The sequence below is a fragment of the Streptomyces sp. MBT65 genome (assembly GCF_016612545.1).
Classification (GTDB): Bacteria; Actinomycetota; Actinomycetes; order Streptomycetales; family Streptomycetaceae; genus Streptomyces.
This window is the reverse complement of record NZ_JAENRY010000014.1, coordinates 1-54,810: the sequence shown is the minus strand read 5'-3', so window position 1 is coordinate 54,810 and position 54,810 is coordinate 1. Positions and strand designations below refer to the sequence as shown.

General features: G+C 70.9%; 56 protein-coding genes and 2 pseudogenes (1 of these 58 only partly in view). 31 read left to right on the top strand and 27 right to left on the bottom strand.

Going from position 1 to position 54,810, the window contains the following annotated elements; translation table 11 throughout:
- Positions 1-885 carry the 5' portion of a cytochrome P450 gene (locus JHN63_RS05700; protein WP_200677577.1) on the bottom strand. Its footprint begins 642 nt before the window's first position, so only the first 885 of its 1,527 coding nucleotides appear in the window; its start codon is at positions 883-885; its stop codon lies off the left edge, out of view.
- 107 nt (positions 886-992) lie between these two features.
- Here JHN63_RS05700 and JHN63_RS05695 point away from each other — a divergent pair, with 107 nt between their 5' ends.
- Complete coding sequence (locus JHN63_RS05695; protein ID WP_200677576.1) at positions 993-1,601, top strand: TetR/AcrR family transcriptional regulator; 609 nt, start codon at positions 993-995, stop codon at positions 1,599-1,601.
- A gap of 99 nt (positions 1,602-1,700) precedes the next feature.
- Complete coding sequence (locus tag JHN63_RS05690; RefSeq protein ID WP_200677575.1) at positions 1,701-2,426, top strand: DUF2470 domain-containing protein; 726 nt, start codon at positions 1,701-1,703, stop codon at positions 2,424-2,426.
- Here the strand turns inward: JHN63_RS05690 and JHN63_RS05685 are convergent.
- The 3 genes from JHN63_RS05685 to JHN63_RS05675 all read right to left on the bottom strand — a co-directional run bounded on the left by JHN63_RS05685 (position 2,394) and on the right by JHN63_RS05675 (position 6,080).
- Entirely contained in the window at positions 2,394-3,623 is a 1,230-nt protein-coding gene (locus JHN63_RS05685) for a lactonase family protein (protein WP_200677574.1), read from the bottom strand. The two genes, JHN63_RS05690 and JHN63_RS05685, sit on opposite strands and share 33 nt — an antisense overlap.
- 114 nt (positions 3,624-3,737) lie before the next feature.
- On the bottom strand, positions 3,738-4,772 hold the full coding sequence (locus JHN63_RS05680) for a hypothetical protein (protein WP_200677573.1): 1,035 nt from the start codon (positions 4,770-4,772) through the stop codon (positions 3,738-3,740).
- A gap of 54 nt (positions 4,773-4,826) precedes the next feature.
- Complete coding sequence (locus JHN63_RS05675) at positions 4,827-6,080, bottom strand: FUSC family protein (RefSeq protein ID WP_200677572.1); 1,254 nt, start codon at positions 6,078-6,080, stop codon at positions 4,827-4,829.
- A 126-nt stretch (positions 6,081-6,206) separates the two neighbouring features.
- Between JHN63_RS05675 and JHN63_RS05670 the strand changes: the two genes are divergently transcribed.
- Entirely contained in the window at positions 6,207-6,800 is a 594-nt protein-coding gene (locus JHN63_RS05670; RefSeq protein WP_200677571.1) for a TIGR03086 family metal-binding protein, read from the top strand.
- Positions 6,801-6,825: 25 nt separating this feature from the next.
- Here JHN63_RS05670 and JHN63_RS05665 read toward each other — a convergent pair whose 3' ends face one another.
- Complete coding sequence (locus JHN63_RS05665) at positions 6,826-7,392, bottom strand: ABATE domain-containing protein (protein WP_200677570.1); 567 nt, start codon at positions 7,390-7,392, stop codon at positions 6,826-6,828.
- Between the two features lie 151 nt (positions 7,393-7,543).
- Between JHN63_RS05665 and JHN63_RS05660 the strand changes: the two genes are divergently transcribed.
- Positions 7,544-8,545, top strand: coding sequence for a zinc-binding dehydrogenase (locus JHN63_RS05660; RefSeq protein WP_200677569.1), 1,002 nt, complete (start codon positions 7,544-7,546; stop codon positions 8,543-8,545).
- A gap of 150 nt (positions 8,546-8,695) precedes the next feature.
- Here the strand turns inward: JHN63_RS05660 and JHN63_RS05655 are convergent, their stop codons facing one another.
- Positions 8,696-9,190, bottom strand: a complete 495-nt coding sequence (locus JHN63_RS05655) for an FBP domain-containing protein (RefSeq protein ID WP_200677568.1) — start codon at positions 9,188-9,190, stop codon at positions 8,696-8,698.
- An 89-nt stretch (positions 9,191-9,279) separates the two neighbouring features.
- Here JHN63_RS05655 and JHN63_RS05650 point away from each other — a divergent pair, with 89 nt between their 5' ends.
- Complete coding sequence (locus tag JHN63_RS05650; protein ID WP_234476184.1) at positions 9,280-10,209, top strand: DUF3626 domain-containing protein; 930 nt, start codon at positions 9,280-9,282, stop codon at positions 10,207-10,209.
- On the opposite strand, the pseudogene JHN63_RS05645 reads toward JHN63_RS05650, so the two are convergent.
- The 3 genes and pseudogenes from JHN63_RS05645 to JHN63_RS05635 all read right to left on the bottom strand — a co-directional run.
- A pseudogene (locus JHN63_RS05645) lies at positions 10,182-10,439 on the bottom strand (PAS domain S-box protein); the annotation flags it as partial. The gene JHN63_RS05650 and the pseudogene JHN63_RS05645 overlap by 28 nt on opposite strands.
- A 57-nt stretch (positions 10,440-10,496) precedes the next feature.
- Complete coding sequence (locus JHN63_RS05640) at positions 10,497-10,928, bottom strand: DUF6234 family protein (protein WP_234476183.1); 432 nt, start codon at positions 10,926-10,928, stop codon at positions 10,497-10,499.
- A gap of 275 nt (positions 10,929-11,203) precedes the next feature.
- A complete protein-coding gene (locus tag JHN63_RS05635; RefSeq protein ID WP_200677566.1) occupies positions 11,204-12,775 on the bottom strand; it encodes a hypothetical protein in 1,572 nt (523 codons plus the stop codon).
- A gap of 175 nt (positions 12,776-12,950) precedes the next feature.
- Between JHN63_RS05635 and JHN63_RS05630 the strand changes: the two are divergent.
- The 4 genes and pseudogenes from JHN63_RS05630 to JHN63_RS05615 all read left to right on the top strand — a co-directional run.
- Positions 12,951-13,231, top strand: a pseudogene (locus JHN63_RS05630) (hypothetical protein); the annotation flags it as partial.
- Positions 13,232-13,255: 24 nt separating this feature from the next.
- Complete coding sequence (locus tag JHN63_RS05625; protein WP_200677565.1) at positions 13,256-14,221, top strand: phosphotransferase family protein; 966 nt, start codon at positions 13,256-13,258, stop codon at positions 14,219-14,221.
- A 66-nt stretch (positions 14,222-14,287) separates the two neighbouring features.
- Positions 14,288-15,577 carry an ROK family transcriptional regulator gene (locus JHN63_RS05620; RefSeq protein WP_200677564.1) on the top strand — a complete coding sequence of 430 codons (1,290 nt, stop codon included), beginning with the start codon at positions 14,288-14,290 and terminating at the stop codon, positions 15,575-15,577.
- Positions 15,578-15,607: 30 nt separating this feature from the next.
- Complete coding sequence (locus JHN63_RS05615) at positions 15,608-16,267, top strand: M15 family metallopeptidase (RefSeq protein ID WP_200677563.1); 660 nt, start codon at positions 15,608-15,610, stop codon at positions 16,265-16,267.
- Between the two features lie 42 nt (positions 16,268-16,309).
- Here JHN63_RS05615 and JHN63_RS05610 read toward each other — a convergent pair whose 3' ends face one another.
- Together JHN63_RS05610 and JHN63_RS05605 are read right to left on the bottom strand one after the other, a co-directional pair.
- On the bottom strand, positions 16,310-17,272 hold the full coding sequence (locus JHN63_RS05610; protein ID WP_200677562.1) for an SDR family NAD(P)-dependent oxidoreductase: 963 nt from the start codon (positions 17,270-17,272) through the stop codon (positions 16,310-16,312).
- A 193-nt stretch (positions 17,273-17,465) separates the two neighbouring features.
- Positions 17,466-18,488 (bottom strand): PHP domain-containing protein, encoded by a 1,023-nt coding sequence (locus JHN63_RS05605; RefSeq protein ID WP_200677561.1) that lies wholly within the window; start codon positions 18,486-18,488, stop codon positions 17,466-17,468.
- Between the two features lie 80 nt (positions 18,489-18,568).
- Here JHN63_RS05605 and JHN63_RS05600 point away from each other — a divergent pair, with 80 nt between their 5' ends.
- On the top strand, positions 18,569-18,805 hold the full coding sequence (locus tag JHN63_RS05600) for a hypothetical protein (RefSeq protein WP_093623499.1): 237 nt from the start codon (positions 18,569-18,571) through the stop codon (positions 18,803-18,805).
- 11 nt (positions 18,806-18,816) lie between these two features.
- On the opposite strand, the gene JHN63_RS05595 is transcribed toward JHN63_RS05600, so the two are convergent.
- The 3 genes from JHN63_RS05595 to JHN63_RS05585 form a co-directional block, all read right to left on the bottom strand.
- Entirely contained in the window at positions 18,817-20,058 is a 1,242-nt protein-coding gene (locus tag JHN63_RS05595) for a glycoside hydrolase family 16 protein (RefSeq protein WP_200677560.1), read from the bottom strand.
- A 153-nt stretch (positions 20,059-20,211) separates the two neighbouring features.
- Complete coding sequence (locus JHN63_RS05590) at positions 20,212-20,808, bottom strand: VanZ family protein (RefSeq protein ID WP_200677559.1); 597 nt, start codon at positions 20,806-20,808, stop codon at positions 20,212-20,214.
- 40 nt (positions 20,809-20,848) lie between these two features.
- Positions 20,849-21,511 carry a DUF4230 domain-containing protein gene (locus tag JHN63_RS05585; RefSeq protein ID WP_200677558.1) on the bottom strand — a complete coding sequence of 221 codons (663 nt, stop codon included), beginning with the start codon at positions 21,509-21,511 and terminating at the stop codon, positions 20,849-20,851.
- Between the two features lie 523 nt (positions 21,512-22,034).
- Between JHN63_RS05585 and JHN63_RS05580 the strand changes: the two genes are divergently transcribed.
- Both JHN63_RS05580 and tuf read left to right on the top strand, forming a co-directional pair.
- Positions 22,035-22,988 carry a ribose-phosphate pyrophosphokinase gene (locus JHN63_RS05580; protein ID WP_019068509.1) on the top strand — a complete coding sequence of 318 codons (954 nt, stop codon included), beginning with the start codon at positions 22,035-22,037 and terminating at the stop codon, positions 22,986-22,988.
- Between the two features lie 55 nt (positions 22,989-23,043).
- On the top strand, positions 23,044-24,237 hold the full coding sequence (gene tuf, locus JHN63_RS05575; RefSeq protein WP_200677557.1) for an elongation factor Tu: 1,194 nt from the start codon (positions 23,044-23,046) through the stop codon (positions 24,235-24,237).
- Between the two features lie 25 nt (positions 24,238-24,262).
- On the opposite strand, the gene JHN63_RS05570 is transcribed toward tuf, so the two are convergent.
- Both JHN63_RS05570 and JHN63_RS05565 read right to left on the bottom strand, forming a co-directional pair.
- Positions 24,263-24,643 (bottom strand): anti-sigma factor antagonist, encoded by a 381-nt coding sequence (locus JHN63_RS05570; protein WP_307781824.1) that lies wholly within the window; start codon positions 24,641-24,643, stop codon positions 24,263-24,265.
- A 156-nt stretch (positions 24,644-24,799) separates the two neighbouring features.
- The gene (locus JHN63_RS05565; protein WP_200677555.1) at positions 24,800-25,249 is read right to left on the bottom strand and encodes a MarR family winged helix-turn-helix transcriptional regulator; all 450 of its coding nucleotides are present in this window, start codon (positions 25,247-25,249) and stop codon (positions 24,800-24,802) included.
- 115 nt (positions 25,250-25,364) lie between these two features.
- Between JHN63_RS05565 and JHN63_RS05560 the strand changes: the two genes are divergently transcribed.
- Positions 25,365-26,819, top strand: coding sequence for an aldehyde dehydrogenase (locus tag JHN63_RS05560; RefSeq protein ID WP_200677554.1), 1,455 nt, complete (start codon positions 25,365-25,367; stop codon positions 26,817-26,819).
- 69 nt (positions 26,820-26,888) lie between these two features.
- Positions 26,889-27,995, top strand: coding sequence for an NAD(P)-dependent alcohol dehydrogenase (locus JHN63_RS05555; RefSeq protein WP_200677553.1), 1,107 nt, complete (start codon positions 26,889-26,891; stop codon positions 27,993-27,995).
- 98 nt (positions 27,996-28,093) lie between these two features.
- On the opposite strand, the gene JHN63_RS05550 is transcribed toward JHN63_RS05555, so the two are convergent.
- Positions 28,094-29,035, bottom strand: a complete 942-nt coding sequence (locus JHN63_RS05550) for an NADP-dependent oxidoreductase (RefSeq protein WP_200677607.1) — start codon at positions 29,033-29,035, stop codon at positions 28,094-28,096.
- An 80-nt stretch (positions 29,036-29,115) separates the two neighbouring features.
- Between JHN63_RS05550 and JHN63_RS05545 the strand changes: the two genes are divergently transcribed.
- Complete coding sequence (locus tag JHN63_RS05545) at positions 29,116-30,063, top strand: GlxA family transcriptional regulator (RefSeq protein ID WP_200677552.1); 948 nt, start codon at positions 29,116-29,118, stop codon at positions 30,061-30,063.
- Positions 30,064-30,121: 58 nt separating this feature from the next.
- The gene (locus JHN63_RS05540) at positions 30,122-30,946 is read left to right on the top strand and encodes a hypothetical protein (RefSeq protein ID WP_200677551.1); all 825 of its coding nucleotides are present in this window, start codon (positions 30,122-30,124) and stop codon (positions 30,944-30,946) included.
- A 7-nt stretch (positions 30,947-30,953) separates the two neighbouring features.
- On the opposite strand, the gene JHN63_RS05535 is transcribed toward JHN63_RS05540, so the two are convergent.
- Both JHN63_RS05535 and JHN63_RS05530 read right to left on the bottom strand, forming a co-directional pair.
- Positions 30,954-31,517, bottom strand: a complete 564-nt coding sequence (locus tag JHN63_RS05535) for a TetR/AcrR family transcriptional regulator (RefSeq protein WP_200677550.1) — start codon at positions 31,515-31,517, stop codon at positions 30,954-30,956.
- Entirely contained in the window at positions 31,514-31,876 is a 363-nt protein-coding gene (locus JHN63_RS05530; protein ID WP_200677549.1) for a DUF1304 domain-containing protein, read from the bottom strand. The genes JHN63_RS05535 and JHN63_RS05530 overlap by 4 nt, the downstream gene beginning before the upstream one ends.
- Positions 31,877-32,146: 270 nt before the next feature.
- Between JHN63_RS05530 and JHN63_RS05525 the strand changes: the two genes are divergently transcribed.
- Genes JHN63_RS05525 through JHN63_RS05505 form a run of 5 tightly spaced genes read left to right on the top strand, consistent with a single transcriptional unit; the run spans position 32,147 to position 36,479 of the window.
- A complete protein-coding gene (locus tag JHN63_RS05525; RefSeq protein ID WP_200677548.1) occupies positions 32,147-33,865 on the top strand; it encodes an ATP-binding protein in 1,719 nt (572 codons plus the stop codon).
- Entirely contained in the window at positions 33,862-34,272 is a 411-nt protein-coding gene (locus JHN63_RS05520; RefSeq protein ID WP_019057749.1) for a roadblock/LC7 domain-containing protein, read from the top strand. The genes JHN63_RS05525 and JHN63_RS05520 overlap by 4 nt, the downstream gene beginning before the upstream one ends.
- Entirely contained in the window at positions 34,269-34,640 is a 372-nt protein-coding gene (locus tag JHN63_RS05515; RefSeq protein ID WP_200677547.1) for a DUF742 domain-containing protein, read from the top strand. Before JHN63_RS05520 ends, JHN63_RS05515 begins: the two co-directional genes overlap by 4 nt.
- Positions 34,621-35,229, top strand: coding sequence for an ATP/GTP-binding protein (locus JHN63_RS05510; RefSeq protein WP_200677546.1), 609 nt, complete (start codon positions 34,621-34,623; stop codon positions 35,227-35,229). Before JHN63_RS05515 ends, JHN63_RS05510 begins: the two co-directional genes overlap by 20 nt.
- The gene (locus JHN63_RS05505) at positions 35,226-36,479 is read left to right on the top strand and encodes a cytochrome P450 (RefSeq protein WP_200677545.1); all 1,254 of its coding nucleotides are present in this window, start codon (positions 35,226-35,228) and stop codon (positions 36,477-36,479) included. The genes JHN63_RS05510 and JHN63_RS05505 overlap by 4 nt, the downstream gene beginning before the upstream one ends.
- A 51-nt stretch (positions 36,480-36,530) precedes the next feature.
- Here JHN63_RS05505 and JHN63_RS05500 read toward each other — a convergent pair whose 3' ends face one another.
- The 3 genes from JHN63_RS05500 to JHN63_RS05490 all read right to left on the bottom strand — a co-directional run bounded on the left by JHN63_RS05500 (position 36,531) and on the right by JHN63_RS05490 (position 40,849).
- Positions 36,531-37,529 carry a terpene synthase family protein gene (locus JHN63_RS05500; RefSeq protein WP_200677544.1) on the bottom strand — a complete coding sequence of 333 codons (999 nt, stop codon included), beginning with the start codon at positions 37,527-37,529 and terminating at the stop codon, positions 36,531-36,533.
- Between the two features lie 177 nt (positions 37,530-37,706).
- On the bottom strand, positions 37,707-39,338 hold the full coding sequence (locus tag JHN63_RS05495) for an amidohydrolase (RefSeq protein WP_200677543.1): 1,632 nt from the start codon (positions 39,336-39,338) through the stop codon (positions 37,707-37,709).
- 20 nt (positions 39,339-39,358) lie between these two features.
- Positions 39,359-40,849, bottom strand: coding sequence for an APC family permease (locus JHN63_RS05490; RefSeq protein ID WP_200677542.1), 1,491 nt, complete (start codon positions 40,847-40,849; stop codon positions 39,359-39,361).
- 135 nt (positions 40,850-40,984) lie between these two features.
- Here JHN63_RS05490 and JHN63_RS05485 point away from each other — a divergent pair, with 135 nt between their 5' ends.
- Positions 40,985-41,728 carry a TetR/AcrR family transcriptional regulator gene (locus JHN63_RS05485; RefSeq protein ID WP_200677541.1) on the top strand — a complete coding sequence of 248 codons (744 nt, stop codon included), beginning with the start codon at positions 40,985-40,987 and terminating at the stop codon, positions 41,726-41,728.
- On the opposite strand, the gene JHN63_RS05480 is transcribed toward JHN63_RS05485, so the two are convergent.
- Entirely contained in the window at positions 41,694-43,136 is a 1,443-nt protein-coding gene (locus JHN63_RS05480) for a VCBS repeat-containing protein (protein ID WP_200677540.1), read from the bottom strand. The genes JHN63_RS05485 and JHN63_RS05480 overlap by 35 nt on opposite strands.
- A 168-nt stretch (positions 43,137-43,304) precedes the next feature.
- Here JHN63_RS05480 and JHN63_RS05475 point away from each other — a divergent pair, with 168 nt between their 5' ends.
- A complete protein-coding gene (locus tag JHN63_RS05475; RefSeq protein ID WP_200677539.1) occupies positions 43,305-43,703 on the top strand; it encodes a VOC family protein in 399 nt (132 codons plus the stop codon).
- A 66-nt stretch (positions 43,704-43,769) separates the two neighbouring features.
- Here the strand turns inward: JHN63_RS05475 and JHN63_RS05470 are convergent, their stop codons facing one another.
- Complete coding sequence (locus JHN63_RS05470) at positions 43,770-44,072, bottom strand: DUF4235 domain-containing protein (RefSeq protein ID WP_200677538.1); 303 nt, start codon at positions 44,070-44,072, stop codon at positions 43,770-43,772.
- A 105-nt stretch (positions 44,073-44,177) separates the two neighbouring features.
- On the opposite strand from JHN63_RS05470, the gene JHN63_RS05465 reads away from it, so the two are divergent.
- The gene (locus JHN63_RS05465; protein ID WP_200677537.1) at positions 44,178-45,173 is read left to right on the top strand and encodes a cation diffusion facilitator family transporter; all 996 of its coding nucleotides are present in this window, start codon (positions 44,178-44,180) and stop codon (positions 45,171-45,173) included.
- A gap of 79 nt (positions 45,174-45,252) precedes the next feature.
- On the opposite strand, the gene JHN63_RS05460 is transcribed toward JHN63_RS05465, so the two are convergent.
- Positions 45,253-45,702, bottom strand: a complete 450-nt coding sequence (locus JHN63_RS05460) for a nitroreductase family deazaflavin-dependent oxidoreductase (RefSeq protein WP_200677536.1) — start codon at positions 45,700-45,702, stop codon at positions 45,253-45,255.
- A 197-nt stretch (positions 45,703-45,899) separates the two neighbouring features.
- Here JHN63_RS05460 and JHN63_RS05455 point away from each other — a divergent pair, with 197 nt between their 5' ends.
- The 3 genes from JHN63_RS05455 (at position 45,900) to JHN63_RS05445 (ending at position 47,929) form a co-directional block, all read left to right on the top strand.
- Positions 45,900-46,328 (top strand): nuclear transport factor 2 family protein, encoded by a 429-nt coding sequence (locus JHN63_RS05455; protein WP_200677535.1) that lies wholly within the window; start codon positions 45,900-45,902, stop codon positions 46,326-46,328.
- 157 nt (positions 46,329-46,485) lie between these two features.
- Complete coding sequence (locus tag JHN63_RS05450; protein WP_200677534.1) at positions 46,486-47,709, top strand: cytochrome P450; 1,224 nt, start codon at positions 46,486-46,488, stop codon at positions 47,707-47,709.
- A 13-nt stretch (positions 47,710-47,722) separates the two neighbouring features.
- Complete coding sequence (locus JHN63_RS05445; protein WP_200677533.1) at positions 47,723-47,929, top strand: ferredoxin; 207 nt, start codon at positions 47,723-47,725, stop codon at positions 47,927-47,929.
- 89 nt (positions 47,930-48,018) lie between these two features.
- Here the strand turns inward: JHN63_RS05445 and JHN63_RS05440 are convergent, their stop codons facing one another.
- The gene (locus tag JHN63_RS05440) at positions 48,019-48,570 is read right to left on the bottom strand and encodes a TetR/AcrR family transcriptional regulator (protein ID WP_200677532.1); all 552 of its coding nucleotides are present in this window, start codon (positions 48,568-48,570) and stop codon (positions 48,019-48,021) included.
- 98 nt (positions 48,571-48,668) lie between these two features.
- On the opposite strand from JHN63_RS05440, the gene JHN63_RS05435 reads away from it, so the two are divergent.
- Entirely contained in the window at positions 48,669-49,127 is a 459-nt protein-coding gene (locus tag JHN63_RS05435) for a nuclear transport factor 2 family protein (RefSeq protein WP_200677531.1), read from the top strand.
- A 27-nt stretch (positions 49,128-49,154) separates the two neighbouring features.
- Positions 49,155-49,679, top strand: a complete 525-nt coding sequence (locus tag JHN63_RS05430) for a flavoprotein (protein WP_200677530.1) — start codon at positions 49,155-49,157, stop codon at positions 49,677-49,679.
- Here the strand turns inward: JHN63_RS05430 and JHN63_RS05425 are convergent.
- Entirely contained in the window at positions 49,676-50,530 is an 855-nt protein-coding gene (locus JHN63_RS05425) for a hypothetical protein (protein WP_307781822.1), read from the bottom strand. The two genes, JHN63_RS05430 and JHN63_RS05425, sit on opposite strands and share 4 nt — an antisense overlap.
- Before the next feature lie 860 nt (positions 50,531-51,390).
- On the opposite strand from JHN63_RS05425, the gene JHN63_RS05420 reads away from it, so the two are divergent.
- Both JHN63_RS05420 and JHN63_RS05415 read left to right on the top strand, forming a co-directional pair.
- The gene (locus JHN63_RS05420; RefSeq protein ID WP_200677529.1) at positions 51,391-52,362 is read left to right on the top strand and encodes an aldo/keto reductase; all 972 of its coding nucleotides are present in this window, start codon (positions 51,391-51,393) and stop codon (positions 52,360-52,362) included.
- Positions 52,363-53,085: 723 nt separating this feature from the next.
- The coding region (locus tag JHN63_RS05415; RefSeq protein ID WP_200677528.1) for a ricin-type beta-trefoil lectin domain protein at positions 53,086-54,810 on the top strand (1,725 nt) is incomplete at its 3' end.

Sequence of the window (54,810 nt, the reverse complement as noted above, 5' to 3'; positions counted from 1 at the left end):
GGTCGTCTCGTGGCCGGCCACCAGGAAGGTGATGACCTGGCGGCGGACGTTCTCGGCGGAGAGGCGTTCGCCGGTCTCCGGGTGGGTGGTGTCGAGCATCCGGTCGAGCAGGTCGCCGTCGCCGCTCGCCTCGCGGCGGGCCCGCACCATGTCGTCGACCGTGCGGTTGAGGTAGGCGATGTCCGCCTCGTTGCGGCGGGTTGAGCCGCGGAGGAGGAACGGGGCCAGCGGCGCGGGTACGGAGTTGAGGCGTTGCGCGTAGCTGAGCGTGCCCACCATCGACGTCACGAAGGGGTGCGGCCGGTCGCGCTCGAAGGAGCCGAAGTCATGGCCGAATCCGGTGCGCGCGATCGTCTCCAGGGTCAGCTTGGTCATGTCGCCGGGGACGTCCACCGCCCGCCCGGCGGCCAGTTCGCGGTCCCAGTGGTCGGTGAGCCGCTCGGCCACCGACAGCATCATCGGGTGGTAGCCGGCCATCGCCTCACGGCTGAAGCCCGGGGCCAGGACGTCGTGCGCCAACTGCCAGTTGGGCTCGTGGTTGTAGGCCGTGAAAAGTCCGTCCCCGGCGACCGGCCGCAGGTTCGCGACCCCCAGACCGACGTGCTTGGCGAACCGTGACTCGTCCGCCATGTCGGCGACCAGGTCGGCGCCCCACACGAACACGAACTCCTTGCCGAAGGCCTTCCGCCGGAAGATCGGGCCCAGTCGGCGGGCGAAGCGGAGCGAGTCCTGGAGGGGAGTGCGGCGGTCGGCGCCGATGACGTCACCGAGGAACGGGACCCGGCGCGGGGGACGCGGGATGCGGTCGAGGTGGGGCCAGCCCTGCTCGGCATCCCGGAATCCCTTCGGCAACGCGGTCGGCGTCGCCGTCGTCGTCTCCGCCATGACGCGATCTCCCTTGATCCACCGCAGGCCGAGCCTGTTGTACGTGGGTTCAATAGCGTGTTTCAGTGTGGTCCCACTGTTGAACCGACGTCAAGTAAAGTGCGGGAATGGCCGCGAACCAGGGTGAGCGCACGCGCCGCCGGCTCAGCAGCGAGGAGCGCCGGGAGCAACTCCTCACGGTGGGCGCGCGGTTGTTCTCCGAGGACCCCTACGGCGACGTGTGGATCGAGCAGGTCGCCGAGATCGCCGGGGTCTCCCGCGGGCTCCTCTACCACTACTTCCCGACCAAGCGGGACTTCTTCGCGGCCGTCGTCGAGCGCGAGAGCGAGCGGATGCTGCGGATGACGGCGGCGGTCCCGGGCATCCCCGCCCGTGAACAACTCGCCGCCGCACTCGACACGTATCTGGAGTACGTGCAGACCCACGCGCACGGCTATCGCGCCTTCCATCGCGCGGACGCGGCCGGGGACCAGACCGTACGGCGGGTCTATCAGCGGGCGTTGGCGGCGCAGGAGCGGCAGATCCTGGTCGCGCTGGCCGCCGATCCCGAGTTCGGGCCGGCCGTGGGGGAGCGGCCCGACGCGAAGCTCGCGGTGCGCGGGTGGCTGGCCTTCACCACCGCCGTCTGTCTGGAGTGGCTGCGGGGGCCGGAGTTGAGCCGCGAGCAGGTGCGGGATCTGTGCGCGCGGGCGCTGTTGGGCGTCATCTCGCCCTGAACCGACCCCGGAGGACTTGATGGAGAGATTGCGTGGCGTGGTTGGCGTGCGCCCCGATCTTGGGTAAGTTAGGCAAGGCTTACCTAAGGAGGTTCAGGGATGGGTGACAGCCAGACGTGGACGGCCGTGCCTGCCGCGGCCGAGCGGGCCCGCTCGGTGCTCGCCGCCGCATGGTCCTGCGCGGTGACCGCGGAGGGCGGTCGCGAGGAGTTCGTCGGCGCGCACAGCGTCGACGACGACGGCCGGGTGCTCCTTCAAGTACCCGACGACAGCGCCCTGTTGGCCGCCGCCATCTGCGCGCCGCGCGGAGAGCCGTCCGCCGTCCTGGAGTTCGCGGACGTCGCGCCCGTCCCCGTGCGCAACCGTATCCGGGCCCGGTTGTGGCTGGCCGGATGGTTCGTGCCCGAGGAGGGCCGACTCGCCTTCCGGCCCACGCGCGTGGTGCTCCGCCCGCCGACCGGCGCGGTCGTCATCGACCTCGACGAGTTCGCCGCCGCCGAACCCGACCCGCTGGCCCTGGCCGAGGCCCAACTGCTGACTCATCTCGCCGACTGCCACTCCGACGCGGTCGAGCGGCTCACCCGACTCGTCGAGCCCGACAGTCTGCACGGCGCGGTCCGCGTCCAGCCCCTCGCCGTCGACCGGCACGGACTGACGCTGCGCATCGAGCGGGCCCGCGCCCACGGCGACGTACGACTGCCGTTTCACGCGCCCGCCGATTCGGTCAGCCATCTCACCGAGCGCATGCACGTGCTGCTCACCCGGGCCAGCGCCGCGTCCTGCCCCCGGCCCCTACAGCGGCAGCGCACAGACGGCGACCGGTGACGCGAACGGCTCGCCCGCGAGCCGCAGTTGACCGTTCGTGCCGTCCACGTGGAACACGCTGACCGTGCCCGACCTCTGGTTCGCGGTGAACAGCAGCGTCCCGTCCGGCGAGAGCGCGATCTGCCGCGGGAAGTCGCCGGACACCGGCACCGTGTCGAGCAGCCTGAGCCGGGCGCCGTCCGCCTCGACGGCGTACCGGGCAAGGGTGTTGTCGCCCCGGTTGGCGAGACAGGCGTACGCGCCGTTCGGCGTCACCACGATCTGCGCCGGGTAGTTGGTGCCGCTGCCCTTGCTGCCGCTGGACTGCGGGTCGCCGATCGACAGGGCACCCGTGGCCGGGTCGTAGGCGCAGACCGCGACGGTGTCGTCGACCTCGTTGGCGAGGTAGGCGTACCGGCCGCCGGGGTGGAACGTGAGGTGGCGTGGGCCCGCACCCGCGCGGGTGTGCGCCTGCGAGACCTCGGTGAGCGTGCCCTTCGTGGTGTCCAGGCGGTAGGTGTAGACCGTGTCGGTGCCCAGGTCGACGGCGAGGACATGGCCGCCGTCGGGACCGGTCACGAACTGGTGCGCGTGCGGGCCGTCCTGGCCCGGGCCCGGCTGTGGACTGGAGTGCTTGACCAGCGCGGTGCGTTCACCGAGCGCGCCCGAGGCGTCGATCGGGTGCACGGCCACGCTGCCGGAGGTGTAGTTGGCGCTGAGCAGCCAGCGGCCGGTGGGGTGCACGGACAGATGGCAGGGGCCCGCCCCGCCGGTGCTCCGCGCGCCGAGGACCGTGCGGTCCGCCAGACGTACGGCGGTCACCGCGCCGGCCGTCCGCTCGTCGACCGCGTACAGCGTGCGGCCGTCGGGGTGCACGGCGAGGTACGACGGGTCGGCGACCCCGGTGACCGTACCCGCGTCGGTGATCCTGCCGCTCGCCGGGTCGTAGGTGGCCAGGCCGATGCCCGTGCCGCCGCCGTCGACCGAGGTGTAGGTGCCGAGGTAGAGCGGGCGGGGGCCGGACGCCTTGCCTGCGGAGGGGGATGCGGCGGGTGCCGGTGCCTTCGCGGCCGTCGAGTCTGCCGCAGGAGCGGATGCGGGGTCGGCCGGTGGTGCGGCCGGGGCCGGGACCGCGACCACCGCCGCGGTCCCCGCCAGGGCGCCGATGAAACGGCGCCTGCTCCAGCCCTCGCGTGACGCCTCCGCATCACTCGTCATGCCCACACCCTCAGGTCGTCGCTCGCTTCGATCGTCACAGCAACCTTGGCGTGGAGGGCGGGGTGAGCGCAAGAACGGCAACGCGCGTTGCATCCACTGCAATGCGTGAGTGGTTTACCAGTCGCCGTCCTCCACCGGCTTGCCGTGCGCGTCCTTGAGGGGCTGTACCTGGCCGGGTGCGGGCTGCTGCCAGGGCTCGTGGTCGTCGCCCAGCCAGTCGCCGACCGGTTGCACCGACCCCAGGGTGTCGGTGGGGGCGAGATCCTCGGCGTCCTGGTCGTAGTAGTCGAACCAGGGAAGACCCGCCTGGGTGTACGCGGCGCGGTCCACCGGTGACGGCGGCGGCTCCTCGCCGGTGATGCGGCGCCACTCCGGGGGCGTCACCAGGTGCACGAAGACCCGTCCGGCGGGTTCCCCGGCCCATGCGGTCAGCGGGCGGTCGTCCGCGTAGACCTCCTGGTGCATCGAACCGCCGACCCCGAGCCCCATCTTGGGAGAGACCGCCGGAGCGCTGCGCACGGGGGCGGCCTGCGCGGCCATCGGCATGGCGGGCATGCCGAAGCCCCCGGGCGGCATCGTGATCGCGCGGGCCCGCTCCGAGCGGCGCCGCTCGTCCGCGCGCCACTTGGTCAACTCCCGCTCGGTGAGCGGGAAGGACTGGAGCTGGACGCCGCCCCACACCTCCTCGCCCGTGACCTGGCCCTCGACCGTCGCGCCGAGACCCAGCGGGACCGCCACGAACTGGCGGACGGTCCCCTTGCCCGAGTTGATGCCGTCGAGCCAGGGCTGACGCGGAAGGACGACGTAGTTCTGCGGGTCGCGGGACAAGTGCTCGCTCCAGGGCTTCCCGGAGACCGCGCACACCTTGCCCACGCCGACCTGGAGAGCGGCAGGCTCGGCCGTGCCCCCGAAGCTCAGCCACATCGCCTCGCGCAGATACACCGGCAGCATCACGCCACCTCGCGCCCGCCATTCCTCGGGCGCCGTGTCCGGGAAGTCCGCGACCCGGCGGACCGGGAACTCGCCCAGCCCCGGCGGCAGCGGATGCGTGCCCGTCTCGGGCAGGCGCAGCGTGCGGATGAACCGCACCGCCACCCCACCGGGCAGTCGCAAGGTGTTCCCGTCGATTCGTACGCCGCTGTCGGCCATGTGCCCGCCCCCGTCGCTGTGCTGCCGGAGGCGGCCCGCCCCCAGGTGACTCCGTCACCTAGAACGATCGGCGACCCCGCCACGGTTCCTGCGCAGCCGCTCCGGTACGCCCACCCGCTCCCGCAGCCAGGCCAGCCACGGCAGGCGCTCACGCTGCTCGCTGCTGACGCGGTCCAGCTCCTCCAACAGGCGGCGCGAGCGGTGCTCGGTGTCCAGCTCGTCCAGCATGCGGTTGACCTCGGTCAGCATGGCGCCCAGCAGTTGCCACTGGGCCGCGTCGCGCTGGACGTCCTCCAGGAGCAACTGGGCCAGCTTGTCCCGGGTCGCGGAGGCCGTGTGCAGCTCGGCGGTGAGCCGTGACTCCGCGGACTCGGCGCTCACCGTCACATCGGTGGTCACCAGCACCGCGAAACTGACCACGGCGTCACCGATCTCGGACAGCAGTTGTTCTACGGCCGCGCCCGTCGGCGGTGCGAACAGCGGCTCGGGGTCGCGGTGTTTCGCCAGGTCCGTGAAGGTGCGGGCGAGGACGCGGAGCACGACCGTGCAGATCTCCAGGGTGTCCAGGCCGGTCCGCAGCACGACCCGGTGCAGCAGCCCCTCCCGTACGCGCGGATTGAGCCGCAGGCTGTCCTCGGCCTGTCGCAAGGCGGCGTCGACCTCGACGATGTCGTGGTCGAGCCGGCGCGCCTCGTGCAGTCGGGCGGTGGCGTGGTCGACGGGGGTGCGGCCCGCCGCCTCCTCGCCCATGCGCCGCATCAGCCGTCGTAGCCGACGGGCCAGGCCCTCGATCGACTCGCCGGCCTCGTCCACCCACACCGGGGGAGCCAGCAGCAGATTGCAGGCGAGCCCGACGACAGCGCCGATCAACGTCTCCACCACGCGAGCCCAGGCCGTGTTCCCGACCGTGGTGACCCCGAGGACCAGCATCGCGCTGATCGCCACCTCGGGCACGTACTCGTCAACTTTGACCAGCCGTCCGACGACCAGTGAGGCCACGATCAGCAGGGCCAGGCTCCACCAGGTCAGACCGACCAGCAGGCTGAACGCGATGGCGACGAGAACGCCCGCGACGACGGCGTTCACGCGGCGGATGCCGTTGGTGAGGGTGGCGTAGAGGGTGACCTGGACGACGAGGAGTGCGGTCAGGGGAGCGGTGAGCGGCGCGGGCTCGGGGCTCAGCCGCAGTGCGACGACGTACGCGACCGTCGCCGCGGTCGCCGACCGCAGCGTCTGGACGACTACCGGGTCCCGGTGCCGCCCCACGAACCGCACCAGCGGCGCGGTCCACTCACGGACATCTCGCATCCTTGGCCTATTCCCTCTCACCGATGTGCTGAACGTGCGCATCAGCCTGCGCATTGAGGACCGAAACTGTCCGCAAGGCCTCCTAGATTGTCATCATCGGACAGGGCGAAACGGAGGGGAACGTTCATGACGAACATCCAGGGCATCGAGGTACTGACCCGCTCGCACGACTACCTGCGCGAGGTCGTCGCCGCCGTGCCCGACAGCGCCTGGGCGGCGCCGACGCCGTGCACCGAGTGGACGGTCCGCCAGGTCCTCAACCACGCGCGCATCGACCAGCAGGCCTACGGCCTCGTCCTCACCGGCGACCGGCCCGACTCCGACCCCTTCCACCCCGCGGACGCCCTGGCCGGGGACCCGGTCGCCGAACTCGACAAGGTGCTCCGGGCGGTGGCCGACGGCTATGCCGGGCTGCCCGCCGACGCCGACCAAGTGCCGACCCCGCTGGGCCCGATGACCCTCCCGCTCGCCGCGGCGACGGCCGCGATGGACGCGGCCGTGCACGCCTGGGACATCGCGGTGGCGACGGGTCAGAACCGGCCGCTTCCGGATGACCTGGCGAAAGGGATCTGGCCGGCCGCGGACCGGCTGGTCGACCAACTCCGGGACGCCTATCGGGTGTTCGCCCCCGCTCTCGAGGTGAAGGACGACTACGACAGGGCCGCGGCACTCCTCGCCTTCCTCGGCCGCGACCCGCACTGGACACCGGCCGCCGCCTGACCCCGCTCCTGGGCCGCCTCGGCCGTCACTCGGTCACGGCGGCCCGGCTGCGCGATCGATAACCCGCGATCTTCGCGAGGTTGCCGCAGCGGTCCATCGAGCACCAACGGCGGCGGCGGGCCTGGGAGTCGTCGAGGAACAGCAGCGAACACTCCGGGTTCTCGCACTCCTTGACCCGCTCCAGCAGCGAACCGCCCACCAGCAGCACGCCGTCCCGGGCCACCGTCGCCAGCGCCGCGCGCGCCGGATGCGCCGACTTCCAGCGCCGCTCGCCCAGTTGGGGCGCGAGATCCGGGCGCGCGGCAGCCTCGTTGACCCGCTCGACATCGGCCACCGCCGGTTCCCGCCCGGCCATCGCATCCCGTACGACGCGGTAGAGCGCCTCGCGCAGAGTGCGCGCGTCGGTCAGCTCCCGGGCCGTGACCCGCACCGGCTCGGTGCCCGCCGACAGCTCCGCCTCCGTGATCCAGGCGGCCAGGGCGGACGGATCGGGCAGCCGCTCGACGGGGGTGCCGTGCCGCTTGCCGAGCGTCGCCACGAAGTTCAGGCACGGGCGTCCGCCGATGAACGGAAAGACGGGCGGTTGGGTCATGGCAGCGAGCTTACCTCTCGTACACCGGTTCATGCGGTGTACGGGCTGGCCGCCGACCGGTCTTGACACCGGTTCGACCGGTGTCGCATGGTGACACCAGTTCAATAGGTGTCGGCCGGGATCGCCGGTCATGACAGGGAGCGGGTGCGGTATGCGTGCGGTACGGATCGACGAGTTCGGCGGGCCCGAGGTGCTGGTACCGGTCGAGGTGCCCGACCCGGTCGCGGGTCCCGGGCAGGTCCTGGTGCGGGTCGCTGCGGCGGGTGTGAACCGCGCGGACGCCCTGGTCAGGTCGGGGAACTACCACCGGGCGGGGAAGCCGCCGCTGATCCCGGGCGTGGAAGGCGCCGGTACCGTCGCCGCGCTGGGGGAGGGTGTCACCGGATTCACGGTCGGGCAACGGGTGGTGGCTCTCGACGGCGTGAACTCACCTGGTTTCTATGCCGAGTTGGCGGCGGTTCCGGCCACGCAGGTCGCCGCCCTGCCCGACGGGGTGGACCTGACGCACGCGGCGGCGCTGCCCGTGGCCTGGCTGTCGGCCTGGTACTGCCTGCGCCGCCTCGCCCGCGTCACCAAGGAGGACACGGTGCTCGTGAAGGCCGCCGCGAGCGGGGTCGGCAGCGCGGCCGTGCAGATCGCGGCCGAGACCGGCGCGCGGGTCATCGCCCTCGCCGGATCACCCGAAAAGGCCGCCTGGGCAGGGGAGTTCGGCGCCCACGCCACCCTCGACACCTCGGCCCACCCGGACGACACCGAGGTCGACGAGGTGCTGCGGCTGACCGACGGACGGGGTGCGGACGTCGTCCTCGACACCGTCGGCGGCCGGGCCTTCGGACGCAGCCTGCGCGAGATCGGGCACGGCGGCCGGGTCGTCGCCCTCGCCAATGTCGCCCTGGAGCCGAGCACCGTCGACACCCGCGACTTCTACCCGAAGAACGTGTCGATCCTCGGCTTCCAGCTCACCAACCTCCAGATCCACGGCGGCTACGACCCCCGCCCGGACCTGCGCGAACTCGCCGAGCGGGTCGCCGCCGGCACGTACCGCGTGCCGATCGAGACCGTCGTACCCCTCGCGGAGGCGCGCGCCGCGCACGAGCGGCTGGAGCGTCGGGACAACCAGGGCAAGATCGTGATCGCGGTGTCGGGGGACTGACGACCTGCGGTGCCGGGCGGCTGAGGTCCCGCGGCGACGGGCGACCGATGTCATCGCGTTGCCGTGGGGCGGACGTGATCGCGGTGCCGAGGGACTGACGTCATCCAGGTGCTGAGGGACTGACGTCATCGAGGTGGCGGGGGGCTCGCGTCAGACGAACAACTTGTCCAGGAACGTGGTCAGATGGCCCACCGTCCGGTCGATCTGCTGCTCCACGGTGAGGCTCTCCTCGATGCGGATGCCCGACTCGGGGATCTTCCGGCCGCGCACATAGAGCGAGCAGGCGAGATCGGTGCACATGTACAGGCCGACCGAGTTGCCCTCGCGGCCCGCCGGTCCCGCCTTGCGCGCGGTCATCAGGGAGACGCCGCCGCCCGGGTGGGTCGTCACGCACAGCGAACACATGCTCCGGTGCAGAAAGCCGCGCCGCGCGGACGGGAACCGCAGCGCCACCCCGATCGGCCCGTCCGCCCGCTCCGCGACCAGATAACTGCGGTCGGGCGCCCCGGGATCGCGCCAGCCCAGGAAGTCCAGGTCGTCCCAGGGGCGGGTGTCGAGATCGCGGGGGATCGCCAGTCGCTTGGCCTCGCCCTTCGAGCAGTTGACAAACGAGTTGCGGATGTCGTGCTCGGTGAGTGATCTCATGGGAGGGGCTCCTGGGGTGAGGTCGGTTTCCGAAACCTAGGGGGTCTAGGTTTCGGCCCAGGGTAGTGAGGCGAGCGGTGGAGGAGCCAATGGATTTCGAGGGCGTCGTGGGCGCCGAGGGCGTAGCCGGTGTCGGGCCAAGGCAGGCGCGCGCGTTGCGACATGTGGCGGAGTACTCGTCGGGCCCGGCCGTCGATCCGGACCTGCGCATCACGCTCAACTTCCACCCCGACCGTACGGCGACCGGTCGCCCGATCCTCGACGCGCTGGCCCAAGACGGCACGTACCACTCGCAGTTCGTCACCGGCACCAGCAACGGCGGCCTCACCGCCCGTCCCGGCGGCGACCGTTGGCGCTGGGAGAGCCGGATCTTCGCGGGCGCCTACGACGAGGCGCCCGCCCCCGAGCGACCGGTGTACGGCGCGCTGAACTTCCGGCGCCAACTGGTCGGCGCCGCCCCGCGGTTCGGCTCCTCGCACTTCCGGCTGACCGGTGCGGCCCTCGCCCGCGCGACCTTCTGCTACCCCGACAGCGCGGCCGAACCGACCGACTTCGGCGTCGCCTCCGGCATGACCCTGATCGCGCTCGCCGAGGCCGACGAGGACGAACAGGACGCCCTGAACGACTACATCGAGACACAGGTGCACGGAGGTGTCGTTCTCTCCCGGGACACCGAGGCCCTCGTCCTGGACACGAGCTACCGCGGCACCCCCGTCGAGACCGCCGCCCGCCGGCTGCCCTGCCCCGTCGAGTGGCACCCCGGATACCGGCTCACCGTGGGCGAGTTGAGGCGGCACGCGGACTATCGGGGGCAGGAGTACGTCGACCTCGGCGCCCGTATCGCCGAGCGCGGTGTCGTCGACCCGCGCGCCATCGGCGACGCGGCATGCACCGGTCGCTACGCACTCCAGGACCTGAAGATGGTCTGGCACACCCTCGCCCGCTTCGGGGCGCCGGAGGGGGCGGGGACGGCCTACGTCAAGTCGGCGACCGGGGCCCGCCACCGTACCGACACCTGATAGCGCGACCGGTGCCGCAGCCGCAGCGCCTGCGCGATCCGCTCCACCTGTCCCGACTCCTGCGGCTGGAACAGGTCGAGGACGTCGCGGCCGCGCAGCCGCCCCGGCGTCGTGCCGCACTCCGCCGCCATCGCGGGATTGGCGACCTGTAGCGAGCCGTACACATCACACACCGCGACCGGCACCGCCACCCGGTCGAAGAACATCAGGGCGCGACTGCGCCACACCATGCCCTCCCCACGCGCCCAGTCCACCGGCACCTCTCGCCACGACCTGCCGCACCATCATCAGTGACACTTCCCGCTGCCGCTGAGGCAGGGCGTGTAGCGGACGGTCGGGGTGGCCGCGGGGTCCGGATGACCGACCTCGTAGTCGTGCTGGGCGCCCGTGAACAGCATGGTCACCAAGAAGGCGGTGAGGAGGTGCGACACCAGCGTCCAGGGTGCGCGGGAGAGTGCCGAGAGCACCGCCAGAGCGAGCACGACGTAGACGAAGTGCTCCATCCAGGCGATGTTCGCGAGGTCCGCCGCGTCGATCTCGTCCTGGTTGTCCTGCGCGGCCCAGGTCTGCAGGACGTAGTCGAGCGTCGCCCACACGAGGACGGCGGCCTCGCCGAGGAACAGGAGGACGGCGGCGATGATGTCCGAGCGAGGAGAGGTCCGGTTGGACCAGGGCCGTCTGCCGCGCAGCAGCGGCTGTTCGGGTACTGCTTGCGTCATGACCACACCGTGCCGGGGTGGTCGCGGGGTGCGCATGAGTACGCGCACTCAGTTCGCCCGCTGTGCGAGGGCGTCGGGCCTGCCGGGCGGAGCCGTCGGTGTTCTCCACCATACGAACGTGTAGTCCTGTGACGCGGCCCGCCAGAGCCGGACGAGCACGCTGAACGCAGTACTTCCCTACGGCGCAAGGCAGTTGCCGCGCCGGCGCCCGTCGTGCCGGGGCGGGTGTCCACCGCATGGCCCCTCAGGCGGCACGGCGACCTCACGTACGAGTTCTACAAACGTGTCCGCAACGAGACCCCGCGGCTCCCGGAAACAGCCGAGCAGTCCAGGAGCCGCCCGTCGGTGGTGCCAATGAGCAGTCGGCCGGGTCCGGTGACGGTCAGCGCGGTCGCCACGACGGGTACTCCGGCAACAGCCAGGTGCCGACGCCAGCGGACATCGCCGTCATGGAGATCGAGTCCGACGATCTCGCCGTCGTCGTAGGTGACATAGACGGTCTCCAAGTCGTGGTCGAGGTCCGTGGCCTTCCGGTCTGTCCGAAAGACCCAAGTGGGCTCTTCACCGGCCACCATGCGCCGTACGACGAAGGAGCCACCGGGCTGCAGCCCGTGGCCGTGGTAGACAGTGCCGGCATAGATCAGGTCACCATCGGCGGTCTCCACGCCGGGGCCGGCGAAGTGTGTCTCACCTGGCTTCCAGGAGAACGGACACACATGATCGACCTCCGCCCCCCTCGGCTCACGCGGACGTTCGGCAACCGGTACGGACCCCAGGTCCGCTGCCGCAAGCCAGACTTCACCCGGTCCAGGCCGCTGCCCGCCCTTCGTGGAAACGGTTTCCCGAAAGTAGATCCGGCTCCCATGCCGAATACGCAACCTGCTCCGCTCGCCGTTCCGCCCAGCGGGTGCGAGGGCGGGCAGGCCGTCAGCACATCGCACCACGGACACCGAGCCGGCGGGAGTGAGGTGGTCGAGCTGCGCCCCGTCCTGAAGCGCGAGCCGGACCACGGCCTGAGCGCGCTCCTCCCACGGAGGCCGCATCAGACCGACCCAGGCCGATCGCTCATCTGCGGCGATGACAATGTCACGGCCGCCACCATCGTCGTCCCGGACGGCCCACTGCCGTTGCCCCGATGGAAGCCAGGACTCCAACTGGACCCCGTCGAGCGTCGCCACGATCCTGCCGTCGGACAATTCCTCAACCGCCCGGACGTTGCGTCGAGGGTCCCAGTGCGCACTCAGACCGGAGACCGTCCGGCGGGCATCCTCTCGACGGTCGGTTCGCGGGGCCGCTACCCGTGGTCCAGCCAGGTCATGACCGGTGATCGACCGGGGTGGTACGACCCTCCAGTCGGGCTGATGCACCACCGCGATGTGCCCTTCGCTCCACGCGTCCTTGTCCTGCCAGTCGTCGGACGGTGCCATCAGCACGCGTAGGTCCTGTTCGCTCAGCCAGTCCAAGCCCAGGACTTGGCGGCCGAGCTCGTGCTCGATGAGCGACGTGGCGCTGCCCGTCTCCAGATCGAGAAGGAGCAGTTCCCCTTCGAAGAAGTAGCCGCCGTCGTAGTCGCCCGTGCCGACTGCAAGAAGGGGGAGCCTGGGGTGGAAAGCCATGGCGTGCACGGGATAGCGTGCACGGAGAAGTGCTCGGCAGGCCAGATCGTCGATGCCGTAGACACCAACCGGCGCAGTACTGCCGAACTCGTGCGCGCCCGCCACCGCCACGTGCGTGCCTGCCACGGCCAGCAGGCCGCGGTTCTCGTTGTCGACGGTGAGGACCGGATCACCGACCTCGGCGAAGGGACGGTCGCCGAGGATTCGGTCGATGCGCAACGAGAGGGTCATGGCGGTGATCTTCTCAGCGGCCGGAAGCCGCGTGAAGCCACGGACTTCAGGAAGCCACGAGACGACGTCCGGCGTGATGTCGTTCGCGCCGTGGGGCGACACGGCGGACCCGCAACCGACGTACGACGAGGTCGGGCGGCTCACCCACGCGCGCCAAGTGCTCGACGAGGCACCGCGGTTGCAGCCCGCCGTCAGCGCGGCCCCGCAGGGCGGAGCGAGCTTCGTCCAGCACACCGCGTCGCCGCCGAGGCCGACGAGGGGTGGGCCCTGTCGAAGGACGGCGCCCGGGTGTTCGTCTGCGGCGACGGCGCGCGGACGGCGCCGGGCGTACGGGAGGCGTTCCGTACCCTGTACCGGAACCGCACGCCCGGCGCCGACGACCCGGCCGCCGAGCGGTGGCTCATCGCACTGATGGCGGACGGGCGTTACGTCGAGGACGTGTACGCCGCCGGCTGACCGAGAGGGAGAGGTGGGCGCACGGTGACAGACTCCTGGGAGCGAGCCCGGCAGGTACTCGGCGCGGCGGGCATCCCGCCCGGCGAGCTCGCCCACCTCCGCCCGATGGGCGGCGGCACCTACAACACCGTCGAGGAACTCACCCTCACCGACGGCAGTCGCTACGTCCTGAAGACCGCGCCCACCGCTCCCGGCCTGGCCCACGAGCGCCAACTACTCGTCTCCGAGGCCGACTTCTACGGCGCCGCCGCCAAGGCCGGGGTCGCGGCGCCGCGCGTCGTGGTCCTCGACGGCGACACCCTCCTGATGACGCTCTGTCCGGGCGAACCCTGGGACGACTCCCTCACGGACACCGAAGTCACTGCCCTGCGCACCGAGTTGGGCCGACAGCTCGCCCGCCTGCACGAGATCACCGGCCCCGGCTTCGGCTACCCCTCCGGCGCCCTCGGCCCGCTCGCCCCGGACTGGCGCACCGCGTTCACCACGCTCTACGACGCGGTCCTGGACGACGCCCGTCGCTACCGGGCCTGGCTGCCGCTCCCCGCCGACGACATCGCCCGCACGGCCCGCGCCGCCCATGACGTCCTGGACGAGGTCGCCGTCCCCCGCGCCGTCCACTTCGACCTGTGGCAGGGCAACATCCTGGTCGACCGCACGAGCGGTGCGCCCCGGATCGGCGGTCTCATCGACGGCGAGCGCATGTTCTGGGGCGACCCCCTCGCCGACTTCGTCTCCCTGGCGCTGCTCGGGGACATCAGGACGGACGAGCCGTTCCTCGCGGGGTACCGGGAGGCCGGCGGCCGGGTCGAGTTCGACCGGTCGGCCCGCATCCGCTACGCGCTCTACCGCAGCTACCTCTACCTGATCATGCTCGCCGAGGGCGTCCCCCGGGAGTTCGGCGAGGAAGAGAACCGCTGGCGGCGGGAGCGCGTCGGCCCCGAGCTGCTCGCCGCCCTCGGAGAGATCGACGAGACGGCTTCCACCACGTAGTGTGCATCCCACCGCCCCTTAGTTCAGGGCGTGAATTAAGAGGGTGCGGGGTTCGGAGGGAGCCACATGGCGGGGCGGAACGGGCGCACGGTACGCGACCTGAGGCGGGCCAACCGCACGGCCGTGCTCCAAAAGCTGTACTTCGACGGACCCCTCAGCCGCTTCGAACTGGGCCCGGCGACCGGGCTCAGCTCCGGCTCGGTGAGCAACGTCGTCGCGGACCTCGTCACCGACGGCCTGGTCGAGGAGGCCGGCAGCGTCGACTCCGACGGCGGCCGCCCCCGCACCCTGCTCCAAGTCGCCCCGCACAGCGGCCACATGATCGGCGTCGACGTCGGCGAGACCCGGGTCCGCGTCGAGCTGTTCGACCTCACCCTCACCGAACTCGCCCGCGCCGAACGCCCGTTGGAGCAGCAGCGCTACGAGGTCGAGGTCATCGTCGGCCACATCCGCGACGGCATAGCCGAGGTCCTCGCCGCCGCCGACATCGCGCCGGAACAGCTCCTCGGCGTCGGCATCGGCGTCCCCGGCATAGTCGAGCACACCCCCGAGCGCGGCGCCGTCGTGCACGGCCAGACGATCGGCTGGGACGCGGTCCCGCTCGAAGAGCTGCTCCGCTCCACGTCCCAACTCCCCGACGCCGTCCCGTACTTCATCGACAACGGCGCCAAGACCCTCGGCCAGGCCGAGATGTGGTTCGGCGGCGGGCGCGGCGCGCGCAACGCGATCGTCGTCCTCTTCGGCTCCGGTGTCGGTGCCTGTCTGGTGACCCCCGAGGTGGAGAACGGCCGGGCCGTCGAGTGGGGGCATCTGACCGTACGGGTCCGCGGTCGCCGGTGCCGCTGCGGAGCCCTCGGCTGTCTGGAGGCGTACGCGGGCGCCGAGTCGCTGCTGGACCGTTGGCGCGAGCAGGGCGGCCGTCCGCCCGAGGGCACCGACGAGGAGACCGCGATGACCGCGCTGCTGGTCGCCGCCTATCCGCCCGAGGGCACCGAGGCCGACCCCGTCGCGCTCGCCGTCCTGGAGGAGACATCCGAGTACCTCGGCGCCGGCCTGTCCGACCTGATCAACCTCTTCCAGCCCGAACGCATCCTCATCGGCGGCTGGGCCGGACTCCAGCTCGGCTCCCGCTTCCTGCCCGCCGTACGCCACCACGCCACCGCCTACGCGCTGCGCCACCCCGCCGGACGCGTGACCATCGACCTGGGCCTCCTCGGCCCCGACGCGGTCACCGTCGGCGCCGCGATCCTTCCCCTCGCCGACTTCTTCGCCCGCGGCGGCCGCCGCGCCGAGCCCGAACCCGAGGGCCCACCACCCGCCTGGCGCACGGCACTTGAGGAGCGCGCCCCGCACTGAGGCGACGGGCCGATGGGAGACGATCACTCCATGAGCGAGATCATCCTGATGTCCGACGCCCGGGTCGCCGCCGTCCCCGTCGAGGAGTGCGGGGAGCCCCTCGTCGACGTGAGCGACGTCCTGCTGGTCGACGACCGCAAGAACAAGGACTCCGACAGCGGCGCCGAACTCCTCCTGCGCCGGGGCATGTTGGACCGCCTCCTGAAGGCGGAGGCCCTGCTGCCCGACGGCCTGCGCCTGCTGTTCGTCGAGGGCTACCGACCGCCGACCCTCCAGCGCCGCTACTTCGAGCGCTACGGCGACGAGCTGCGCGCCGCCAACCCGGACTGGTCCGCCGACCGGATCCGGACCGCCGCCAGCCGCTATGTGTCCCCGCCCGAGATCGCCCCGCACAGCGCGGGCGCGGCCGTCGACCTGACCCTCGCCGACGCCGACGGCCGCGAACTCGACCTGGGCACACCGATGAACGCCAACCCGGAGCAGAGCGCCGGGGCCTGCTACACCGGCGCCGACAACATCACCGCCGAGGCCAGGGCCAACCGCGCCGTGCTGGGCAAGGCGCTCGGCGCGGTCGGCCTGGTCAACTACCCGACGGAGTGGTGGCACTGGTCGTACGGGGACCGCTACTGGGCGCTGACGACCGGCGCGCCCGCCGCCCTGTACGGGCCGAGGGAGCTCGGCCCCGCGTAAGGCCGCCTCGGCGAGGGTGTGCTCGCGAGGCTGTGCCCGGTTCTATCCGGCGAACGCGTCCACACCGGTTAGTTCGGCGGACAGCTTCCACAGACGTGCCGCCTGCTCCGGGTCGGTCGCCCAGGACTTGACGCCCACGCGCTCGCCGTCGGCGGGAGCGGGCTCGGCGAGGTCGCAGTCCTCCAGGTAGACGCCGCCCAGACCGTCCAGCTGGGGCGAGGTCGCCGCCCACACCTCGGTGGCCGCGCCCTGCTGAGGGGTCTTGAAGCCCTCGGGGTCGAGCGGGTTGCCCTCCTCGTCGATCCAGCCGCGCTCGACCATCTCCGCCTTGGGGAGGTGGCGCTGCAACGGGGTGAGGATGCCACCGGGGTGGAGCGAGAAGGCCCGTACACCACGGTCGGCGGCGAGCTGGTCGAGGTGGACGGCGAACAGGACGTTCGCGGTCTTCGCCTGGCCGTAGGCCTCCCACTTGTCGTAGCCGCGGCTCCACTGGACGTCGTCCCAGCGCATCCCGGAGAAGTGGTGGGCGCGCGAGGACACCGAGACCACGCGCGCGCCGCCCGGCTCGACGGCGGGCCAGAGCCGGTTGACGAGGGCGAAGTGACCGAGGTGGTTGGTGGCGAACTGCGCCTCCCAGCCGGGCCCGACCCGGGTCTCCGGGCAGGCCATGATCCCGGCGTTGTCGATCATGAAGTCGATGCTCCGGCCGGAGCCGAGGAACCGCTCGGCGAAGCCGCGCACGCTCTCCAGGTCACCGAGGTCCAGCTCGTCCACCTCGACGCCGGGCAGTCCGGCCACGGCCTCGCGGGCGGCGTCCGGCCGGCGGGCGGGGACGACCACCCGGGCGCCCGCTTTGGTGAGGGCGCGGGTCGCCTCCAGGCCGAGGCCCGAGTAGCCGCCGGTGACGACCGCGAGCTTTCCGCCGAGGTCGAGGCCCGTCAGGACGTCGTCGGCGGTGCTCTTCTCGCCGAATCCCGAACCGATCTTGTGCTGTGCAGTGGTCATGAGAGAAACGCTACGAATTGAAGTGCGCTCGAGGTCAAGCGGAGCGGCCGCGCGGACCCGGACAAGGAGAAGCCCCGACCGCGACGGGGGAATCACGGCCGGGGCGGCCAGGTGGTGGGCGCACCCACGCTGTCTTCAACGGGCGACCATGGGCGAGTGTTCCAGGCTAAGCTTCGGTGGGCGGTGATGTGCATCACGTGCCATTGGTCCAGTCCAGTAGTCGGTCCAACGGCCAGGTGGTGACCACCCGTTCGGCGGGCACCCCGGACTCCTCGGCCCGCGCACAGCCGTTGATCTGCCAGTCGAGCTGCCCGGGCGCGTGCGCGTCGGTGTCGATCGAGAACAGCACCCCGGCGTCGACGGCTTTCCGCAGCAGCCGCCGCGGCGGGTCCAGCCGTTCCGGACGGCTGTTGATCTCCACGGCCGTACCCGACTCGGCGCACGCGGCGAACACCTCGTCCGCGTCGAACTCCGACTCCGGCCGCGCGGCACCCCCGTTCCGCCCGATCAGCAGCCGCCCGGTGCAGTGCCCGAGGATGTCCGCGTGCGGATTCCGTACGGCGGCCACCATGCGGCGGGTCATGGCGCGGGCGTCCATGCGCAGCTTCGAGTGCACGGAGACCACCACCACGTCGAGCCGGTCGAGAAGCTCCGGTTCCTGGTCCAGCGAGCCGTCGTCGAGGATGTCGCACTCGATGCCGGTGAGCAGCCGGAAGGGCGCCCAGGTCGCGTTCAGTGCCGCCACCACGTCCAGCTGCTCGCGCAGCCGCTCCGGGGACAGTCCGCGGGCCACGGTCAGCCGGGGGGAGTGGTCGGTCAGCACCGCCCATGCGTGGCCGAGCCCGGCCGCCGTACGGCCCATCTCCTCGATCGGGCTGCCACCGTCCGACCAGTCCGAGTGGAGGTGGCAGTCGCCGCGCAGCAGCGCCCGCAGTTCCGCGCCGCCGGGGCCGGACGGCGTCGGGGCCTCGGCCTCCAGTTGCTCCAGATAGGCCGGGACCCGCCCGGCCAGGGCCTCGACGGCCACCTGCGCGGTCTTCGGGCCGATGCCCTTGAGGGACTCCAGCGTCCCGGCCGCCGCGCGTTCGGCGACCTCGCTCGCGGGCAGCGCCGCGAGGACCCCGGCCGCCGTACGGAAGGCGCGTACGCGGTAGGTCGGGGCCAGGGACCGTTCCAGCAGGAAGGCGATCCGGTCCAGTGCCTGCACGGGATCCATCGAGCCTCCTCCCGCGAGGGGCCCCTGGCCAGGCACCTTGGACCGCTCGCGACCGCCGGATGCGTTCTAGGCTCTATTGCATGACCGAAATCGCCAGCCCGCACATCTCGACCCCGCGGATCATGGTGCTCAAGGTGCAGCCGGGCACCCCGCCGTTCCGCATCGTGGAGATCGACGGGGAGATGGTCTGCGAGGCCACCGGGATCACCGACGTCCTCCAGGTCGCGGCCGTGTGCGGCATCACGGTCCGCGACCTGGACGACCCTGACGTGGTCCGCTGGGTCGGTGGAGACAAGTTCACCTGGTTGCCGCACTAGCCCTTACGGAGTCAGCCGACCGTCCACTTCTGGTTGGCGCCGCCCGAGCAGGTCCAGATCTGCAGCGGCGTGCCGTTGGCGGAGTTGTTGCCGGTCACGTCCAGGCACTTGTTGGCCTGCGGGTTGACGATGTCGTTCGCCGAGCTGACGGCCCACTTCTGAGCGGCCGAGCCGTTGCAGTCGTAGAGCTGGACCTTCGTGCCGTCCGCGGTGCCGCCGGCGTTCACGTCCAGGCACTTGCCGAGCGCGCGGATCGTGCCGTCGGAGCCCACCGTCCACTGCTGGGCTGCCGAGCCGTTGCAGTCGTAGAGCTGTACGGCGGTCCCGTTGGCGGAGTTCGCCCCGTTGACGTCGACGCACTTGCCGGCCAGGCCCTTGATCGCCACCCCGGTGGCCGTGTCACTCGTGGTCACCGACACCGAGTCCACCAGCAGCTGGGCCGGGAAGGCCGTGGCGCTGTTCGGGTCGCCCGGCCAGTCGCCGCCGACCGCGAGGTTGAGGATCAGGAAGAACGGCTTGTTGAACGCCCAGGTGTTGCCGCCCACGTCGGAGGGCGTACGGGTCTCGTAGACGACCCCGTCGACCGACCACTTGATCGAGTTGGGCGCCCAGTCGACGGCGAAGGTGTGATACGCGTCGGCGAAGGCCGCGCCGTTCGCCAGCGTGTAGCCGGCGCCGATCCCGTTGGCGCCCGAGTAGCCGGGGCCGTGGATGGTGCCGTGGATCGTGGAGGGCTCGAAGCCGACGTTCTCCATGACGTCGATCTCACCCGAGTTGGGCCAGCCGACCGACCCGATGTCGGTGCCGAGCATCCAGAACGCGGGCCACATGCCCTGCCCGCGCGGGATCTTCATCCGCGCCTCGACATGCCCGTACTGCGCGCTGAACTTCCCGGAGGTGTTCAGCCGCGCCGAGGTGTACTGACACGTCCCGTACCAGCACTGGTAGTTGGCCGGGTTCTCCTTCTTGGCGGTGATCACCAGATGGCCCTGGCCGTCCAGGGACGCGTTGTTGGTGCCGGACGTGTAGTACTCGCGCTCGTGGTTGTTGACGTTGTCGCCGGTCTCCTGTGTCCACCGCGAGGAGTTGACGGCACTGCCGGCGGCCCCGTCGAAGGTGTCGGAGAACGTGACGGCGTCGGCCTGGGCGTCCGACGTGGAGGCCGCCCGCGCCGGACCGATCGCGGCGGACGCGACCAGTGCGGCGGACAGGGCGGCGAAGAGGCATCTGCGGAGTACGCGTGGGGAGGCCACGGCATTCCCTTCTGTACGGCGGACGTGGGGACCGACACGCCGACTGAGGTGGGAGGTGAAAGCGTCGCCTCTTGATTTAAGGAGTGAGATAAGGAGAGCGTCAATACCTTGGTACGGACCAGTAGTCGAACGGTACGGGCCGGTAGGTGATCGTTACGAAGCGGCCTTCGGCGCTTTGGACGCCTTCGCAGGCTTTGACGTCCTTGCCGCCTTCGTGACGGGCTTCCGCGCGTGCACCGCCCGGCCGAGCCGGCGCCCCAGCAGAACCCAACCGATCAGCGCGCCCGAGGTGTTGAGGATGACGTCGTCGATGTCGAAGGCCCGCCCGGTGATCAACGCGCCCTGTGCGAACTCCACCAGGAGCATCACGGTCGCCGTCAGCAGCAGGACCTTCAGGATGCCGCGCGCCCGGGGCGCGAACACGGGCACCAGCACCCCGAACGGGATGCCGAGCACCACGTTCCCGCCGATCTGCTTGATGGCGTCCCGCATCGCCGGCTGGTCGAGATAGGCCTTCAGGGAGCGGCCCGGATGCAGATTGGTGTGCACGAGCGCCTTGGACGCGGGGGACGGTTCCAGGGTGAGCTTGGCCAGGACGACGGCGAAGCCCACCATGAGCACGAAGCCGATCAGCATCGCGAGCAGGCGGACGGGGAGGGACATGCGATGGCGTCCGCGTTCGGGGCGGGTCGGCTTCGACTCGGCATCCGTCTTCTTGGCGGTGCGCAGGCGCGAGACGGAACGGGCCATGCGGTGGGCCTCCAGTTTTCGATGGTTCAGCAGCGACAGGTCAGGCGCTGTAGGAGATGTTCACGTTCTTGAAGCCGAGCGAGCCGAGGAGACCCTTGAGCATGTTGGTGGTGTTGGTCTCGGCACGTGTGGTCAGGCCGCTGGTCTTCGCCGCCTCGGCGATGTGCTTGGAGGCGAGCTTCTGCACGGCCTGCTCGCTGTTGGGGTTGTCGGAGAAGATGTCGCCCAGGCGGTCCAGCAGACCGCGCTGCTTGGAGACCGTGTAGGAGTGGTCAGGGTCGAGCGCCGGCTTGCCGAGCGTCGCGTGCGGCAGCTTGATGCTGGCCGACGTGCGGTCGCTGTTGACCGTCACGTCCTGCTTGCCGAGCTTGCCCAGGTCGACATAGCCCTCCACGGTGCCCGCGCCGACATACAGCGTGCGGGTGCCGCGGATCGCCTGGGGCAGGAACTTGGCGTCCTTCTCCAGGTCCACGACGACCTGGAAGTTGCCGGAGGCCGCGTCGTAACGGCTCATGTCCTGAATGGACTTGAGCAGAGCCGGACCCGAACGGTCATGGGTCTCGGTGCCGAAGATGTCCCGCAGCCCCGGGAGCACGGCCAGCCGGAGCCCGGCGAACAGGACGGCGATGACAACGACGACGGCGGTGAGCACCTTCGCCCAGACCGGCATGCGCCGGTTGATACGGCTGATGGAAGTCGTCATGGGGACGGCCCTCCCTTCCTCGGTATGCGCATGCCCCCCAAATGCCCTGTCAGACCGACGTGTTGGTCGAACAGTCCGTCTGACGGGGGCACGGAGGGCGCACAGGGGTGAAAAGTCACAGTTCCGGCCCGCCGGGAGTACCGGCCGGCCGAAGACAACATGTCCCGGCGGCTTCGTCCCATGCGTCTCGTGACCTTTCCGGAGCACGGTCCGGTCCATGTCGTGACACTGGCCACGACCACCCCGAACAGCCTTGAGTGCGGGCGCAGTTCGCGGTCGCCGGACGGAGGCGACCACCACATCCTCTCCCCGTACATGAGCCGCTGCCGCGGAGCCGCCTCACCCAACCGTCGTCCAGTGGGGAGGCCGGTGGATTCCGAGGAGCCGGCGCATCCGGGGTTCCTGACATGCGGGGGAGCACGGGCGGCGCCATCATGGCGTGCAGGAGCGGGCGGCACGCAGGCCGTTTTCGCGGGTCAGTAGCATGAGGCACGGCCGGGAATGATCATGCGAGGAGCCGTTCGTGCGAGACATCGCCGTGTTCAGCGGGAGTGCCCACCCCGAGTTGGCCAAGGAGGTCTGCGCGCATCTCGGTGTGCCGCTCAGCCCCACCCGGGTCAGCCGGTTCGCCAACGACTGCCTGGAGGTGCAGCTCCAGGCCAACTGCCGGGAACGGGACGTCTTCCTGATCCAGCCCCTGGTCAAGCCGGTCCAGGAGAACCTGGTGGAGCTGCTGTTGATGTGCGACGCGGCGCGCGGCGCCTCCGCCGGGCGGATCACCGTCGTCATGCCGCACTACTCCTACGCCCGCTCGGACAAGAAGGACGCCCCGCGTATCTCGCTCGGCGGCCGGCTGGTCGCCGACCTGATGGTCGCGGCGGGCGCGAGCCGCGTCCTGGCCATGACCCTGCACTCGCCCCAGGTGCACGGATTCTTCTCGGTGCCGGTCGACCATCTGCACGCACTGCGCGAACTCGCCGCGCACTTCCGGCAGTACGACCTCTCCCGTACCACCGTCGTCTCCCCGGACCTCGGCAACGCGAAGGAGGCCGCCGCGTTCGCCCGGCTGATCGGCGCCCAGGTGGCGGCCGGTGCCAAGCAGCGGTACGCGGACGACCGGGTCGTGATCAGCTCCGTCATCGGCGACATCGCGGACCGGGACGTCATCGTCCTGGACGACGAGATCGCCAAGGGCAGCACCGTGCTCGAACTCCTGGACCGGCTACGGGACTTGGGCCCGCGCTCGATCCGAGTGGCGTGCACCCACGGCCTGTTCGCGGCGGGCGCGCTCAAGCGGATCGGCGAGCAGCCCGACGTACTGGAGATCGTCTGCACCAACACGGTGCCGGTGCCCGAGGAGGAGCGCACCGAGAAGCTGCGCATCCTGTCCATCGCCCCGGCGCTCGCCGAGGCCGTGCGCCGCATTCACAACGGCGAGTCCGTCAGCGCCCTGTTCGACGCGCCGCCGAACGAATAGACATGAAGGGACGGAGCAACGCTCGGCAGCACCGAGGTGATCAGGAGGACTCGCCGTGGCGAAGGCGAAGTTCGAGCGGACGAAACCCCATGTGAACGTCGGCACCATCGGCCACATCGACCACGGCAAGACCACCCTCACGGCGGCCATCACGAAGGTGCTGCACGACCGGTTCCCCGACCTCAACCCCTTCACGCCGTTCGACCAGATCGACAAGGCGCCCGAGGAACGGCAGCGCGGCATCACGATCTCGATCGCCCATGTCGAGTACCAGACCGAACGACGGCACTACGCGCACGTCGACTGCCCCGGACACGCCGACTACATCAAGAACATGATCACCGGCGCCGCCCAGATGGACGGCGCGATCCTCGTCGTCGCGGCCACCGACGGGCCCATGCCGCAGACCAAGGAACACGTGCTGCTGGCCCGGCAGGTCGGCGTGCCGTACATCGTCGTCGCCCTCAACAAGACGGACATGGTCGACGACGAGGAGATCCTGGAACTGGTCGAGCTGGAGGTGCGGGAGCTGCTCACCGAGTACGAGTTCCCCGGCGACGACCTCCCGGTGGTCAAGGTGTCCGCGCTCAAGGCCCTCGAAGGGGACCCGGGGTGGACCGCCTCGGTGCTCCAACTCCTCGACGCCGTCGACGAGTTCGTGCCCCAGCCGGTACGGGACGTGGACCGGCCGTTCCTGTTGCCGATCGAGGACGTCTTCACCATCACCGGGCGCGGCACGGTCGTCACCGGCCGGATCGAACGCGGGGTGCTGAAGGTCAACAACGAGGTGGAGATCATCGGCATCCACGAACAGAAGACGAAGACGACCGTCACCGGCATCGAGATGTTCCGCAAACTCCTCGACGAGGGCCGGGCCGGTGAGAACGTCGGACTGCTGCTGCGCGGGGTGAAGCGCGAGGACGTGGAGCGTGGCCAGGTCGTCATCAAGCCCGGATCGGTCACCCCGCACGTGGAGTTCGAGGCCCGCGCCTACATCCTCTCCAAGGACGAGGGCGGCCGGCACACGCCCTTCTTCCACAACTACCGGCCGCAGTTCTACTTCCGCACCACGGACGTGACCGGTGTGGTGACCCTGCCGAAGGGCACCGAGATGGTCATGCCGGGCGACAACACGACCATGCATGTCGAACTGATCCAACCCATCGCCATGGAGGAGGGGTTGAAGTTCGCGATCCGTGAGGGCGGCCGGACGGTGGGCGCCGGTCAGGTCACGAAAATCCTCAAGTAGCCCTCCAGGCAAGGGACTTCACGGATCACAGTGTGCCGGACGTGGCCTCGGGCTGCCCCAGGGCCGCGTCCAGCGTCGGCTGCGGAGGCAGCAGCCGGCCCAGTCCGGTGACCCGCAGGATGCGCAGGGTCAGTGGATGAGTGCAGACGAGCCGCAGCCGGCCCTCCCGCTCCAGCACCCGCTGCCGCGCCCGGTACAGCAGCCGCAGCCCCGAGCAGTCGAAGAACTCGACCTGTCGCAGGTCGATCACGATCCGCGCGCGGGGCAGCCCGGTCACCCGGTCGAGCCAGGGCAGGATCTCCATCGCCGCGGCGATGTCGATCTCCCCGCGGAACTCCAGGACCGTGAACCCCCGCTCCCGGTGGATCCGCAGATGCCGGGTCAGCGGCGCGGGTTCCTGCTGCACGTCCACATCGCCTCCAACCGGCCCTCGGTGAAGCGGGGTTGAGCCCAGAAGCGCTCCCCGCCCTGCAAGTTACCCTCGATGGAGTGAATTTGAGCATGTTCGATTGACATATGTCTTCGAATCGAGCCAGAGCTTTCTGAGATGTTCCGGGCAGCACTACGACAGTGCGTGCCAGGCCTTGGAAAGCGCCTGGCGGAACTGCTCGCCCTGGTGCGCTGTGAGCTCGCGCACCATCCGCTCCTCCAGCTCCCGCACCGGCCCGGCACAGTCGGCCAGCAGCTCGCGCGCCTCGTCGGTCAGCAGGATCAGCAGCTCGCGTCGGTTGCGCGGATTGCGCTCCCGGCGGATCAGCCCGCGCCCCTCCAGGGAGCGCACGAGATCGGCGATGGACTGCGCGGTGACGAAGGAGTCCCGGGCCAGCTGGGCCGCCGACAGGCCGTCGTGTCGCTCCAGGACCGTGAGCGCGGTGTACTGGAGTGCGGTGATCCCGTACGGCTTGACCAGCTCGTCCAGGCGGGAGCGGACCACCAGCTCCACCTGCTTGACCATGTACAGCAGGGATGGGGGTGCCTTTGTCGCGTGGGCGCCAACCAGGGATTCAGCCATGGATTCACCCTAGAGCATTGACAGGAAACCTGTCTGTAATGAGACTGCGAACCAGATGAGGAACCAACAGGAATCCTGTTGGTTGAAATCTTGGCAACGATGCTGAGGAGTGGCGATGACCGCCTTCGAGATCGAACCCGGCCGCCTGTTCGTCGGGGGGCAGTGGCGCGAGGCCGCCGACGGAGCGCGCACCGAGGTGGTCGACCCGTCCCGGGGCCGGGTCGTCACCACGGTCGCCGAGGCGGGCCCCGCCGATGTGGACGCGGCCGTCCGCGCCGCCCGCGAGGCCTTCGACAGCGGCCGCTGGTCCGGGCTGAGCGGCCGTGAACGCGGCCGGATCCTGCACCGCGTCGCCGAGCTGATCCGCGAGAACGCCGACGAACTCGCCCACCTGGAGAGCCTCGACGTCGGCAAGCCCATCACCCTGTGCCACGCGGTCGACATCACGAACGCGGCCAACGACTACGAGCACTACGCGGCCCTCGCCTACTCCCTGGACGGTTCGACCCGCGACACCCCGCTCAACGCGCTCGCCTACACCAAGCGCGAACCGCTGGGCGTGGTGGCCGCGATCACGCCCTTCAACTTCCCGCTGATTCTGGCCGGTTCGAAACTCGCCCCGGCCCTCGCGGCGGGCAACACCGTGGTCCACAAGCCCGCCGACGAGACCCCGCTCAGCGCCCTCTACATGGCCGGACTGCTCCAGCGGGCCGGCGTCCCGGACGGTGTCGTCAACGTCGTCACCGGCGCGGGCCCGGTCGCGGGCGAGGCACTGCTGCGGCACGCCGGCATCGACAAGATCGCCTTCACCGGCTCCACCGCCGTCGGCCGGCACGCCGCGAGCATCGCGGGCGAGAACCTCAAGCCCGTGACCATGGAACTCGGCGGCAACGCGGCCCACATCGTCTTCGAGGACGCCGACCTCGAGAAGGCCGTCGGCGCGGTCATCAAGGGCTTCGTGTTCAACACCGGCCAGTTCTGCATGGGCGGCCCGCGCCTGCTGGTCGCCCGCCCGGTGTACAGCACCCTCCTCAACATCCTCGCCGACGCCGTCCCCGGTGTACCGCTCGGCGACCCCCGGCTGCCCGAGACCGTCGTCGGCCCGATGGCGGGGGAGAAGCACCTGCGCAAGGTCGAGGAGTACGTCGACCTCGCCCGCAAGGAGGGCGCCCGCATCGTCTGCGGCGGCGAACGCCTCGACCTGGACGGCGGCTACTACTACAAGCCCACCGTCATCGCCGACCTCGCCAACGACTCCCGGGTGATCCAGGAGGAGATCTTCGGCCCGGTCCTCACCGTGCAGCCCTTCGACACCGAGGACGAGGCCGTCGAACTCGCCAACTCCACGCCCTACGGCCTGGCTTCGGGCATCCAGACCGGCAACCTCGGTCGCGCCCACCGCATCGCCGACCGGCTCCAGGCGGGCATCGTCTGGATCAACGACTGGGCGATGCTCGACCCCAACGTCCCCTTCGGCGGCGTCAAGGACTCCGGCTTCGGCCGCGAGTACGGCCCCGAGGGCCTCGCCGCCTACACCCGGACCAAGTCCGTCGTCGTCTCGCTCGACTGACCTCACCCACCGACTCGACCGGCTCCGGCCGCCACCTCAACTGACCACACCCACCAAGGAGTTCGTACGATGTCCACCACCACACGCGCGGCCGTCGTCGAGTCGGGCGGCGCACCCTTCACGCTCACCGACGTCGAACTGGCCGAGCCGGGCCCGCACGAGGCGCTCGTCCGGGTCGTCGCAACAGGCCTGTGCCACACCGACCTCGGTGTGGCGAGCGGCGGACTGCCCTTTCCGCTCCCGGGAGTTCTCGGTCACGAGGGCGCCGGAGTCGTCGAGGAGGTCGGCTCGGCCGTCACCGGCGTCGTACCCGGCGACCATGTGGTCCTGTCCTTCACATCCTGCGGCGAGTGTCGCAACTGCCAGGGCGGGCACCCCGCCTACTGCGCGACCTGGCTGCCGCTGAACCTCATCGGCGGTCGGCGTGCCGACGGCAGCAGCACGATCAGCCGGGACGGCGAGTCCCTCGGCGGGCACTTCTTCGGTCAATCCTCCTTCGCCGAGCGGGCGTTGGTCGACGAGCGCAGCCTCGTCAAGGTCGACCCGGAGGTGCCGCTGGAGTCGATCGCCCCGCTGGGCTGCGGAGTCCAGACCGGGGTCGGCGCCGTCTGGAACGTCCTCAAGCCCCGACTCGGCGACACGATCGTGGTGCTCGGCGCCGGAGCCGTCGGCCTCTCGGCGGTGATGGCCGCCGCGCTCACCCCGGCCACCCGGATCATCGCCGTCGACAAGGTCGCCGAACGCCTGTCCCTGGCAAAGGAGTTGGGCGCCACCCACACCGTCAACGCCGCCGAGGCCGACCTCGGCGAGACCCTCGGGGTACTCACCGACGGACAGGGCGCCGACGGCATCGTGGAGACCACCGGCAGTGTCGCGGTCCTCCGCCAGGGCGCCGACGCGCTCGCCGCCCGGGGCACCCTGGTCGTCGTAGGAGCACCGCCCTTCGGCAGTGAAGTCGCCCTGGACGTCAACGGGTTGATCCCCGGGAAGCGGATCGTGGGCCTGACCCTCGGCGACAGCGAGACACAGAGCTTCATCCCCGCGCTCGTGCGGTTGGTGAAGGAGGGGCGGCTCCCGCTGCACCGCCTGATCAGCACCTATCCGTTCACGGACATCGACCAGGCGGTGCGGGACATGAGCGCGGGCAAGGCGATCAAGCCGGTGCTCACCTTCTGACCCACAACCCGGTGCTCAGCTTCTGAGCCACAAGCCGGTACTCGGCTTCTGACCTGCTGGCCCGTGTTCACCTTCTGATCCGGGCGGCCGTCTCCGGCTCAGTCGACCGTCAGCACCAGCTTGCCCGCAGTGCGGCCGGTGGCGCCGAGGGCGTGTGCCTCGGCGGCATCGGCCAGCGGGAACGTCCCGGCGATCGTCGCGCGCAACGTGCCCGCCGCGACGAGTTCCGCGACGGACTCCATGTCCGCCCGGTCCGCGTCGACGAGCATCCGGACCGCCCGCACACCGAGCCGCTCGGCCTCCTCGTAGAAGTCGTCCTTGCCGATCGGCACGATGGAGACCACGACCCCGCCCGGCCGCAGCACCCGCAGCGACTTGAGCCCGGTCTCGCCGCCGAGCGTGTCCAGGACCACGTCGACGTCCTTCACGGCCTCGGCGAAGTCGGTCTCCCGGTAGTCGATCGCCTCGTCGACACCGAGCTCGCGCAGGAAGTCGTGCTTGCCCGCGCTCGCCGTACCGATGACGTACGCGCCGCGCGCCTTCGCGATCTGCGCGGCCACGTGCCCGACCCCGCCGGCCGCCGCGTGGATCAACACCCGCTGTCCGGGCTGGAGTTCGGCGTTCTCGACGAGTGCCTGCCACGCGGTCAGCGAGACCAGGGGCAGCGCGCCGGCCTGGACGTGGTCGACCCCGGCGGGCTTGTGGACGAAGGCCCGGGCCGGGGCGGTGACGTACTCGGCGTGCGAGCCGTGGCCCCATGGGTACGACAGCATCCCGAAGACCTCGTCGCCGGGCTGGAGACGGGCGACACCGACGCCGACGGACTCGACGACGCCGGAGACGTCCCAGCCGAGGACGAAGGGGGGCTCGCCGAGGAATCCGCCGGTGGCCCGGTGCTTCCAGTCGGTGGGGTTGAGGCCGGCGGCCCGCACCTTGATCAGGATCTCGTTGGCGCGCGGCGTGGGCCGCTCGACCTCGGCGACCTCGAGGACCTCGGGACCGCCGAGGGTGTGCTGCGTGATGACGCGCATGGTGTTCACAGTGCTCATGGTCATTGAGCCTGCCGGGTCCCGCACGGCAAGAAAATGGCAGGATGGCCAACCTTCGATAGGATCGTGCCATGCAGCATGTGGAACGGGTCGTGGTCCTGGCGCTCGACGGCGTCTATCCCTTCGAGCTGGGCATCCCCAGCCGTATCTTCGGCGCCGCCGACGGCCGCTACGAGGTGCTGACCTGCACGGTCGACGGCCGCCCGGTGCGCACCAACGCCGACTTCTCGGTCGCGGTGGAGCACGGGCCGGAGATCCTGGAAACGGCGGACACGGTCGTGGTCGCCTCCATGGCGACCCCGCGCATCCCGAAGGGACTGCCCGCCGAGATCGCCGCCGCTCTCGCCCGGATCCGCCCGGACGCCCGCATCGTCTCGATCTGCACGGCCGCCTTCGTGCTCGCCGCCGCCGGTCTCCTCGACGGGCGCCGCGCCACCACCCACTGGCAGGTCGTGGACCGCTTCCGGACCCTGTATCCGCAGGTCGACCTGGACCCGGACGTGCTCTTCGTCCAGGACGGCCGGATCCTCACCTCCGCCGGCGCGGCCTCCGGAGTCGACATCTGCCTGCACATCGTGCGCACGGACCACGGCAGCGAACTCGCCAACGCGGTCGCCCGCAGCTGTGTCGTCCCGCCGTTCCGCGACGGAGGACAGGCCCAGTACATCCAGCAGCCGGTGCCGGACTCCGGGGCCACCAGCACGGCCGCCACCCGCGACTGGGCCCTGACCCGCCTCGACGAGTCCCTCGCCCTGGCCGATCTCGCCCGGCACGCCGGGATGAGCCTGCGCACCTTCGCCCGCCGCTTCCACGACGAGGTGGGCCTCAGCCCCGGCCGCTGGCTGATCCAGCAGCGGGTGGCCCGCGCCCGCGACCTCCTGGAGGCCAGCGACCTGTCGGTCGACCAGATCGCCGGCCGCGTCGGCTTCGCGACGGGCGCGTCCCTGCGCCAGCACCTGCACGCGGCGATCGGGGTCTCGCCGCAGGCGTACCGGCGTACGTTCCAGGAAGCCCGCTGAACCCCCAACGTTTCGGCCCGCCCGTGCGTCGTAGGAACAACACGCGAGGGGGCAGGGCATGCGCAGAGGGCTCACGGCGGTCGCCGTACTGGTGGCCGTGACGGCGGGATGCGGTACCGAGGACGGGGGAGACACGGTGGTCGCGGGCACCCCGCCGGCCACGCCCTACGCCGGACCGCTGTACGTACCGGCCACCGACTCCGACAAGTCGGGTGCCGCAGGGCGGGCGCTGGAGTGCGACGGGAAGACGTACGAGAGCGGCGGCGCCGACGCGTGGAGCAAGGGAGACGGCGGCAGGACCCCCGAGGGCGGTCTGCGGACGTACTTCGACATCGAGCAGCCGGACGTGCCCCGCACGGGCTACCGCGTCGAGCGCAGGGCGGACGGGCGCGTGCTGTTCTCCTACGATGTCGACGGCCGAACGAAGGTCGCCGTCGTCGTCGCCAAGGACCAGAAGAACAGGCCGGGTTGGGGCCCGGAGACCAGCGCCTCCTGCGACCCGGCCGAACTCCCCGCGAGCTTCACCGAGGCGCACGGATACGAGATCTGGACCGACAAGGACGGCAAGCGGGTGCCGACCACGGTGGTGAGCAGCTCGGTCGGGGCCGCGCACTGCGACTGGCAGAAGGCGCACTTCCTCCAGACCGGCGAGGGGAAGAAGGGCAGGCTCTACGCCCGCGATCCCGACAAGGTGCTCCCGTCCGAGATGCTCACCGCCGCCTACGACGGTGACGTCCGGCTGCCGGCGAGTGCCCGCGACACCGGATACCGGTACCAGGACTGGCAGTTGTGGCTCACGCCCGACGCGTCGAAGGCGTACGTCCGCACGCCCGACGCCGTGGAGGCGTGGCCCGCGCTCAAGCACGGCGCGGGCTGCCTCTGAGCCCCCGTCACCGGCTCATGTGCAGCGCGACCAGCAACTGCCATACCTGGTCGGCGATTTCCTCCGCCGTGCCGTCCAACAGCCCGTGCAGCCAGTCGGCGAGGACCCCGCCGAAGGTGCCGGCGACGGCCGAGGCGACCAGCGGGGCGTCCGCCGCGCCCGCGAGTTCGCGCTCACGGAGGCTGTAGGCGCGCAGATCCCGGTGCAGCACCCGGCCGAGCGGGCCACCGCCGCCCGGGCTCAACAGGGTGCGGTACAGGGCCGCGTGGGGGAGCAGTCCGGAGAAGAACTCCGACAGTGCGGGCGGCGCGTGCACCGGATCGGGCCGTCCGCGCCACGCGTGCAGCGCCTCCACCGCGTCCCGTACGACATCCGCGCAGGCGTCGACCGCAAGCGCTTCCAGGCCGTCGTAGTGGACGTAGAACGTGGCCCGGCCGACCCCCGCCCGGCGTGCCAGGGCGGCCACGCCGATCTCCTCCAGGGGGTGTTCGGCGCACTCGTCGAGGAGGGCCTGGCGCAGCCGTGCCCGGGTGCGGGCGGCCCGCCGGTCCTCGGGCTCGGCGCGGCTCACCGGGCGATCAGGACGGCGGCCAGGGCCAGCGCGCCGGGCAGCGCCTGCGCGAAGAGGATGCGCCGGTTCGCCGTCACCGCGCCGTAGACACCCGCGACCACGACGCAGCCGAGGAAGAACACCTGGGCGCGGAAGCCGGTCGGGTCGGCGGCGATCAGGCCCCAGATCAGACCCGCGGCGAGGAAGCCGTTGTACAGCCCCTGGTTGGCGGCCATGGGTGCGGTGGCTCTGGCCATCTCGGGGTCGAAGCCGTGCAGTCCGCGCCCGGGCTTCTTCTCCCACAGGAACATTTCCAGCACCAGGATGTAGAGATGCAGCGCTGCCACCAGCCCGACCAGCACGTTCGCGAGCGTTTCCATGATCGATCGACTCCTCGTCGTCGTGAACAACATCTTGGACAGGTGTCTACTATAACTGGACAGATGTCCATGTTCAGACTTTCCGGAGAGTGACGGAACCCTCACTTCCGCAGGGCCGTGAAGTTGATCTTTTACGGTTCGAACCCGATAAGCTCCCGTGCGGCGCAGCGAGTTGACGTGATCGTGACCGGTCGGCACGTGGAGCGTCCTCCCGAGTGCGGTCTGTCCTCGCACGCCCCCTGTTCGTACGTGTCGCTTCGAAGGATGCAGATGGAACTCGCCACTCCGCCACCGGCGGCGCGGGCCCCTGTCGCCTGGTACGGCTGGTGGCTGATGCCGCTCGCCTTGGGCGGGGGGACGGTCGCCGCCACGTTCATGAGCTCGGAGCGAATAGCCGCGACCGTGGCCGGAGCGGCGGCCACCGCGGCCAGTGCCGTGTGCGTCCGTCTGCTGGTCCGCACCCAGACCCGGCTGCGCCGCGCCGAAAGCGGTTTCCGCACCGCGCAGGCGGAGCACTCCCAGCAGTGGCAGCAGCATGTGGCGGGCCTGGAGCGGAAGTTCGGCGCCGAGCGCGCCGCACTGGAAGACCGGCTCACCGAGCACGCGGGCGCCTACGAGAGCCGGATCGCCGACCACTCCGGCGCCTACGAGGCCCAACTCGCCGAGCAGGCACGGGCGTACGAGGAGCGGCTGAACGCGCAGGCCGAGTCCTACGAGGCACAGCTCGCCGACCAGGCCGAGGTGTGGCAGGAACAACTGGCCCACCAGCTCACCGCGGTGGCGAAGCTCGCCGACGAGCAACTCCCCGCAGCGCTCGCGCAGTTGCGCGCCGGTGACGCCATCGACGACCTGCTGCCCGTCGCGAGCGAGTGCGCCAAGGTCAGCGCCGAACTCCAGGCCGAACTGCGCAAGGTGCTGCGGATCTCGCTCATCGGCGTCGAGGAGGAGTTCAACCGCTCCACCGCCGCCGAGCAGGCCGTCATCAGCATCGGCAACCGCATCCACGTCCTGACCAGCAAGCTCCGTGGCCGACTGCACGAACTCCAGGGCGAGCACGGGCGGTTGCCCGCCGTCGCCCGCGGTCTGATGGAGCTGGACCAGGAGATCGGCCCCGCCGACTGTCTCGCCGCGAGCGTCGGTGTGCTCGGCGGTTCGGACCGGCCCGGCCGGCAGTGGCAGGAGCCGCAGCGACTGCTCAGCACGGTGCGCGGCGGTATCGGCCGGATCAAGGACTTCCACCGCGTCGACGTACGGCAGTTGCCCGAACTCGGCGTCGACGGCGGCCTGGTGGACCACCTCACGCTGATCTTCGCCCACCTCCTGGACAACGCGGCCCGCTACTCGCCGCCCACCGAGCCGGTGATCGTCTCCGGCAAGGAGGTGCCCAACGGCGTCGGCATCGAGATCCAGGACTCCGGCAAGGGCCTGAGCGAGGAGTCCAAGCGCGAGGCGGAACACGCCCTCGCCGGCACCGGTGGCGGATCCGGCCTCGGCGGCATCTCGGAGGACGCCAGCATCGGGCTCCGCGTCGTCGGCACCCTCGCCCGCCGCTACGGCATCCGTGTCACCTTCGCGGACTCGCCCTGGCTCGGCACCTCGGTCGTCGTGGTGGTCCCGCACAAGTACTTCAGCCAGCTGCCCCCGGCCGCCGTGGCCGCGACCCCGTCGTTCCAGGCCGCCGCCACCGCGGCGATGACACGTGTACCGGCGGGCACCGAGACCCCGGCCGAGCCCGTCGAGGCGGCGGACACCACACCCGGCGGGCTGCCCAGGCGCCGTAGCAGACGTGGTGGGACGGCGCGGCCCCCGGCGGCCGAACGTGCCGAGCGGGCGGGGGAGATGGCCGTCTCCGTCGTTCCGCCCGATGCCTCCTTCGCCGGTCTGGCGGCCTTCGCCAGCGCCGGTCGGGAGGCCCCGGGGGAGGAACCGCCGTCCGCAGGCCGTGAGTTCACCGAGCACAGCACGGAAGAGAGCGACGAGTCCACATGACGCAACAGGGAACCGACGTGAGCTGGGCGCTCCGCGATCTGGTGGAGAGCATCCCGGAGATCCGCTTCGCCCTCGTGGCCTCCAGCGACGGCAAGGCGATCACCTCCTTCGGCGCGGAGGACCCCGACGACGTGGACCGCTTCGCGGCCGTGGTGGCCGGCCTTCAGGCGCTGGCCCAGCCGGTCGCCGAGCAATTCCCCAAGTACGCGGGGCAGTTGAGGCTGGCGATGATCGAGGTCGACGGCGGTCATCTCTTCGTCGTCCGCGCGGGCGTCGAGACGTATCTGGGCGTGCTGGCCCGCGAGGGCCTCGACCAGGGCCTGCTCGGGCACCAGATGCGGGACCTGGCCCGCAGGATGGGTGAGCTCCTCGGCACCACCGCGCGCCTGGAGGAGCACTCTGGATGAGTGCTCCCCGCGGGCCCGCCGATCCCTCCGGCCTTGAGCGCTACTACGTCCTCACCGGAGGGCGCAGCGGACCGGGCGGTTCGGCGGCGAGTCTCGACGTGGCGACCCTCGTCGTCTCCCGCACCGCCCCCTTACCGGGCATGCAGCACGAGCACGAGGAGATCCTGCGGCGCTGCCGCGAGCCGCTGTCGGTGGCCGAACTCGGCGCCCACCTCGGACTGCCCTTCAACATTCTCGCGGTGCTGCTGGCGGATCTGCTGGAGGCAGACCGCGTCGAAGCCCGTGACCCCATCCCGGCGCACGGCGCCGGCAGCGGGCCCGACCTCGCGCTCCTTGAGGAGGTACTCAGTGGACTTCAAAGGCTTTGACCGGCCCGGTTCTCCGGCCGGTGACGGTACCCGCTCGGTGAAGGTGATGATCGCCGGCGGTTTCGGCACCGGGAAGACCACGATGGTCCGCTCGGTCAGCGACATCAAGCCGCTCACCACCGAGGAGACCCTCACCCAGGCGAGCGCCGGCGTCGACCGTCTCATCGGGGTGACCGACAAGACGGAGACCACCGTCAGCCTCGACTTCGGCAAGATCGGCATCAACGACGAGCTGGTCCTCTACCTGTTCGGGACGCCGGGTCAGGAGCGGTTCTGGTTCCTGTGGAACGGTCTGTTCAAGGGCGCGCTCGGCGCGGTGGTCCTGGTCGACACCCGCCGTCTCGCCTCCAGCTTCCGGGCGATCGAGGAGATGGAGCGGCAGGACGTCCCGTTCGTCATCGCGCTGAACGTCTTCCCCGACTCCCCGGAGCACCCGGTCGAGGAGATACGCGACGCCCTGGACATCTCCCCGGACATCCCGGTCGTGGCCTGCGACGCCCGTGACCGCTCCTCCAGCCGTGACGTACTGGTCGCGCTGATACGGCACCTGAAGGACCGCTCGGCCGTCGTCGCACTGGAGCCCCGATGACCGACCAGACCTTGGACGGCCAGGACGCCCCGCGCGGCTGCCCCGTCGCCCACGGCCCGTCCGACGACCTGACCCGGCTGTACGGGCCGGACGCGGCGACCGACCCCCGCGGCATCTACGAGCGGCTCCGCAAGGAACACGGCTCCGTGGCACCGGTGTTGCTGGAGGGCGACGTCCCCGCCTGGCTGGTCCTCGGGTACCGCGACAACCGGCGGGTGCTGGACAACCCCCGCCAGTTCACCCGGGATGCCCGGATCTGGCGGGACTGGCGGGAGGGCCGGGTCGCGGACACCTCGCCGCTGATGCCGATGGTCGGCTGGCGCCCGGACTGCGTCTCGCAGGACGGGGAACCGCACCGCAGACTGCGCGGCGCGGTGACCGACGGACTGCTGGCCGCGTCCGGCCGCGGGGTCCGGCGGCACGCGACCTTCTTCGCCAACAAGCAGATCGACGCGTTCGCGGGCGACGGCCGCGCCGATCTGGTGGCGGACTACGCCGAGTACCTTCCGATGCTCGTCCTCACCCGCATCCTCGGGCTCCCCGCGGCGGACGGGAAGCGGCTCGTCGAGTCAAGTGCCCAGGTTCTCAAGGGCGGTGAGGACGCGCTGCTGCACAACGACCGCATCATCGAGATCCTCGGCGAACTCGCCGAGCGCAAACGGGCCGAGCCGGCCCCGGACTTCACCACCGCCCTCATCGAGCACCCCGCGGGGCTCGACGCCGAAGAGGTCGTGATGCATCTGCGGCTGGTGCTGATCGCCGCGCACACCACCACGAGCAACTTGCTGGCGCGGGTGTTGCAGCGGATCCTCACCGACACCTCACGGCTCTCCGGGCTGGTCAGTGGGCAGTTGACCGTGTCCGCCGTCGTCGAGGAAGTCATGTGGGACACCCCACCGTTGGCCGTCATGCCGGGGCGGTTCGCCACGGCGGATCTCGAACTCGGGGGGCATCGCATCGAGGAGGGCGATCTGCTCGTCCTCGGGCTCGGCGCAGGGAACGTCGATCCGGAGGTCCGGCCGGACGCGGGGATGTCCATGCAGGGCAACGAGTCGCATCTGGCGTTCAGTTCGGGGCCGCACGAGTGCCCGGGGCAGAGCATCGGGCAGGCGATTCTCGAGGTCGGTGTCGATGTGTTGCTGCATCGGCTGCCGGGGCTGCGCTTGGGGATCTCGGCGGAGGGGCTGACGTCCACGGCGTCCACCTGGGAGTCGCGACTGGACGCGCTGCCGGTCGAGTTCGCCGTGTGAGCCACCTGACAGCGAGCTGCCCGGCCCTCGACCGGGCAGCTCGACGTCGTCTCACACCGCCAACAGGTCGTCCACCGAACTCTCCTTCTTCACCTCGTAGCGGCCCGACACCAGCGCCCACTCGTAGTTGCCGTTGATCCAGTGCTGGATGGCCTCCACGCCCTGGTGGACCCTCAGGCGCTCGTTCTCGTCCAGGCCCAACTCGTCGCACATCCGAGGGACTTGGGCCTCCAGTTCGAGGTACTCGGCGAGCCGGTCGTTCGTCATGCGGTACGCCTCGTCGGCCGCCGCCTCCCATGAGCAGTGGCGCTCCCGGTGGAGCACGGCTATGAGGTTGTGGCCGTCGCCCCGGCGGCGCTCGCGTTCGAAGGAGTGGATGTCGTTCATGAAGCCGATGGTGTCGGCGGCGAGATCACGCATGCGTTCCATCAGCGGATGCGCCTGCACCTGTGCCGGGACCTCGAAGCCCCGGCTGCGCTCCCCGGCGTCGATGCTGTGGTGGATGCCGACCGTACGGCGCCGGAACTCGGTGTACTCGTCGAGGTCGAGCGTGCCCGCGATGCCCCGGGCCGCGAGGTCGACCTCCTCGCAGTGCGCGACCAGGAAACGGCCCCAAGAAGCCGCGAACCGGGTCCTCCATGTCAGGGACATGCCATCTGAAAGATGGTTCCAGACGTCGGCCCAGGCCACCGTGATCGGGCAGACGACCCGGGGCCTGCTGCCCGCCGGACGCAACGGCGTGACGATCAACTCCCGCGCCACCTCCAGTATCCGGTCGGCGCGGTCCGGCCGGTTCGCGTCGAACTGGTCGTCGAAGAGGAACGCCAGCGAGAACCAGTTCATCAGGACGACCATGTCCGCGGCCGACGCGTGCGGGTAGGTGCGGGCCGCGGCCTGCGGGAGGTCCCACGACCGGTACTCCTCGAACCCGGCCTGGCTGCGCACCAGGCCCATGTCCCAGATCCAGCGGAGATGACGGGCGCGGGCGTACTCGAGATGCTCACTGACAGGGGTGTCGAAGGGGAGGTCGAAGGTGACGTCCTGAGGCATGCGCTTCCTTTCGGGAGACGGAACACGGAGTCCCCCCACTGCGAGCGGGCGGTCCGTTCGACCGCCCGCGCCCTCGAACTACGCTTCGTGGTGCGAAAGTTGGACCGAGAAGCGGTACGAGGCTGCCCAGAGCCTAGATGATCTACACCGTGCCATGATCGTGATCCCCGTTACTGCTCAGGCCCCCTGAGCTGCGTACACTCCCACCCCTCCGATGTAAGTAAGCGCTACCCGTGCCGCCGCGATCTCCTCCGGCGGAGCGGCGAACGGATCACGGTCCAGGACCACCAGATCCGCCAACGCCCCCGCCTCGATGCGGCCGGTGTCGTCCAGGTGGTTCGCGTACGCCGAACCCGCCGTGTACGCCGTGACCGCCTCCGCGAGCCCGATCCGCTCGTCCGGCAGGAACACCGGTCCGGCGCCGCCGGGTTCGACCCGGTTCACCGCGACATGGATGCCGTGCAGCGGATCGGGACTGCTCACCGGCCAGTCGCTGCCCGCCGCGAGCGTGGCCCCCGACCGCAGCAGTGCCCCGAACGGGTACTGCCACCGGGCCCGTTCGGGTCCGAGGAACGGAATCGTCAGCTCGTCCATCTGCGGTTCGTGCGCCGCCCACAGCGGCTGGATGTTCGCCACCGCACCGAGCCGCGCGAACCGCGCCACGTCGTCCGGGTGCACCACCTGAAGGTGCGCCAGATGCGGCCGGGTGTCACTCGGCCCGTTCACCGCCCGCGCGGCCTCGACCGCGTCCAGCGCGTCCCGTACGGCCCGGTCGCCCAGCGCGTGGAAGTGGCACTGGAAACCGAGCGCGTCCAACTCGGTGACGTACTTGGGCAGTTGGTCCGGGTCGATGAAGCTGGTGCCCCGATTGGCCGTGGCGCAGCCGCACTTGTCGAGGTAGGGGTCCAGGAGGGCGGCCGTGCCGGTCTCGGCGACGCCGTCCAGCATCAGCTTCACACTGCCCGCGCCGAACCGGCCGTGGCTCAACGCGGCCCGCCGCTCCACGAGTTCGGGGATCTGCTCGGCGCCGCGCGCCCGGTCCCACCACAGCGCGCCGACCACCCGCGCGGTGAGGGAGCCGTCCCGGGCGGCGGCGAGATACACGTCCGAGGGATCGTCCATCCCCAGGAACTCCCCGACGAGCGCGTCCTGCCAGGCCGTGATCCCGAGCCCGTGCAGATGCCGTTGGGCGTGCAGCAGCGCGGCCAGCCGGTCGGCGTGCGTGGCCCGCGGCGTGAGCCGGCCGACGAGCTGCATCGCCCCCTCCTGGAGCGTCCCGGCCGGCTCGCCCGACGCGTCCCGCTCGATCCGCCCGTCCACCGGGTCGGGCGTGTCCCGCGTGATGCCCGCCAACTCCAGGGCCCGGCTGTTGACCCAGGCACCGTGATGGTCCCGGTTGGGCAGATACACCGGCCGGTCCGGCACGGCCGAGTCCAGCAGCTCCTTCGTCGGCGTACCGCCCTCGAACGCCTCCATCGACCACCCGCCCCCGGTGATCCACTCCCGCTCCGGATGCGCGTCCGCATAGGCCCGCACGACGGCGACGGTGTCCTGTGCCGTCTTGGCCGTCGTCAGATCGCACTGGGTCAGCTCAAGCCCGGCGGGCAGCGGATGCACATGCGCGTCCTGGAACCCGGGCAGCAGCAACCGCCCCGCCAGATCGACGACTTGAGTGCGCGGCCCGGCGAGGTCGTGCGCCTCGGCATGTCCCACGGCGGTGATCCGCTCGCCGGTGACGGCCACGGCGGTCGCGGTGCGGCCGTCGGGGGTGAGGACGGGGCCGTTGGTGAAGAGGAGGTCTGCGTGCATGATCCGTTTCCTTGTGGGGGCTATCGGGAGGTCGCGAGCAACTGCGGGGCGTCTGCGTCGGTGCCCTGCCCGGACTGGAAGTAGGGCGACTTGCGCCCCCATTTCGCCCAGGCGGCGGCCACGAAACCCGACGCGATCATCGCCAGCGGGGTGAGCAGCAGGAACCAGCCGTTGTCCGCGCTGACTTCGAGGTGATCGGTGGACGTGTAGAAGGACCAGCAGAGGTAACCGCCCAGTCCCAGCAGGGAGATGGCGCTCAGCGTGGGCAGCACCACAGCGCGCACCCCCTGCCGCCAGTCCTCGCGGAGGAGGGCGCGGAAACGTACGGCCGCGGCGAGGGCGGTCAGTGCGTAGGAGAGGGCGACGACGATGCCCACGGCGTTCACCGTCGCCATGATCATGTCGGCGAGGCGGGGGATCACCAGCGCGAGTGCGGCAACGGCCGTCGCCAGCGCGCCGATCAGCAGGGTGCCGAGGGCGGGAGTGCCGTAGCGGGAGCTGACCTTCGACCAGACCGGGCCGAGGGTGCGGTCGCGGCTCATCGCGAACATGCCGCGGGCGGTGGGGATCACGCCCGCCTGGAGGGAGGCGACCGCCGAGAACATCAGGGCCACCAGGGGCAGCGCGGCCAGCGGCTGGGACGCGAGGCGGTCGCCGAAGAACGCCAGGCCCTGGGCGCCGTGGCCCGCCAACTCGCCCTCGGACAGCACCCGTTGGAAGGCGACCGAGCCGAGCAGGAAGAGGCCCAGCATCGTCACCAGGGTGATGATGCCCGCCCGGGACGCGTCACGCGGGTCGCGCACCTCCTCGTTCACGGTGAACGCGGCCTCGAATCCCCAGTAGCAGAACACCGACAGGAGCAGTCCCTGCGCGAGCGCCGACGCCGAGGGGATCGCGAAGGGGTCGAACCAGCTCAGGCTGAAGGCGTGCGGGCCGGTGACGATGCCGTAGCCGCAGAAGCCGAGCAGGACGACGTACTCGAAGATCAGCAGGCCGGTCTGGAGGCGGGCGGCGGTGCGGACGCCGGTGACCGCGGTCAGGGTGACGGCGACCAGGACGACGATGCCGACCGCCGTCGTCTGCGCCGTCGAGCCCGGGTCGAGGGCGAGACCGGCCAGCCGGTGCAGCCCCGCCTCCCCGGCGAGCTGGATCATGGCCGAGCCGGTGACCGCCGTCGTGTAGGCGAGGAACGCGATCGTCGCGACGATGTTCACCCAGCCGACCAGGAAACCGAGCCACGGAGTGAGGGAACGGCCCACCCACACATAGCCGTTGCCCGCGTTCGGCTCGACCTTGTTCAGCCGGGTGTAGGCGCCCGCGATGCCCAGGATCGGCAGGAACGCCAACAGCATGATGGCCGGCAGATGCAGCCCGACCACCCCGGCGGTCACGCCCAGACCGATGCCGATGCTGGTGGTCGCGGCGGTGCTGGACGCGGCGATGGCGACGCCGTCCAGCAGACCGAGTGACTTGCGCAGTGCGGGCCCCGACGGGGGTGGCGTGTCGATCATGGCGTGCTCTCCGCTCGCACCGGGGGGCCCGAACGGCCCCGGTGAACGCACATGAAACTGCCCGCGCACTTAACAGGTCAACGGTGTTGTCATAAGGTGCGGGCACCTGGACCCGAGCAGCGAGGAGGTCGTCGTATGAGCGAGCGTGTCGTCCCGGCCGCCGACCGGCGGCGCCGACGTCCCACCAAGCAGGGCGTCGTCCTGTCCGAGGAACTGATCGTCGAGACCGCCCTCAGACTCATCGAGGAGCACGGCGCCGACGCCCTCTCCGTGCGCCGCCTCGGCCGTGCGCTCGGCGCCGACCCCAGCTCCCTGTACCGCTACTTCCGGCACACCGACGACCTGATGCTGGCCGTCGCCGACGAGCTGATCGGCCGCACCCTGCGCACCTGGCGGCCCACCGGCGACTGGCGGGCCGACCTGCGGGAGCTGGGCCTGCGCATGCACGCGGGCGCGCTCGCGCACCCGAGGGCGGCGGGGCTCAGCGCGTACCGGGTGACGGGGCGGGTGTACGAGATCCAGGCCGTGGAGGCGATCCTCGGGGTGCTGCGCGGGGCCGGTTTCCCCGATGCCGAGGCGGTGCGGATCTATCACTCCTACGTCGACCAGGCCCTCGCCTTCGGTGCCCTCGACTCCGCGAACACGGCGCTGCCGCAGCCCGCCCGCGAGGCCGAGGCGGCCGTATGGAAGGCGACGTACGCGCAGCTGCCCGCCGACACGTTCCCGCACATCGCGGCGACGGCCCGCCATCTCGTGGCCACCATGCGGCACAGTTCGTACCCGGCGGCCCTGGACCTGCTGCTGAGCGCGGCGGCGGCGCGCCTCGCCGAGATCCAGGCCCTGTCTACGAGGAGTGCGGGGCGAAGGCCGTCGTCGTGAAGGTGGCCTTGTTCGCGTTCGTCGTGCCGTCGGTGATCCACCAGCGGGTGGGGCGCTCGCCGTAGAACCCGAACCTGGGGTCGGCGCCCCAGTTCAGAACCAGTTCGTCCTTGCCGTCCCCGTCGAAGTCCGCTGCCCCCACGGGCCGGGCGTGGCGCCACTTCGCCGGGATCTTCCTGCCGTCCGCCGTGGCGGGCCCGTTGCGCAGGACGGCGGTCCGCCGGGTGTCTTCGATGAGTGTGGCGCCCGCGTACGTGGAGACCAGGACACCGTCCCGGCCGTCGCCGTCCGGGTCGGCGGCCGTATAGCCGCCCGGCCCGTAGCCGGTGCGCGCGGACCGGGGCGCCTCGGGCAGCCGGTACGTCACCGGTGCGCCGCCGTCGCCGGGATACACGGCGAGCGAGCCGTCGACCTCGGCCGGCTCGGTCTCGTAGCCGGGCTCGTCGTTACGGCCGCCGTCGTCGCCCACGGCCACATCGCGCTGCCCGTCGCCGTCGAAGTCGCCGAACGCGTGGGCGTTCCCTTTCCTCAACTGCCTTGTCGAGGCGGATAGTTGAGCACCGGGCCGGGCCGTGTGGAGGGCGTTGCCGGACTGTTCGCCGTCGTTCACCGCGTGCAGCAGCAGTGAGGTCGCGCGAGGAGTGCCGGACGGGTCGATGGTGTCGGCGATCAGTTCGCCGTCGGCCCAGGGAAGGCTCGTGTCGGTGCGGGCGGGCGTGCCCGAGCGGGTGAACGGGCCGTACAGCACCACCATGGACGAGTGGTTGTGGGCGAGGCCGGCGAGGTCGTGGTGCCCGTCCCCGTCGAAGTCGCCGCGCACCAGGGACCGGATGCCCAACTTGTCGACGTTCTGGGGCAGTCGGACCGGTGTGGCGGAGGCCTTCGCGGTGGAGCCGCCCCAGGTGACGTACGGGACGGTGCGCGGGGCGCTGATGTTGCCGTCCGACACCATCGAGCCCTGGACGGACGTGACGAAGTCGGGGAAACCGTCGCCGTCCAGATCGGCGGTCGTGACGTCCGCGGCGGACACCGAGTCCGCCGGCGCCAGAAGCTGCTTGCCCGGCGCGGGCAGGCCCAGGTCGGCACGGCCGTAGACCCTGCGCGTCGACGGGTCGAGGCCCCTGGCCGATCCGTAGACCACGACGACCCGTTCGTCGGTGGCGCCCTCGCCACCGCCGACGACGATCGGCACCACGAGGTCCCGGTGCCCGTCGCCGTTGAGGTCGTCGGGGTCCTTGGAGCCCTTGCCCGGAGCGGGAGTTCGGCTCGCGGTGCCCGTGGCCGGTGCTCCCGAGGAGGGCGACGACCCGTCGTCGGTGGTACCGCTCCCACCTCCGCCGCCGCATCCGCCCATCGGAGCGAGCGCGGTGCACAGGGCGAGGGTCAGCAGAGCGGTACGGGGCTTCATCCGCCCCACTCTCGCATCTTGCGTCCCACCCGAACCAGGGATCCGCGCGGTTGTTGCACGTTCGTTGATCGACGCCGGTCGTCGGCATCAACTGGCCGAAGCGGGATACCCGTTGGGTGCGTGACAACCGGAATTCGACCCTTGCGCGCCTGGATCTTCGGAGGACACATGGCACTCGTGACCGCAGGCTTCGTGGTGCTCGACGCGGTCGAGCCGGAGAAGCTCGCCGTGTTCTACACGGAGTTGCTGGACGGCGAGCAGACCGACATCAGTCTCGACCAGGTCGAGATCAGGGGCGCGGACGGGACCCGGCTGGCGTTCCGCCGGGACCTCAGCGCCACACCGGCGAGCTGGCCCCGCGCCGAGAACAACCAACAGGTCCATCTGGACTTCCTGGTGGAGGACCTGGACGAGGCGGAGCGCCGGATCATCGGACTCGGCGGACGCGCGCTGGAGACCAAGGACATGCCGGGCCCGTACCAGGAGCGCGTGTACGCGGACCCGGGCGGCCACTCCTTCACGATCCGCCCGGTGCCGCCCACGGCCGCCGATGCCGATCAGGGCTGAGGAAGTTCAACTCCCGTTCGCCCCGGCCCACTTGGTCCACTGTCGACGGCCGTGGCCCCAACGGGCCTACTCCCGGCCGCCCTTGTCCTTCACCGGCCAGATCCCCGTCGAGTGTTCGATGGCCTTCGCGCCGGTGCGGTCCGCCGCGCTGCGCGCCACCGCGAAGAGGGCGCCCTGGAGCGCGGCGGCGAACAGGATCTCGGCCCAGCCGCGGTCCCGGTCCAGCGGGTCGGGGGCGTTGTCCTCATGCCGTACCGCCTTCCACGCGGCGCGGAAGGCACGGCCCGCGAGCGCGCCGCTCACCAGGCCCAGCACGAGGCCGACGGGCTGGTAGACGAGGGGGAGCTTCTTCTTCTTGATCTTGGCCACGGGGGTCTCCTTCTGCGGTCGAGCCGGTCGGCACCCCGACGGTGCCACCGAAACCTGGGCTTCGGTAGAGGGTGTGAGCAGCACCTTCAGGGGCAGTCGGGGTGGATGAGCGACACAACTGCCGACCCCGCGCCCGACGATGACACGGACGGCGCCACGGACCGCAAGACCCGGGTCACCGTCCTCGTCGCACTCGCGGCCAATCTTGTCATCGCGGTCGCCAAGGCCGTCGGCGGTCTGGTCGCCGGGTCGCCCGCGCTGCTCTCGGAGGCCGCCCACTCGGTGGCCGACAGCCTCAACGAGGTCTTCCTTCTCTTCGCCCTGCGCCGCAGCCGCCGCCCCGCCGACCGGCGGCACCCCTTCGGCTACGGCAAGGAGCGTTTCTTCTGGTCGCTGCTCGCCGCCGTGGGCATCTTCGTGATGGGCGCCTGCTTCTCCGTGTTCCAGGGGATCGAGGCGCTGCGCGACGGCGCGGAGGAGACGTCCACCGGCTATGTGGTGGGGCTGGTCGTGCTCGCCGTGGCCCTGGTCGTGGAGGGGGTCTCCCTGCTGCGGGCCCTGCACCAGGTGCGTGCCCAGGGCGGTGGCAAGGAGGCCCTGCGCGACCCCGCGCTGCGGACCGTCGTCGCCGAGGACGGCACGGCCGTGCTCGGCGTGACCCTCGCCATGATCGGCATGGCACTGCACATGATCACCGGGCAGGTGGTGTGGGAGGCGTCCGCCTCGATCGCGATCGGGGTGCTACTCGGCTACGTCGCCTACCGCCTGGGCCGCGACGCCCGCGACCAGCTCATCGGCGAGGCCGTCGACCCCCAACTGGACGACAGGATCCGCTCGTTGCTGGCCGCCGAGCCCGAGATCGACAGTGTGGAAGCGCTGTTCACCATGCGGATGGGGCTCGACTCGACGATGGTCGCCGCCCGGATCGACCTCGTTCCCGGCATGGACAGCGAGCGGGTCGAGGAGGTCTCCATGCGCATCAAGGAGTCCCTGGGCCGTGCGGTGTCCGAGACCGGTGAGATCTTCCTGGACATCACCGACCGGCCGACGGCCCGGGCAGCGGAAAGCCCCGCCGCGACGGGGGAGCGCGGCGGGGCCTGAACGTCGGCTGCCCGACGCCCACCGGTTCATGCGCCCCGGAACCGGAAAAATTCTCAGCGGCGGAACCGGTCCTCGGGACTCAGCTTCCGTCGGCCGGTTCGAGCACGAACACGGGGATCTGCCGGTCCGTCTTCGTCTGGTACTCGGCGTACGGGGGATACGCGGCGACCGCCCGCTCCCACCACTCGGCCTTCTCGTCGCCGGTGACCTCGCGGGCCGTCAGGTCCCACTTCTGCGGTCCGTCCTGCAACTCGACACGCGGATCGGCCTGCACGTTGAAGTACCACACCGGGTGCTTGGGGGCGCCGCCCTGCGAGGCGACGACGGCATAGGTCCCGTCGTGCTCGACCCGCATCAGCGGGGTCTTGCGGATCTTCCCGCTCTTGGCGCCCACCGTCGTCAGCAGGATCACGGGCAGACCCGTGTCCATCAACGTCGTCCCCTTGGTGCCGCCGGAGCCCTCGTACAGCTCGACCTGGTCGCGCACCCACTGCGACGGGCTGGGTTCGTACTCGCCCTCAAGAGGCATGGCATTCGTCCCATCTCGCGTTCTACGGCTGTCTCGCACCAGGATTCAACACCAGCCGGTGCGCGATTCATCCACACCGCGACTCTCTTCGGCCAGGTCCCTTCCACCGGGTGATGACCTCGGAGGTAATCGCACCGGAACGGCTCCCGCGGCACAGTCGGGACCGCGCACGAACACCGGCAGAGAAGGGACACCCCATGTCCGCGACACCCACCACCCGCACCGTCGTGGAGGACCTGCTGCACCGGATCGGCCACGCCGAGCCCGAGCGCATCGCGGAGCTCTACGGCGAGCACGCCGACTGGAAGCTGAACTGGCCCGAGGACGAGCACGGCCGCGCCGCCACACCATGGATCCGGCACCGCGCCACCCGAGCCGACGCGGCCGACCACTACCGGGACCTCGCCGCCCACCATGTGCCCGGACGGGCGGGCACGGAGATCGAGCACATCCTGGTCGACGGCGCCGACGCGGTGGTGCTCGGCGAGATCCGGCTGACCGCGAGGCCCACCGGACGGCCCTATCGGGCCAGGTTCGCCCTCCGTCTCACGGTCCGGGACGGGCTGATCGTCCGTCACCATGTGTACGAGGACAGCCTGGCCGTGGCCCGGGCCTTCGCGCCCTGAACGGGCTCGCGCCGATCTTGGGACCGAGCGAAGCGGACCGCCAGGTTCGGCCAGATTGTAGGCACCACCGATCTGGCCGAACATCGGGTGGCCTCATAGGTGCCTCGGGCATCTAATGAAGATCGGCAAGACGCACTCTTCGTCTGCGAGGTCTTCCATGACGGATCTGACGGAACTGACCGGTCCGACCGACCTGACCGAACCCGTCGCCTTCCCGCAGGACCGCACCTGTCCCTACCACCCGCCCACCGGCTACGACCCGCTGCGCGCCGTCCGCCCGCTGACCCGCGTCACGCTCTACGACGGCCGCACGGCGTGGCTCGTGACCGGACACGCCGCCGCCCGCGCGCTGCTGGCCGACCAGCGCCTGTCCACGGACCGCACCCACCCCGACTTCCCCGTGATCAACGAACGGTTCGCGGCGGTCCGCGACCGGCGGATCGCCCTGCTCGGTGAGAACGACCCCAAGCACCGCACCCAGCGGCGGATGATGATCCCCGGCTTCACCGTCAAGCGCGCCACGGCGATGCGGCCCGGCATCCAGCGGATCGTCGACGACCTGCTCGACGCGATGATCGCCCGGGGTCCGACGGCCGACCTGGTGTCCGCGTTCGCGCTCCCCGTACCGTCGATGGTGATCTGCGCGCTGCTCGGCGTCCCGTACGCCGACCACGAGTTCTTCGAGGCCCAGTCCCGGCGCCTGCTGCGCGGCCCCAAGGCCGAGGACAGCCAGGACGCGCGCGATCGACTCGACGCCTATCTCGGCGAGTTGATCGACCGCAAGCAGCGGGATCCGGGCGAGGGGCTGCTCGACGACATGGTCCGGGAGCAGCTGAACGAAGGAACCCTGGACCGCGCCGAGTTGATCTCCTTCGCGGTCATCCTCCTCGTCGCGGGCCACGAGACGACCGCCAACATGATCTCCCTGGGCACCTTCACCCTGCTGCGGCACCCGGAGCGGCTGGCCGAACTCCGGGACGATCCGGGGCTGTTGCCGGACGCGGTCGAGGAACTGATGCGGTCGCTGTCCATCGTCGACGGGCTGATGCGGCTCGCCGCCGAGGACATCGAGCTGGACGGTACGACGATCAGGGCCGGCGAGGGCGTGATCTTCTCGACCGCCGTCATCAACCGCGACGAGAACGTCTACACCGCCCCGGACACCCTGGACTGGCACCGGCCCACCCGCCACCACGTGTCGTTCGGCTTCGGCATCCACCAGTGCCTCGGCCAGAACCTGGCCCGCGCCGAACTGGAGATCGCCCTGCACAGCCTCTTCGACCGGCTGCCCACGCTGCGGCTGGCCGTCCCCGCGGAGGAGATCCCCTTCAAACCCGGCGACACGATCCAGGGGATGCTGGAACTCCCCGTGACCTGGTAAGAGGCTGCGCTCCATGCACACGGAAATCCACATCGACAAGGACATCTGCATCGGAGCGGGCCAGTGCGCCCTGGCCGCCCCGAGCGTCTTCACCCAGGACGACGACGGCTACAGCACGGTGCTGCCGGGCAAGGAGGACGGCGGTGACACCCCCATGCTGAGAGAGGCGGCCCGGGCCTGCCCGGTGAGCGCGATCACTGTGACGGACACGGTGGGCTGAGCGGCTGAGAGAGTGAGGGCGGTCGGTCGGCCGAGCCGGGTCGGCCGAACGCCCGAGCCGAAGGACCCACCCCGCCGAGCGCCCCCGCCTCAACCGGCCCGCAGCAGCGACAACGCCGCCGCGCGCGCCTCCGCCGCCGGCTCCGCGCTCCCGGTGATGCCCGCCGTGACCATGGCGCCCTCGGCCAGCAGGAACAGCTGGCCGGCCAGTGCGGTGGGCATTCCCGCGTCCGTCACGAGAGCCGTGAGGTAGTCGCGGAACGCCCGCTTGTGCGCCCGGACCTGGGCGACCACCCGCTCCGAGGTCGCGCCCAGTTCGCCGTACGAGTTGATCCATGCGCAGCCGCGGAAATCGGCCTCGCCGAACCACTCCTCCAGCCAGTCGAAGACGGCCGGAATCCGGTCCCGTGGATCATCGTGCCGTTCGACGTGTTCCGCGAGACGGCCGCGCCAGCGCAGGTCACGTCGTTCGAGATATGCCTCCACCAACTCCTCCTTCGCGGGGAAGAGTTGATAGAGCCGCTTGAGGGAGAGCCCGGAGGCGCCGCGCACGGCGTCCATGCCGACGGCCTGGACCCCCCGCCCGTAGAAGAGCTTCTCGGCGGCGTCCAGCGCCTGCTCCCGGGCGACTGCGCTGTCCATCGGACCGACCCCTCCTTGACCTGAGAACGTGCGTTCTCTACGGTAGCAGTCGCCGGGAGAACGCACGTTCTCCGCACTTCGCCGCTCTGGAGACGACCATGGCCGACCGCCCTCCCCTCCCGCCCTTCACCCGCGAGACCGCGGCGCGGAAGGTCCAGGCGGCCGAGGACGCCTGGAACACCCGCGACCCGCAGCGCGTGGCGCTCGCCTACTCCGAGGACTCCGTCTGGCGCAACCGCGACACCTTCGTCACCGGCCGCGCCGAGATCGTCGCGTTCCTCACCGCGAAGTGGGCACGCGAGCACGAGTACGCGCTGCGCAAGGACCTCTGGGCCTTCGACGGCGACCGCATCGCGGTCCGCTTCCAGTACGAGTGCCGGGACGACGCCGGGCAGTGGTGGCGGTCGTACGGCAACGAACTGTGGGAGTTCGACGAGCACGGCCTGATGACCCGGCGCGAGGCGAGCATCAACGATCTCGCCATCGAGGAGAGCGAACGACGCGTCTTCGGGGCGCGGCCGGAGGCGGAGCGCGGACTGTCTTTCCCACTCCAGTAGATCCCCGCTCTTCAGTAGGCTCCCCGGATGACCGAACAGGACTCGAAACCCTTCCTCTACGTCGTCGTCTGCGCCGCGGGCATCGCCGTGGACGTCGGCCGGCTGATCGCCGCCGCGCAGGAACGGGACTGGGAGGTCGGGGTGTTCGCGACCCCGGTCGCGATGGGCGGCTTCTTCGACACGGCCGCCGTCGAGGCACGGACCGGGCGGCCGATCCGTTCGGCGTGGCGAACTCCCGGTGATCCGCGCCCCTTTCCGCCCCCGGACGCCGTGGTCGTCGCGCCCGCCACCTTCAACACGATCAACAAATGGGCGGCCGGTACGGCGGACACCCTGGCGCTCGGCACCCTCTGCGAGGCGTACGGCCTCGGTGTCCCGACCGTCGTACTCCCTTGTGTGGGCGAGGCGTTGGCCGCCCATCCCGCCTACCGGGCGAGCCTGGCACGGCTGCGCGAGATGGGCGTGCGGTTCGGCGAGCCGTACTCCGGCGAGGCCCAAGAGGACGGCGGGCGGCCGGAGTTCGGCTGGGAGCGGGCGCTCGACCTGCTCTAGCCGCAGGTCACCGTCGGCCCCGCCAGCATGCCCCCGGTGTACAGCGCCTGGCCCTGCGGCATCCAGTAGCCCAGCTTCGAAACCACCGTGGAACAAGGCGACTTGAGCGCGACCCGGACCACCACCGTGTCCGGGTGTCCCGGCTGGAGATCGGTGAGTGCGCAGTCCAGGGCGTGCGGAAGCCGGTCCTGTGCTGGATAGCGACCGATCAGCGGATTGACGCAGCGCGGGTCGGACGTGGTCAGCTCGGCCCCCGTCCCCTCCTGCGCGATGAGCCCGAACCGCGCGCTGCCGTCACCCTGGTCGCTGAACCGGCGGACCGTGTACGTCAGGGTCGTCACCGAGTCCGGCCGCAGGGTGCTCCGGTCGACCTCGATGCCGTGCGTCGCCTTCGGCACGGGCGCGGTCAGCGTGAGCGTGGTGTGGACGGTGCCCTGCACGTCGACGCCCTCGGGCATCGACCGGACGCGCACGGTCGCGGTGAACTCGTAGGTCCCCGGCCCCGGATACTGGCCCGACCCGGGCAGCGTGCCGGACGCGACCGTCTCGCCCGCGCGCCGCGCGGTCCAGGTGCCCGAGCTGCGGCACGCGTACCGGGCGATCGGCGCGTGCCGTCGGCAGCTCGCCGGAGCCGACACCGCCATGGTGGGAGTACCGCTTCCCGCGCAGAGACTGACGGCGGCCCGCTGCCCGTGCGCGCCGTGCAGGACACCAGCGGACGCGCACAGGGTCGACGGCGCCTCGGGCGGGGGCGGCGCCGGGTCCGTGCCACCCCATGCGGGCGACACCAGGGCCAGCGGCAGCACGGCCGCCCCCAGCAGGATCCTCAGTCTGGTCCAACGTCTCGGCACCGCGTTCCTCCCGTACGGCCACGACCGGCCCGGCGCCGGTCGGTCTGCGCCGAGGATGCGGGTCCACGGCGACGCCCCGACCGCTCCCACGCCGGTCGTCCGGGGGCGGTCACACCAACGCCGGACGCCGGTGCGCGGCGCGGTGTTGCGCGTGGCGCCGGTCCCGCGCCGGGCGGTCACCGTCACCCGTCGCCCGTGAGTGGTGAGGCGTCGCCTGCGGCCCCGCGGCCCTTGTCGGCCGCCCGGGTACGGTCGTGCGACGCCGGATGCCCGTGCGCGGCGCGGCATTGGTCGTCGCGCCCGGTGGCCAAGGGGGGGCACCCCGTCGCTCCGACGCCCGTCAGTGCCCCGGCCGCGCCCGCAGCAGCTCCCCGTGCGCGCCCCTAAGAGGTCGTCGCACAGGTCCCGGATCCGTTCGACCGGCGGGGTCGCCGCCGTCGCGGAGTCGATCGTCGCCGCGTGCCGGATGTGGCGCGGGTCGCCGTCCGTGGTCGCGCGGACCACCAGGTCCGTGACCGAGACGTACGCGCTGTTGAGGGCCGCGCACCGCGGCGGCAGGCGCCGATCCGGGTCGGCCGGGCACCCAACGCGTGGACCGGGCACAGGACTTCGACGACCGAGCGGAGTACTCGCCGGTCCCGGTGGGGTAGTGGTCGTCCTGGCGACTGCGGCCGGGCTTGGAACCTGTCCGCCGCCGGCTGGGCGCACCTCTGCGTACCGCGCCGTACGCGCGGGCACGTGCAGGGGCAAAGCGCCCGGCCGCGTCACCCGTCAAGGGTGCGCGCACATGCGCGACTTCGAGTGCCCGCGAAGTCGTACGCTCCCAAGCGGTACCGAACTCGAAGGCAGGAGCAGCAACGATGCAGTACGTGAAGCTCGGTTCGACCGGCCTGGACGTCTCGCGGATCTCTCTGGGCTGCATGACCTACGGCCTCCCGGACCGCGGCACCCACGAGTGGACCCTCGACGAGGAGGCGTCGCGCCCGCTGATCCGGCAGGCGCTGGAGGCCGGGATCAACTTCCTCGACACGGCGAACGTCTACTCCGACGGCACCAGCGAGGAGATCACCGGCCGGGCGCTGCGCGACTTCGCCCGCCGCGACGAGGTCGTGCTCGCCACCAAGGTGCACGGCCGGACCCGTCCTGGACCCAACGGCGCCGGACTCTCCCGCAAGGCGATCATGTCCGAGATCGACCACAGCCTCGCGCGTCTCGGCACCGACTACGTCGACCTCTACCAGATCCACCGTGCCGACCCGCACACTCCCGTCGAGGAGACGATGGAGGCGCTGCACGACCTGGTGAAGGCGGGCAAGGTCCGCTACATCGGGGCGAGTTCGATGTACGCGTGGCAGTTCGCCAAGCACCAGCACATCGCCGAGCGGCACGGCTGGACCAAGTTCGTGTCGATGCAGAACCACTACAACCTCCTCTACCGCGAGGAGGAGCGCGAGATGCTCCCCCTGTGCGCGGACCAGGGCGTCGGCGTACTGCCGTGGAGCCCGCTGGCGCGGGGCCGCCTGACCCGGGACTGGGGCACCACCACCGAGCGCAGCAGCACCGACAACTTCGGCAACCGCCTCTACCAGGAGGGCGACCGCGCCATCGTCGAGGCGGTCACCCGCATCGCCGGCGACCGGGGTGTCCCGCGTGCCCAGGTCGCCCTCGCCTGGCTGCTGCACCAGAGCACGGTGGCGGCGCCGATCGTCGGCGCGGCCAAGCCGCAGCACATCGAGGACGCGGTCGCCGCCGTCGAACTGGAGCTGAGCGACAAGGAGTTGGAGGAACTGGAGCAGCCGTACGCGCCGCACGCGATCAGCGGCCACTCCTGACGGGTCGTCAGTACGGGCCGTGCCGTGCGCACTCCGCGCCGCACGGCCCTGCCCCGGTCCCGCTCCGGTCCCGCCTCGGCCGCGTCGAGAACCCCGCACAGAGCCGGTCGATTTCGTCGTACCCGAACAATCCGCGCCCGACCGTGAACCCGGCTTCCCCGATGTGCTGTCACCGGCGGGGTGTCGCCGGTCGGGTGCGCGCCTATTGGTTGGTCGTGAACTCCCTCATCGGTGATGTCATGGAAGTCGTCAAGTCCCCCGACGTCACCGGCTCGCCCGACAATGGGCCGGGCAGCCGGAACGTGACCTGGGAAAACCGGAAGTAGGACCGTCCCCGGGGCTGGAGTGCCGGGTGTGACGGGCAGACCCGGCCAATGGTTTCTGGATTTCCCGTGTGGATACGGTGGCAATCCCATAACGGACCCGATTGACGAATCGTCAAATTGCCGGGGCCTGAACGCAAAGCACAAAACGGAGGCAGACCTTGTTCCGCCTCGCTGACCTGTGCAAAGGTGTGCCTGTCGGCGCGCGGGCACATAGATGATTCCCCTCCGTGCGCTCGAGGCCGCTCCCGTACGTCACCCCCCTTGCTTCAAAAGAGCTGCCCCAGGCGGACGTTCGGGATGCCATCAATCGGACGGGTGGACTCTGTCACCCCGTCGGCAGGGTCGCATACCCGCCGGTATGCGCCGAATTCCGCGTTTCACCTGGAGGAATGCAGCCGTGACGGACCCAGGTCCCTCGAATTCCCCGACTTCCGCTCACCACTTCGAAGTGACCGACGAGCAGCTCAGCGCCGAGCTGAAGAAGTGGACGGGGACGACGCCCGCGCTGCAACCCGTGGGTGAACTGCTGGACCGGCACTGGGAAGCGGCCTTCGCCTATGCGCGGCTGTGCACCGACGGACCGCACCACGCCGGAATGCTCACCACGGCCGCTTTCACCCGGCTCTTCGGAGAATCCCTGCGGCAGTCCGGACCGACCGCGGCCTGGCGCCCTCAGGTGCTGGTCACCGTCCGCCGTATCGCCACGGAATGGGTCGCCGACCACCGGCAGGAAATGCTCCACCCCGATCTGCGCTGGTCGAACGGCGACATCGACCGCGTCGCGGCCCGACTGCTGCCGGTGCCCGAACGGCGGCTGATATCCCGGGCGTTCCAGCGGCTGCCCCAGACGGCCCGCACGCTGCTGTGGCACATCGACGTCGAGTCGGAACCCTTCTCGGTGCCCGCCGGACTGCTGGGCATCGACGAGGAGGGCGCCGACATCGAACTCGGGCGCGCCCGCGGCCGGTTGCGCGAGGAATGCCTCCTCGTCCACCGCGAACTCGCGCAGGACGACGAGTGCATGCGCTACATCCGGCTGCTGGACGTCACCTTCCGGCGCGGCGGCGCGGAGGTCGACCCGGACCTCGCCATGCACCTCTCCGTCTGCAAGCACTGCCGCTACACCGCCGACCAGTTGAACCAGTTCAACGCCGGGCTCGGCATCGCGCTGGCCGAGGCGGTGCTCGGCTGGGGCGCGCGGACCTACATGGAGGTCAGGGCCGGCAGCCGCGCGCTGCCCGCCGAGGTGTCGTCCGCCTCGACCGAACTCGTGGTGCGGTCGGGCCCGCGGCGCGGCGAACTGCGTACGGCCCACAAGGCGCGCCGCCGGGTCCGCCGCCGCAACCTCGGCGTGGCCGTGCTGACCGTGAGCGGACTGGTCGTCCTCCCGCTCGTCCTGTGGTCCACGAGCGGTTCGGGCGGCGACAAGACCACCACCGAGAGCCAGGCCGCCGGCGCCTCGGGCACCGGCAAGGAGTCCGCCGACCCCTCCTGGGTCGGCAAGAACGACGCCACCGCCCAGGGCACGCTCAGCGGCCGGCTGCACAACGTCGAGTCGGGTCTGTGCATCGGCGTCGCCGGCAACAAGCCCCTCCAGGGCACCGAGGCCGAACTGCAGACCTGCTCCTCCGCGGCCGGCCAGCAGTGGTCGTACGAGACCGACGGACAACTGCGCAGCACCGCCGACCCCGGCCTGTGCCTCGACTCGCACCTCGCCTTCGAGGTACAGCTCGCCCCCTGCACGGGCACGTCGTCGGCGACCGCGAAGAACATCCGCTACGACTTCACGCTCCAGGGCATCCTCGTCCCGCGCTGGAACCAGGACCTGGCGCTGACGCCCGCCTCCACCGACGGCGGCGGCGCGCTCGTGCTGAAGACCCGGGCGGACGGCACCGCGCAGCGCTGGGTGTTCGACACCTCGAAGGCCGACCCGCAGATGCAGGTCGTCAACTGGGACACCGACAGCACCGACTCGCCGGCCCCCACGACCAAGAAGGCTCCTCCGAAGGCGACGCCGACCCCGACGGTCACCCCCACTCCCACCCCGACCGCGTCGACCCCGCAGTCCGCACCGACGACGGCCGCGCCGACCCTCGGCTACTGCGACTACTACCCGTCGTAC

Bases quoted from the DNA above. Each gene is read 5' to 3' on its own strand.
- JHN63_RS05695 (WP_200677576.1), top strand. From the start codon at position 993: ATGGCCGCGAACCAGGGTGAGCGCACGCGCCGCCGGCTCAGCAGCGAG.
- JHN63_RS05690 (WP_200677575.1), top strand. From the start codon at position 1,701: ATGGGTGACAGCCAGACGTGGACGGCCGTGCCTGCCGCGGCCGAGCGG.
- JHN63_RS05685 (WP_200677574.1), bottom strand. From the start codon at position 3,623: ATGACGAGTGATGCGGAGGCGTCACGCGAGGGCTGGAGCAGGCGCCGT.
- JHN63_RS05680 (WP_200677573.1), bottom strand. From the start codon at position 4,772: ATGGCCGACAGCGGCGTACGAATCGACGGGAACACCTTGCGACTGCCC.
- JHN63_RS05675 (WP_200677572.1), bottom strand. From the start codon at position 6,080: ATGCGAGATGTCCGTGAGTGGACCGCGCCGCTGGTGCGGTTCGTGGGG.
- JHN63_RS05670 (WP_200677571.1), top strand. From the start codon at position 6,207: ATGACGAACATCCAGGGCATCGAGGTACTGACCCGCTCGCACGACTAC.
- JHN63_RS05665 (WP_200677570.1), bottom strand. From the start codon at position 7,392: ATGACCCAACCGCCCGTCTTTCCGTTCATCGGCGGACGCCCGTGCCTG.
- JHN63_RS05660 (WP_200677569.1), top strand. From the start codon at position 7,544: ATGCGTGCGGTACGGATCGACGAGTTCGGCGGGCCCGAGGTGCTGGTA.
- JHN63_RS05655 (WP_200677568.1), bottom strand. From the start codon at position 9,190: ATGAGATCACTCACCGAGCACGACATCCGCAACTCGTTTGTCAACTGC.
- JHN63_RS05650 (WP_234476184.1), top strand. From the start codon at position 9,280: ATGGATTTCGAGGGCGTCGTGGGCGCCGAGGGCGTAGCCGGTGTCGGG.
- JHN63_RS05640 (WP_234476183.1), bottom strand. From the start codon at position 10,928: ATGACGCAAGCAGTACCCGAACAGCCGCTGCTGCGCGGCAGACGGCCC.
- JHN63_RS05635 (WP_200677566.1), bottom strand. From the start codon at position 12,775: ATGACCCTCTCGTTGCGCATCGACCGAATCCTCGGCGACCGTCCCTTC.
- JHN63_RS05620 (WP_200677564.1), top strand. From the start codon at position 14,288: ATGGCGGGGCGGAACGGGCGCACGGTACGCGACCTGAGGCGGGCCAAC.
- JHN63_RS05615 (WP_200677563.1), top strand. From the start codon at position 15,608: ATGAGCGAGATCATCCTGATGTCCGACGCCCGGGTCGCCGCCGTCCCC.
- JHN63_RS05610 (WP_200677562.1), bottom strand. From the start codon at position 17,272: ATGACCACTGCACAGCACAAGATCGGTTCGGGATTCGGCGAGAAGAGC.
- JHN63_RS05605 (WP_200677561.1), bottom strand. From the start codon at position 18,488: ATGGATCCCGTGCAGGCACTGGACCGGATCGCCTTCCTGCTGGAACGG.
- JHN63_RS05600 (WP_093623499.1), top strand. From the start codon at position 18,569: ATGACCGAAATCGCCAGCCCGCACATCTCGACCCCGCGGATCATGGTG.
- JHN63_RS05590 (WP_200677559.1), bottom strand. From the start codon at position 20,808: ATGGCCCGTTCCGTCTCGCGCCTGCGCACCGCCAAGAAGACGGATGCC.
- JHN63_RS05585 (WP_200677558.1), bottom strand. From the start codon at position 21,511: ATGACGACTTCCATCAGCCGTATCAACCGGCGCATGCCGGTCTGGGCG.
- JHN63_RS05565 (WP_200677555.1), bottom strand. From the start codon at position 25,249: ATGGCTGAATCCCTGGTTGGCGCCCACGCGACAAAGGCACCCCCATCC.
- JHN63_RS05560 (WP_200677554.1), top strand. From the start codon at position 25,365: ATGACCGCCTTCGAGATCGAACCCGGCCGCCTGTTCGTCGGGGGGCAG.
- JHN63_RS05555 (WP_200677553.1), top strand. From the start codon at position 26,889: ATGTCCACCACCACACGCGCGGCCGTCGTCGAGTCGGGCGGCGCACCC.
- JHN63_RS05545 (WP_200677552.1), top strand. From the start codon at position 29,116: ATGCAGCATGTGGAACGGGTCGTGGTCCTGGCGCTCGACGGCGTCTAT.
- JHN63_RS05540 (WP_200677551.1), top strand. From the start codon at position 30,122: ATGCGCAGAGGGCTCACGGCGGTCGCCGTACTGGTGGCCGTGACGGCG.
- JHN63_RS05530 (WP_200677549.1), bottom strand. From the start codon at position 31,876: ATGGAAACGCTCGCGAACGTGCTGGTCGGGCTGGTGGCAGCGCTGCAT.
- JHN63_RS05525 (WP_200677548.1), top strand. From the start codon at position 32,147: ATGGAACTCGCCACTCCGCCACCGGCGGCGCGGGCCCCTGTCGCCTGG.
- JHN63_RS05520 (WP_019057749.1), top strand. From the start codon at position 33,862: ATGACGCAACAGGGAACCGACGTGAGCTGGGCGCTCCGCGATCTGGTG.
- JHN63_RS05515 (WP_200677547.1), top strand. From the start codon at position 34,269: ATGAGTGCTCCCCGCGGGCCCGCCGATCCCTCCGGCCTTGAGCGCTAC.
- JHN63_RS05505 (WP_200677545.1), top strand. From the start codon at position 35,226: ATGACCGACCAGACCTTGGACGGCCAGGACGCCCCGCGCGGCTGCCCC.
- JHN63_RS05500 (WP_200677544.1), bottom strand. From the start codon at position 37,529: ATGCCTCAGGACGTCACCTTCGACCTCCCCTTCGACACCCCTGTCAGT.
- JHN63_RS05495 (WP_200677543.1), bottom strand. From the start codon at position 39,338: ATGCACGCAGACCTCCTCTTCACCAACGGCCCCGTCCTCACCCCCGAC.
- JHN63_RS05490 (WP_200677542.1), bottom strand. From the start codon at position 40,849: ATGATCGACACGCCACCCCCGTCGGGGCCCGCACTGCGCAAGTCACTC.
- JHN63_RS05485 (WP_200677541.1), top strand. From the start codon at position 40,985: ATGAGCGAGCGTGTCGTCCCGGCCGCCGACCGGCGGCGCCGACGTCCC.
- JHN63_RS05480 (WP_200677540.1), bottom strand. From the start codon at position 43,136: ATGAAGCCCCGTACCGCTCTGCTGACCCTCGCCCTGTGCACCGCGCTC.
- JHN63_RS05475 (WP_200677539.1), top strand. From the start codon at position 43,305: ATGGCACTCGTGACCGCAGGCTTCGTGGTGCTCGACGCGGTCGAGCCG.
- JHN63_RS05465 (WP_200677537.1), top strand. From the start codon at position 44,178: ATGAGCGACACAACTGCCGACCCCGCGCCCGACGATGACACGGACGGC.
- JHN63_RS05460 (WP_200677536.1), bottom strand. From the start codon at position 45,702: ATGCCTCTTGAGGGCGAGTACGAACCCAGCCCGTCGCAGTGGGTGCGC.
- JHN63_RS05455 (WP_200677535.1), top strand. From the start codon at position 45,900: ATGTCCGCGACACCCACCACCCGCACCGTCGTGGAGGACCTGCTGCAC.
- JHN63_RS05450 (WP_200677534.1), top strand. From the start codon at position 46,486: ATGACGGATCTGACGGAACTGACCGGTCCGACCGACCTGACCGAACCC.
- JHN63_RS05445 (WP_200677533.1), top strand. From the start codon at position 47,723: ATGCACACGGAAATCCACATCGACAAGGACATCTGCATCGGAGCGGGC.
- JHN63_RS05440 (WP_200677532.1), bottom strand. From the start codon at position 48,570: ATGGACAGCGCAGTCGCCCGGGAGCAGGCGCTGGACGCCGCCGAGAAG.
- JHN63_RS05435 (WP_200677531.1), top strand. From the start codon at position 48,669: ATGGCCGACCGCCCTCCCCTCCCGCCCTTCACCCGCGAGACCGCGGCG.
- JHN63_RS05430 (WP_200677530.1), top strand. From the start codon at position 49,155: ATGACCGAACAGGACTCGAAACCCTTCCTCTACGTCGTCGTCTGCGCC.
- JHN63_RS05420 (WP_200677529.1), top strand. From the start codon at position 51,391: ATGCAGTACGTGAAGCTCGGTTCGACCGGCCTGGACGTCTCGCGGATC.